This window comes from Fictibacillus terranigra (assembly GCF_030412265.1).
In the GTDB taxonomy this organism is placed as follows: Bacteria; Bacillota; Bacilli; order Bacillales; family Fictibacillaceae; genus Fictibacillus_C; species Fictibacillus_C terrinigri.
The window spans coordinates 1-57,671 of record NZ_JAUHLN010000010.1 but is presented as its reverse complement, the minus strand read 5'-3'; the positions used below and the strand labels follow the sequence as shown (position 1 = coordinate 57,671).

47 protein-coding genes and 9 pseudogenes (1 of these 56 running past the window's edge) are annotated in these 57,671 nt (G+C 41.6%); 14 read left to right on the top strand and 42 right to left on the bottom strand.

The features are described from left to right. The 4 genes from spoVAC to QYF49_RS24355 form a co-directional block, all read right to left on the bottom strand. A protein-coding gene (spoVAC, locus tag QYF49_RS24370) for a stage V sporulation protein AC (protein ID WP_290402182.1) crosses the window boundary here: on the bottom strand, positions 1–73 show its 5' end (the start). 404 nt of this gene lie to the left of the window's left edge; 73 of the gene's 477 nt are visible here — the first part of the coding sequence; it begins with the start codon at positions 71–73; the stop codon falls past the left edge of the window. A gap of 29 nt (positions 74–102) precedes the next feature. After that, a complete protein-coding gene (locus tag QYF49_RS24365) occupies positions 103–567 on the bottom strand; it encodes a YhcN/YlaJ family sporulation lipoprotein (protein ID WP_290402181.1) in 465 nt (154 codons plus the stop codon). Between the two features lie 83 nt (positions 568–650). Further along, on the bottom strand, positions 651–857 hold the full coding sequence (locus QYF49_RS24360; RefSeq protein ID WP_290402180.1) for a DUF1657 domain-containing protein: 207 nt from the start codon (positions 855–857) through the stop codon (positions 651–653). A 588-nt stretch (positions 858–1,445) separates the two neighbouring features. Then, positions 1,446–1,640 carry an alpha/beta-type small acid-soluble spore protein gene (locus QYF49_RS24355; RefSeq protein WP_290402179.1) on the bottom strand — a complete coding sequence of 65 codons (195 nt, stop codon included), beginning with the start codon at positions 1,638–1,640 and terminating at the stop codon, positions 1,446–1,448. Between the two features lie 680 nt (positions 1,641–2,320). Between QYF49_RS24355 and QYF49_RS24350 the strand changes: the two genes are divergently transcribed. Together QYF49_RS24350 and QYF49_RS25955 are read left to right on the top strand one after the other, a co-directional pair. Continuing rightward, positions 2,321–2,476 (top strand): hypothetical protein, encoded by a 156-nt coding sequence (locus tag QYF49_RS24350; protein ID WP_290402178.1) that lies wholly within the window; start codon positions 2,321–2,323, stop codon positions 2,474–2,476. Positions 2,477–2,905: 429 nt separating this feature from the next. After that, positions 2,906–4,403: pseudogene (locus QYF49_RS25955) on the top strand (phospholipase D-like domain-containing protein). 1,259 nt (positions 4,404–5,662) lie between these two features. Here the strand turns inward: QYF49_RS25955 and QYF49_RS24335 are convergent. Beyond that, positions 5,663–6,370, bottom strand: coding sequence for a DUF421 domain-containing protein (locus tag QYF49_RS24335; protein ID WP_290402176.1), 708 nt, complete (start codon positions 6,368–6,370; stop codon positions 5,663–5,665). 847 nt (positions 6,371–7,217) lie between these two features. Between QYF49_RS24335 and QYF49_RS26075 the strand changes: the two are divergent. Beyond that, positions 7,218–7,955, top strand: a pseudogene (locus QYF49_RS26075) (IS4 family transposase); the annotation flags it as partial. A gap of 229 nt (positions 7,956–8,184) precedes the next feature. Here the strand turns inward: QYF49_RS26075 and QYF49_RS24325 are convergent. Further along, positions 8,185–8,937 carry an alpha/beta fold hydrolase gene (locus QYF49_RS24325; protein WP_290402174.1) on the bottom strand — a complete coding sequence of 251 codons (753 nt, stop codon included), beginning with the start codon at positions 8,935–8,937 and terminating at the stop codon, positions 8,185–8,187. Positions 8,938–9,289: 352 nt separating this feature from the next. Between QYF49_RS24325 and QYF49_RS24320 the strand changes: the two are divergent. Then, positions 9,290–9,820, top strand: a pseudogene (locus tag QYF49_RS24320) (RNA-guided endonuclease TnpB family protein); the annotation flags it as partial. Between the two features lie 1,111 nt (positions 9,821–10,931). Here the strand turns inward: QYF49_RS24320 and QYF49_RS25950 are convergent. From QYF49_RS25950 to QYF49_RS24270, 9 genes and pseudogenes are all read right to left on the bottom strand, one after another. Then, a complete protein-coding gene (locus QYF49_RS25950) occupies positions 10,932–11,177 on the bottom strand; it encodes a polysaccharide deacetylase family protein (protein WP_354005875.1) in 246 nt (81 codons plus the stop codon). A gap of 403 nt (positions 11,178–11,580) precedes the next feature. Beyond that, positions 11,581–11,763, bottom strand: coding sequence for a hypothetical protein (locus tag QYF49_RS24315; RefSeq protein WP_290402173.1), 183 nt, complete (start codon positions 11,761–11,763; stop codon positions 11,581–11,583). 829 nt (positions 11,764–12,592) lie between these two features. Further along, positions 12,593–12,751 (bottom strand): multicopper oxidase domain-containing protein, encoded by a 159-nt coding sequence (locus tag QYF49_RS24310; protein ID WP_290402172.1) that lies wholly within the window; start codon positions 12,749–12,751, stop codon positions 12,593–12,595. Between the two features lie 157 nt (positions 12,752–12,908). Continuing rightward, positions 12,909–13,022, bottom strand: a complete 114-nt coding sequence (locus QYF49_RS26115) for a DUF2268 domain-containing putative Zn-dependent protease (RefSeq protein ID WP_290402171.1) — start codon at positions 13,020–13,022, stop codon at positions 12,909–12,911. Positions 13,023–13,134: 112 nt separating this feature from the next. After that, positions 13,135–13,683 carry a DUF2268 domain-containing putative Zn-dependent protease gene (locus QYF49_RS24300; RefSeq protein WP_290402170.1) on the bottom strand — a complete coding sequence of 183 codons (549 nt, stop codon included), beginning with the start codon at positions 13,681–13,683 and terminating at the stop codon, positions 13,135–13,137. Positions 13,684–14,378: 695 nt separating this feature from the next. Then, positions 14,379–15,179, bottom strand: a complete 801-nt coding sequence (locus QYF49_RS24295; protein WP_290402169.1) for an ExeA family protein — start codon at positions 15,177–15,179, stop codon at positions 14,379–14,381. After that, a pseudogene (locus tag QYF49_RS26070) lies at positions 15,172–16,527 on the bottom strand (DDE-type integrase/transposase/recombinase). Before QYF49_RS26070 ends, QYF49_RS24295 begins: the two are co-directional and overlap by 8 nt. A gap of 38 nt (positions 16,528–16,565) precedes the next feature. After that, positions 16,566–17,078, bottom strand: coding sequence for a DUF6431 domain-containing protein (locus QYF49_RS24275; RefSeq protein WP_290402189.1), 513 nt, complete (start codon positions 17,076–17,078; stop codon positions 16,566–16,568). 234 nt (positions 17,079–17,312) lie between these two features. Continuing rightward, positions 17,313–17,956 (bottom strand): annotated as a pseudogene (locus QYF49_RS24270) (spore coat protein). Positions 17,957–18,142: 186 nt separating this feature from the next. Between QYF49_RS24270 and QYF49_RS24265 the strand changes: the two are divergent. Together QYF49_RS24265 and QYF49_RS24255 are read left to right on the top strand one after the other, a co-directional pair. Further along, positions 18,143–18,670, top strand: a pseudogene (locus QYF49_RS24265) (DUF6944 family repetitive protein). A gap of 401 nt (positions 18,671–19,071) precedes the next feature. Further along, positions 19,072–20,565, top strand: coding sequence for a phospholipase D-like domain-containing protein (locus tag QYF49_RS24255; protein ID WP_354005874.1), 1,494 nt, complete (start codon positions 19,072–19,074; stop codon positions 20,563–20,565). 135 nt (positions 20,566–20,700) lie between these two features. Here the strand turns inward: QYF49_RS24255 and QYF49_RS24250 are convergent, their stop codons facing one another. Together QYF49_RS24250 and QYF49_RS25945 are read right to left on the bottom strand one after the other, a co-directional pair. Then, positions 20,701–21,000 carry a hypothetical protein gene (locus QYF49_RS24250; protein ID WP_290399956.1) on the bottom strand — a complete coding sequence of 100 codons (300 nt, stop codon included), beginning with the start codon at positions 20,998–21,000 and terminating at the stop codon, positions 20,701–20,703. Positions 21,001–21,703: 703 nt separating this feature from the next. After that, positions 21,704–21,784 carry a putative holin-like toxin gene (locus QYF49_RS25945; protein WP_353051232.1) on the bottom strand — a complete coding sequence of 27 codons (81 nt, stop codon included), beginning with the start codon at positions 21,782–21,784 and terminating at the stop codon, positions 21,704–21,706. A gap of 920 nt (positions 21,785–22,704) precedes the next feature. Between QYF49_RS25945 and QYF49_RS25940 the strand changes: the two are divergent. After that, positions 22,705–22,779, top strand: a pseudogene (locus QYF49_RS25940) (sigma 54-interacting transcriptional regulator); the annotation flags it as partial. A gap of 212 nt (positions 22,780–22,991) precedes the next feature. Here QYF49_RS25940 and QYF49_RS24245 read toward each other — a convergent pair. From QYF49_RS24245 to QYF49_RS24235, 4 genes and pseudogenes are all read right to left on the bottom strand, one after another. Further along, positions 22,992–23,282 (bottom strand): hypothetical protein, encoded by a 291-nt coding sequence (locus tag QYF49_RS24245; RefSeq protein ID WP_290402165.1) that lies wholly within the window; start codon positions 23,280–23,282, stop codon positions 22,992–22,994. 1,005 nt (positions 23,283–24,287) lie between these two features. Beyond that, positions 24,288–24,473: a DUF2187 family protein gene (locus tag QYF49_RS24240; RefSeq protein ID WP_290402164.1), complete on the bottom strand. Its 186-nt coding sequence runs from the start codon at positions 24,471–24,473 to the stop codon at positions 24,288–24,290. Between the two features lie 467 nt (positions 24,474–24,940). Continuing rightward, positions 24,941–25,062: pseudogene (locus QYF49_RS26065) on the bottom strand (ATP-binding protein); the annotation flags it as partial. Between the two features lie 2,016 nt (positions 25,063–27,078). Next, positions 27,079–27,414 carry a 2Fe-2S iron-sulfur cluster-binding protein gene (locus QYF49_RS24235; protein ID WP_290402163.1) on the bottom strand — a complete coding sequence of 112 codons (336 nt, stop codon included), beginning with the start codon at positions 27,412–27,414 and terminating at the stop codon, positions 27,079–27,081. 172 nt (positions 27,415–27,586) lie between these two features. On the opposite strand from QYF49_RS24235, the gene QYF49_RS24230 reads away from it, so the two are divergent. After that, complete coding sequence (locus QYF49_RS24230; protein WP_290402162.1) at positions 27,587–28,393, top strand: aspartate dehydrogenase; 807 nt, start codon at positions 27,587–27,589, stop codon at positions 28,391–28,393. Positions 28,394–28,425: 32 nt separating this feature from the next. Here the strand turns inward: QYF49_RS24230 and QYF49_RS24225 are convergent, their stop codons facing one another. From QYF49_RS24225 to QYF49_RS24185, 9 genes are all read right to left on the bottom strand, one after another. Further along, entirely contained in the window at positions 28,426–29,097 is a 672-nt protein-coding gene (locus tag QYF49_RS24225; RefSeq protein ID WP_290402161.1) for a GntR family transcriptional regulator, read from the bottom strand. Between the two features lie 80 nt (positions 29,098–29,177). Further along, positions 29,178–29,714 (bottom strand): chromate transporter, encoded by a 537-nt coding sequence (locus QYF49_RS24220; RefSeq protein ID WP_290402160.1) that lies wholly within the window; start codon positions 29,712–29,714, stop codon positions 29,178–29,180. Further along, complete coding sequence (locus tag QYF49_RS24215) at positions 29,711–30,307, bottom strand: chromate transporter (RefSeq protein WP_290402159.1); 597 nt, start codon at positions 30,305–30,307, stop codon at positions 29,711–29,713. Before QYF49_RS24215 ends, QYF49_RS24220 begins: the two co-directional genes overlap by 4 nt. A 70-nt stretch (positions 30,308–30,377) precedes the next feature. Beyond that, positions 30,378–30,857, bottom strand: a complete 480-nt coding sequence (locus QYF49_RS24210; RefSeq protein ID WP_290402158.1) for a GlcG/HbpS family heme-binding protein — start codon at positions 30,855–30,857, stop codon at positions 30,378–30,380. A 20-nt stretch (positions 30,858–30,877) separates the two neighbouring features. Continuing rightward, positions 30,878–32,338 carry an aldehyde dehydrogenase family protein gene (locus QYF49_RS24205; RefSeq protein ID WP_290402157.1) on the bottom strand — a complete coding sequence of 487 codons (1,461 nt, stop codon included), beginning with the start codon at positions 32,336–32,338 and terminating at the stop codon, positions 30,878–30,880. Between the two features lie 94 nt (positions 32,339–32,432). Beyond that, positions 32,433–33,152 (bottom strand): iron-containing redox enzyme family protein, encoded by a 720-nt coding sequence (locus tag QYF49_RS24200; RefSeq protein WP_290402156.1) that lies wholly within the window; start codon positions 33,150–33,152, stop codon positions 32,433–32,435. A gap of 120 nt (positions 33,153–33,272) precedes the next feature. Continuing rightward, positions 33,273–34,742 carry a hypothetical protein gene (locus tag QYF49_RS24195; protein ID WP_290402155.1) on the bottom strand — a complete coding sequence of 490 codons (1,470 nt, stop codon included), beginning with the start codon at positions 34,740–34,742 and terminating at the stop codon, positions 33,273–33,275. Positions 34,743–34,781: 39 nt separating this feature from the next. Beyond that, entirely contained in the window at positions 34,782–35,543 is a 762-nt protein-coding gene (locus QYF49_RS24190; protein ID WP_290402154.1) for a creatininase family protein, read from the bottom strand. 37 nt (positions 35,544–35,580) lie between these two features. Continuing rightward, positions 35,581–35,913, bottom strand: a complete 333-nt coding sequence (locus QYF49_RS24185; protein WP_290402153.1) for a 2Fe-2S iron-sulfur cluster-binding protein — start codon at positions 35,911–35,913, stop codon at positions 35,581–35,583. Positions 35,914–36,161: 248 nt separating this feature from the next. Between QYF49_RS24185 and QYF49_RS24180 the strand changes: the two genes are divergently transcribed. Beyond that, on the top strand, positions 36,162–36,494 hold the full coding sequence (locus QYF49_RS24180; protein ID WP_290402152.1) for a hypothetical protein: 333 nt from the start codon (positions 36,162–36,164) through the stop codon (positions 36,492–36,494). Positions 36,495–36,564: 70 nt separating this feature from the next. On the opposite strand, the gene QYF49_RS24175 is transcribed toward QYF49_RS24180, so the two are convergent. Together QYF49_RS24175 and QYF49_RS24170 are read right to left on the bottom strand one after the other, a co-directional pair. Continuing rightward, positions 36,565–37,794 (bottom strand): hypothetical protein, encoded by a 1,230-nt coding sequence (locus QYF49_RS24175; RefSeq protein ID WP_290402151.1) that lies wholly within the window; start codon positions 37,792–37,794, stop codon positions 36,565–36,567. Between the two features lie 525 nt (positions 37,795–38,319). Continuing rightward, positions 38,320–39,129, bottom strand: coding sequence for an alpha/beta fold hydrolase (locus tag QYF49_RS24170; protein ID WP_290402150.1), 810 nt, complete (start codon positions 39,127–39,129; stop codon positions 38,320–38,322). Positions 39,130–40,082: 953 nt separating this feature from the next. On the opposite strand from QYF49_RS24170, the gene QYF49_RS24165 reads away from it, so the two are divergent. From QYF49_RS24165 to QYF49_RS24150, 4 genes are all read left to right on the top strand, one after another. Next, positions 40,083–40,403, top strand: coding sequence for a hypothetical protein (locus tag QYF49_RS24165; RefSeq protein ID WP_290402149.1), 321 nt, complete (start codon positions 40,083–40,085; stop codon positions 40,401–40,403). Between the two features lie 74 nt (positions 40,404–40,477). Beyond that, a complete protein-coding gene (locus QYF49_RS24160; RefSeq protein WP_290402148.1) occupies positions 40,478–42,385 on the top strand; it encodes a putative thiazole-containing bacteriocin maturation protein in 1,908 nt (635 codons plus the stop codon). Further along, positions 42,382–44,322 (top strand): TOMM precursor leader peptide-binding protein, encoded by a 1,941-nt coding sequence (locus QYF49_RS24155; RefSeq protein ID WP_290402147.1) that lies wholly within the window; start codon positions 42,382–42,384, stop codon positions 44,320–44,322. The genes QYF49_RS24160 and QYF49_RS24155 overlap by 4 nt, the downstream gene beginning before the upstream one ends. A gap of 21 nt (positions 44,323–44,343) precedes the next feature. Then, a complete protein-coding gene (locus QYF49_RS24150) occupies positions 44,344–45,909 on the top strand; it encodes a SagB/ThcOx family dehydrogenase (protein ID WP_290402146.1) in 1,566 nt (521 codons plus the stop codon). 606 nt (positions 45,910–46,515) lie between these two features. Here QYF49_RS24150 and QYF49_RS24145 read toward each other — a convergent pair. Next, a pseudogene (locus tag QYF49_RS24145) lies at positions 46,516–47,262 on the bottom strand (amidohydrolase); the annotation flags it as partial. A 778-nt stretch (positions 47,263–48,040) separates the two neighbouring features. Continuing rightward, positions 48,041–49,225, bottom strand: coding sequence for a M14 family zinc carboxypeptidase (locus QYF49_RS24140; protein ID WP_290402145.1), 1,185 nt, complete (start codon positions 49,223–49,225; stop codon positions 48,041–48,043). Positions 49,226–49,592: 367 nt separating this feature from the next. Between QYF49_RS24140 and QYF49_RS24135 the strand changes: the two genes are divergently transcribed. Continuing rightward, positions 49,593–50,063 (top strand): hypothetical protein, encoded by a 471-nt coding sequence (locus QYF49_RS24135; RefSeq protein ID WP_290402144.1) that lies wholly within the window; start codon positions 49,593–49,595, stop codon positions 50,061–50,063. Here the strand turns inward: QYF49_RS24135 and QYF49_RS24130 are convergent. The 8 genes from QYF49_RS24130 to QYF49_RS24095 form a co-directional block, all read right to left on the bottom strand. After that, on the bottom strand, positions 50,035–51,531 hold the full coding sequence (locus QYF49_RS24130) for a sodium:solute symporter family protein (RefSeq protein WP_290402143.1): 1,497 nt from the start codon (positions 51,529–51,531) through the stop codon (positions 50,035–50,037). The two genes, QYF49_RS24135 and QYF49_RS24130, sit on opposite strands and share 29 nt — an antisense overlap. A gap of 58 nt (positions 51,532–51,589) precedes the next feature. Then, positions 51,590–52,540: a sugar kinase gene (locus QYF49_RS24125; protein ID WP_290402142.1), complete on the bottom strand. Its 951-nt coding sequence runs from the start codon at positions 52,538–52,540 to the stop codon at positions 51,590–51,592. Continuing rightward, positions 52,537–53,178, bottom strand: a complete 642-nt coding sequence (locus tag QYF49_RS24120; RefSeq protein ID WP_290402141.1) for a bifunctional 4-hydroxy-2-oxoglutarate aldolase/2-dehydro-3-deoxy-phosphogluconate aldolase — start codon at positions 53,176–53,178, stop codon at positions 52,537–52,539. The genes QYF49_RS24125 and QYF49_RS24120 overlap by 4 nt, the downstream gene beginning before the upstream one ends. 34 nt (positions 53,179–53,212) lie before the next feature. After that, positions 53,213–53,674 carry a RidA family protein gene (locus QYF49_RS24115; protein ID WP_290402140.1) on the bottom strand — a complete coding sequence of 154 codons (462 nt, stop codon included), beginning with the start codon at positions 53,672–53,674 and terminating at the stop codon, positions 53,213–53,215. Beyond that, complete coding sequence (locus QYF49_RS24110) at positions 53,667–54,302, bottom strand: amidohydrolase family protein (RefSeq protein WP_290402139.1); 636 nt, start codon at positions 54,300–54,302, stop codon at positions 53,667–53,669. Before QYF49_RS24110 ends, QYF49_RS24115 begins: the two co-directional genes overlap by 8 nt. A gap of 65 nt (positions 54,303–54,367) precedes the next feature. Beyond that, positions 54,368–55,297 (bottom strand): N-acyl-D-amino-acid deacylase family protein, encoded by a 930-nt coding sequence (locus QYF49_RS24105; RefSeq protein ID WP_290402138.1) that lies wholly within the window; start codon positions 55,295–55,297, stop codon positions 54,368–54,370. Positions 55,298–55,309: 12 nt separating this feature from the next. After that, entirely contained in the window at positions 55,310–56,398 is a 1,089-nt protein-coding gene (locus tag QYF49_RS24100; protein WP_290402137.1) for an alanine racemase, read from the bottom strand. 69 nt (positions 56,399–56,467) lie between these two features. Beyond that, positions 56,468–57,253, bottom strand: a complete 786-nt coding sequence (locus QYF49_RS24095) for an IclR family transcriptional regulator (RefSeq protein ID WP_290402136.1) — start codon at positions 57,251–57,253, stop codon at positions 56,468–56,470. Positions 57,254–57,671 lie beyond the last annotated feature (418 nt).

The following is a 57,671-nucleotide window of genomic DNA, read 5'->3' as shown; positions in this document are numbered from 1 at the left end:
TGGTTTCCCTTTCTTCTTGAAATTTTTGATATTCTTGTTGAACAGGCGTTACTTCTTTGTTGTTATTAGCCATTGAAAGATTCCTTTCTACAAAAAGAATTTTTATGCTTCGTCCGTTGCTTTAGCTTTTATCTTTTGAAGTTCTTTATCAAGTTTTTTCGTGTTCATTTTCGGTTCATCTAATTTATTTTCCAATTCCCCAAGTTTTTTTAAGATCTTTTGATCGGTACTGACATACACTTTCAGGTCGGGAAATTGTTTCTCAAGCCGTTTTTTAATTTTCTTTCGTAGACTTTTTAACTGAAAGCGCTCCAGATGTTTTGGCTTTGCGGCCACAAACATCTCCTTATCAGAGTTTACTGCTTTAACATCGATGATTTCTTCCATAGAAAGAATCTCTTTTTTCGCCTTTTGAGAAGCAGACTGTTTGGTTTGGACATAGGCAATTTGAGTGGTTGAATTTTCATTCTTTTTTTTACTTTCCTCTTTCGGTTTGTTACAACCAGAATTCAGTAGCAGTAAAACCAAAAGAGGAATCAGAATAACCTTTGATTGAATTTTTCTCATGCGATCACCTGTTCCTGAAATATGTTATGTAAAGCAATTGGAAAAGGATGACATGATCACCCTTTTCACTGATTTCAATCCGTTTACTGTTGTTTATATTGTGGCTCTTCTTGTTCAATTTCTTGCAGACGCGGATTTAAAGAATCCACGATTGTCTGGGCTTGTTGGGCGCAGTCTTGAAACAATTGCTTTGCCTGCTGGTTTTCAGTATCAAGAGCAAAGGTCTCAAGACTAGCTTGAGCACTTTTTAATCCTGCGAGGGTTGTTTTTAAATTGCTTGCGACTGTCATTTGATTTCCTCCTTTAATTTGAACCAAAGTTCAAGCATTATGTTACCAAGTTTCTATGGGTATTATCCTATCCAAAATATGGTTTTTAGAAGTAAGGAATGATTTAAATTCTTCTGGATAAAGAGTTCCGTTGATATGTGATGGATATAGATTTGGCTTTACTTTAGCTGTGTTCTTTGGAGGATATATTTCAAGGACAATTAATTGTGAGACCGTGACAATTCATTGATAACAGAGCAAAATAAAAATATGACAACCATGGTTGAAAGAGAATGAATTTTTCTTTTACGATCAACAAGAGTGACAGTATGTTGAAATTCCATGAATGACATAAGAGAGAGTTTATATGAAAAAAGGAAATGTGAGAGATATCTTAGAGTATATGGGAGAAAAGGGGGCTATTTAGTGATTGATTTTTTCCCCTTTATTAAGAAAAGGGTAGGGTATTCCGAAATACACGGATAGTTAACCATAGGTATTATCAAGTGATTATTAGAAAGCTGCATTTTAATAAAAAGAGTTCATCCATTATATGTAAAAAACAAATCAAAGAAACCCAAAAATGGGTCTCTTTGTTGCAATTAACAGTTACTGCCCTTGTTGATTGCTAAGTTGTTGTTCTGCCATTGCCACAAGACGCTTTGTCATGTGGCCACCAACAGCACCGTTTGCTCGAGCGGTAGTATTTGCACCAGGTTGAACTCCAATCTCGTTGGCGACTTCTTGCTTCATTTGATCTAATGAATTTTGTGCAGTAGGTACCAAAGGTTTGTTGTTTGCCAAGATGCATCACTCCACGCACGATTTTTTGAGCATCGAGATACTCGTAATTATATTAACCCGATTCCACAAAGAACATGCGTATTTACTCATTAATTTTGTTCTGCTGTGGTCCTGTGTTCTTTATTAGCTCGTTAAAGGACAATAAACGTGATAAGACCATTTATAACGTTAGACTCCAATGTTTCTTCCCTGAATTAATTTTTCAAAACAATTTTAGTCTTATTAAAAACAACTATAAGACAGAAATCCGCTGTAAAATAGCTGAAATTGTATTGCCTCCTCTTTCGCGATTTCTACGATTGCCCTGCTGCATAATTACGCAATAGTTCAATTAAAAAAGGACAAGCTAGTTAACCTGAAGGAAATCCGGAAGCAATTCTACAAACAAAACCCTGAATTCGGCCAAATAAGCCTAAATTCAGAGTTTTTGTGTTATGCGAACGAAAAGGAAATAACTTCGTCCGTCACCAAAAACATATCTGCCGTTTCCCACGGTTTTCGTCCTCTCTCTATCCTATGTATCATTTGGCAAAGGGTGCCCACTTTTTATTTTCAAAACCCCATAAATACGTTGTACGATGTATATTTTGCATTGTAACGATCGCTGGGATATAACTTCTATTAAATACTGGACCTACATCTGGCCGTTCTGTATACCTACCAGCATTCAGCAGGTCGAATTGACGGAGAACCTCGAGATTGCCATTGACCGTATGCTTTCAGGGCATATCGACATTGACGGCATTCCGATGGCCGACAAAACGATTGAAGGGTTCATTGTCACTATCGTTCACGAAAACAACGGGCACCTTGTCATATTTTTACGAACATCCTAGCTGCTGTTTTTTATCATCTTTGATATATAAACTTTGCAGTTTCGAGGTTTACCATCAGATTTCTATACGTTCCATATATTGTTGGTTAAACGGGAGGAGGCTTGTTCTTATGAGAATATATGGCCAAAGGAGATTTATGGTAGACGAAGTAAGAATGGATTCTACGAACAAGCACTCGACCTGTTTTCAAATGACAAGAATGTCTCCCTCTCATTAATTGTACTTGTTTAATCCAAGGTGTTATTCATCATTGCAATTGAATTTTACCTTATAGTTTTTTATTTGCTGCAACGATCTCCTTAAAATGCAGATAAAGCCCGAAAGCATCAGTTATCCTCCTCAGGTTGTCCATTTTTCGACTATGATTAAAGTTGTATACTTGCGTAACTCTTTACAAATGTTAGAGGATAAAAGGAGGAATTTTTGTTGATGTGGATTTTCTGGTTATACATTATAAATACGTTCTTTATGTTAATCGTAGCGATTCGTGAGGTTCGCCGGCCAGCCAAGGCTTTGAATTGGTTGGTTTTCTGCCTCATTTTACCTATCATCGGTTTTGGACTTTATCTCAGTACTACAAATCCTGAACGTATTCGTCGAAAAAGATTGACTTCTGAACATCATGAAGAAGGGAAGTTGCCGGATTCATTTAGCCCCTCAGCCTCCCTCATCGCTCATGCGTTAGGGAAATTGAGCGTGCATGGACTTCGGGCCGGAAAAGTCCAAATACTATTAAACGGTATAAAAACCTATGAAAGGCTGTTTGAATCCCTACAGAACGCCCAAAAAAAGATTGATCTGGAATATTACATCTACCGGGATGATCAGATTGGCAGACGAATCACGGAACTTCTGCTCGAACGGGCTGCGGCTGGCGTGAAAATCCGCTTTGTGAGAGACGGTTATGGAAGCCGTCAATTTCCGCATCATAAAATCACTGAGATGATGAATGCAGGAGTTCAATGCCGGTCCATTTTTCCATTGCGCTTCCCTTGGATGTTGTCTCACTGGAATTATAGGGACCATTGTAAGATTGTACTGATCGACGGAAAGGAAGCTTTTACAGGTGGGATCAACGTAGGGTATGAATACACAGGTTTATAGTCAGATGTAGGGTGCTGGCGTGATACTCATTTGCGAATCACAGGCCAATCGCCTACGGATTTGCAGACTATTTTTGACACCCACTGGAACATCGCGGCGCCGGAGATAAAGTCAAGGACACAACAAGATCAACATAAACAACAAAACGGTCCAAAATCACAGAACAAGCCCAAACCGGTTAGGACAGGTCTTTCCGTAAAATCCGCACAATTGCGTACTGAGTTGGGCACATTAACTGCCAATGCAGACAGGTCAAGGATAGAACCGTTGCAGAAAGCGTACATTCAAACATTCGAAGGTAATCCAGGCGTTTCTACTCCAGTCATCCGGGAGGCTTACTTTATTTTACTGACACAAGCAATCAAGAGTATTGATATTACCACCCCCTACTTTGTACCAGATACAGATATTATCGTGGCGCTAAAGACAGCTGTGGCACGTGGTGTTCAAGTAAGATTGCTGGTTCCTCGGCACGTAGATCAAAAAATCGTAGGCCTAGCAAGCCCCACCTTTTACGGAGAGCTATTGGAAGCTGGGGTTCGAATCTACATGTACGATAAAGGATTGTTGCACGCGAAGGTTATGATTATCGATGGGGAGATTGCTGAAGTTGGCGCTGCGAACTATGATATGCGAAGCTTCCGCCTCGCATTACGAGGTGTGTGAAGTGGTGTATAGTAACGATGTGGCCAGGGAACTCACAGAGCAATTCGATCGCGATCTTGCTGATTCGGTGCAGTTGACCATGGAAGACTTACAGAAGCGCTCTCTTTCACAACGCATCATTCAACAAGGAGCTCGCCTGCTTTCTCCATTGTTGTAGCATAATAGCGATTTGAGACACATATAAAACCTCATCGTTAGGCGGCTGGCCCAAAATTCCCTGGCACTAGCCTAATTTTTTTCTTTCTTTATATAACATTAAATAATTTAAAATCACACCATCATTACTCATGAAATTTGAGTGGAGGACTCAATTACCGCATTGTCCAAACTGTTTTTCCACGTGTGATTTAACTAATTCGTAAACAGAACAGGTCGGGTTGAAGACAGGCCTAGGCGTTTCTAATCATTTTATTTATTAGAAAGTGATGATAACGTATAAACCGATCGCTTCTATGCTCTACTCCATTCCCTGTGCTCTGCTCCATAATCTACTTAACTTGTACGTGGTTCGCTTTAGTTTGGTTTTTTATATTCTAATTCCCTTGTTCCATACATAACAATACTATCAGTAGTATTCCCCTAATTCGTCTCCATTCTTCTTAGAGTGGAGACTTTTTTTCTGAGGACCCACCCCCGAACTTACTAACCCCTATGTACGTGAATCGTTGTAGCGAGAGGGGGAGAGCGTATTCTCCCCTTCCCTTGTGGTTTTCCGCATTATCCGACCGATATCCTCGGGGGCTATGCTGGTTCGGATGCAGCTAGTTGTATCATTGTTTGACTGGATATCCATTATGGAATAAATCAGAAAAATAGCAAGATATATTAGAAAGTGTCAGCTCAAAGTACCACACCCCCATTTTTTAGAGGGAGTGTTATGGAGGGCAGTTAAACCGCCTGTTCTGCAACGAGGGGATACCGTTGTAATCATTACCCCGGCAGATGCCAGTATTATTAACTAGGATATCGAACCTTAAGAATTCTTGGATTTAAGGTCGTACTTGGGAAACATGCGTATGCCTCGACGGCTCTTTTGCGGGGACAGATGAGAAATGCGCATCTGATTTGATGATGATGTTTTTCAATAAAGAGGTAAAATGAATCTTTCCAACAAGGGGAGGGGTATCGTGAATTCTTCCTTACCTGGGTCACATTCCAAAGTTTGATGCTGCTTGATTTTACTTCTGGAACGCATCATGGCTAACTTCAATACGGTAAACAATACACTAACGTTTCATTTGATTTTGGCACTACGAGTTCTTCCCCTAGACCCACTTTTTTAAAAAGCAGAAAAAGCCTCATCAAACTTGTGGAACATTTTCGATTTAACAATACATTTTTAGGCATTTAATTATCCCTGCATTATAGCGTTTCCGTTCCTAGCTGTATTTTATCACGACTCACCTTTGCGTTTTCTTAATTATCTTCACCTGGTTTGTAGGAATATGGCCCTTTATCCTCATTATGAGGGTTGTTTGTATCAATGTGCAGTGTCCCGGAATCGGTAATCGTCGCCAGGATAATGTCTCTTACAGTAGTACCTTTTTGCTTTACCCTCTTTAAAAGCCACTCCCTATCTAATTGCAGATACTTCAGGTTATGGTCGATAATTTGGCCATCCATAATGACTGGAATCGGAATGAACTCCTTTTTTACTTTTACTTTAAGATCTCCCGGCTGCACTGCCCTATATTTTGATTTTGGAATGACGCTGATCTGACCATTGTCTTCCATCGCCGCCAATGCGATATTCCGGGTATCAGTATGCCCATGTACCCGTAATTGTGCAAGCAGTTCATCCACTGGCAGACGTACCTTCCTTAAGCCTTTTCGGTCTATGTCCCCATTCCGGATGAGTACAGTAGGACTTTCATAGAGAATCCATCGTAATTTATTATTCATCGAAATAAACATTAAGATTTTATAAAACACCACAATCATAAACGTATACAATAGAGCTTGCCAAACACTATCCCTTTGAAGCGGCTGACTGATCACATTCCCAATAATTAAGATAAAAAGCATATCAAAACTGTGCATTTGAGATATAGCTTTTTTCCCCGTAAATCTTAAAAACAAATACCCAAACAGAAATATCATGAATGCTCGATAAACAAATTCCATAAGTGTCTCCTCTTTTAAAACGTACAATTATTATGGACCAAAAAAACAGTATTTCATACTTACTCACATAAGTTTTAACCCTTTCTTTATGAATCTTCACTTCAGTCATAAATTGAGGAAAGTGTTGATAGGGGATGGAACATTGTTTATACATTGCTGCCTAAGGTATACCGACAAGATTTCACATTTTATCCCATGGTCTTAGGTGGAAGTATGTTTCAGGCATTGCTTCACACGATGCTTCGCTTTACATCCTCGATTGGTCATCATATTTTATTGCGTTTAGCTTTGGCTTCATAAGTGAGAGACGCTTCAAGGAATGCATGGTTTTTAGTTGATGCCTGGGTGGTTTGTTGAAAGAGGATAATAATCGTATTTGATCATATTGTTTTAAATTTGAACTTCCTCTTTTATCTTTGAACAAAAAAGAATGAAAAAAAGAATATTTTTGCATCAGAAAAACATGACCTGTCTTCATTACGAGGATTTTTTGTATGAGTTAATGTGAGATTTTGATTATGTAAGGTGCCTATCCCGAAGCTTACGTTTGTCGAGCATTGGTTTTTACTGACAAAACCACCCATTGAGGGTGGCTCTGAAAATTGGACTTTTTTTAATGATATATTATATTTATAATCCAAAGTTATAAAATGGTGAACCCATTTGCAAATTAATGAACCGAGGGATTGAAGTACTCTCCCTAATGAAGATTCCAAGAATGATATGTACCCGGATCAACCTGATTCTAAGGAGACCATTGGTAATTATTCTGCATTCGGGATCAAACGATTAATCATTTTTGCGAATTCGTTTAAAAAACCAGAAACAGGTCTTCCATTTCTGGCACATTCCGGACATGCTTAAGCGCGCCATCGCTGAAGGAATTGAGGCCTCGTACGTTTCTTGATGGATACATGGTTTACCCAACAGCCCCTCATCCAAGCCATCACTCACCAAGGGCTCGATGTCATTTGCATGGTTAAAAATACGAAACAGCGCTATTTATACCGCGGGGAGTATTTAAAGCAACTCTATCGCTTACTGCACCTACTGGAAGGATGGATGGGATTCTGCATTCCATTCATACAGAGATGACAAACGGAGTCGAGGTTAAAATCGTATTCGTCCAAAATCGAAACAAAAAGAGAGACTGGCTTGCGATACTCAGTACCGACGGTACACTAAGTGACGAAGAGATCATCAAAATCTACGGGATCCGCTGGGACATTGAAGTCTTTTTTAAAACAACCAAGTCTCTGCTTAAGCTGCAGAAGGAGTTTCAAACACGTTCCTATGATTCTCTCATCAGCCATCCACCATCGTCTTTACGAGGTACCGTTCCTGGCAGAATCGCTGCAGTACAGATCAGCGAACACTTTGGGGGATGTTTTATGAATTATGCGACGAAATTCATGATCTTGATTGGGCAGAAGCCCACCAACAATTGTTTGGGCTTCTTGAAGATGCACTTGGAAAGAGCTCGAAGAAAATAAGGAACATGATTAAAAGTCAACTTCAGCAATGGATTACAGGTTTGCCCAACTATATCAAGGCTTATCTTCCTGTTTTAACATGCGAAAGTTGAGTTAATTAATATAGTTGTTCAAAAAAGCCCTCAGATTTAAATGATCTAAGGGCTTTTCGTATGCATTAAAAGGGATATATCAAATTTTTACGCTACACCGACTAAAAAAGGTACCTTGCTCTATTTAACCTCTGGGAAGGAGAGCATTACAATAAATCTTCCCCAATATTTGATTCTTCTAAATCAGGGAAATGCGCACTTTCTTGGAACAATACCCACTTACTGTTTTTTAACTCCGTATGTGATTATAAATGGCCAGCCCGGTATTTCGGTCATGAATGCCTGTCATAATTAAAGCTGGCGTTTTTATTGCTTTCAGACGGTCTGTTAGCGGGCATGGCACGGGACATTTTTGCAAAGTCTTCATCATTAGTCCTGTGTTTTCAAGACCGCTTTCTTCCCACAATTTCCGGTTGAATTTTGCAACTTCCTGATTTTCAAACAATAGCCGATCTACTGTATCTGTATCTGCCATGTCCCATACTTTTTTGTACAGTGTATTTATATCAAAACGTTCTTCAATCATCCACTGATGAATCTGTTTAGACAATTTAGAATCGCCTATGGACATAAAACTTGTGATTTGGACCAATCGACCGATATCGGATGAAATTAAACTCGGTGCAGACAGAATCATTTTTCGAATATATTGTGGATATGCATAAGTGAATTCCATAACTAATTCAGCACCAAAATAGTAGCCTAATAAACCGACTTTTTCGACTCCCAGCCATTGTATGATTTTGTTAAAATCACAAATTAACTCAGGAATCGTATAGGCCTCGTCGGATTCCGGCTTGTCGCTTCTTCCGCAACCCCGTTGTTCATAATAAACTGTCCTCTCAAAAGTATAATGATTTCCTCCAGGGCCCCCGTGGATAATCAGAAGAGGGATTGTTTTCAGAACCCCCCTCCCCTCTATTTTTACCCAGTGCCTCACATTGTTAATATCAACGTAATATTCACCATCTAAATGCTTCATAAAAACCACTCCATATGTATCGATTCTTTAGCTGCTCATTATTTTGACAGATGGCGGGAATGTTCCTTTTGAATTGGAGTTCCCCGCAATTGAGCTAAATTGTCTGTCAGCACAAACAAGATGACGAAGAGGATAATGGTCGTTTCTAAAGCCGCGTTTTTGCGGCTTTTCCAATTTGCAGGTTAAAAACAGGAAAATTTACTCATTATCCCAAAAATAAATTAAATTATTATACAGGTAGGTAGTTGCGTATATTCTGGAGAAAGTGTGGTGCGGAAGTTGAATGATATCTCTTTTTTCTTACTGCTACAACTATTTCCCTGCAATTTTTACCACACTTCTGAAAGCTGAAAAAGATTTCGCAATACTGTCTAATGGTACGAAATACGAAAATCCAAAATGGTTGAGATAAGTTGAAAAAAGATTAGCTTTTTTTCAACGTTCTTTGTCAAGCAAAAAGAAAGGTTCAAGCAATCGCAATAAGATTAGATGGCAAGTCGCTAAACTCAATGAAAAGATTGCGAATCAACGAAATGATTTTCTTCACAAAATAAGGAATGAAATCACAAACGAAAACCAAGTCATTGTGATGGAGGACTTGAAAGTGAAGAATCTGCAAAAAAATCATAAGTTAGCCAAAGCCATCAGTGAAGTATCTTGATCTAAATTCAGAGAATACCTTGACTATAAAGCAGTATGGAAAGGTCGTGATATGATCATCGCACCTAAGAATTATGCAAGTAGTCAATTATGTTCTGGCTGCGGTTATAAAAACAAAGATGTAAAAAATCTAAACCTTCGTGAATGGACTTGTTCAGTATGTGACAGCCATCATGACAGAGATGTAAATGCAAGTATCAACTTGCTAAAACTAGCCATGTAAATGGTATCTTCCATAGGGGCAGGGACTGTCCTCCTTATAGCTTGGTAAATATAGATAGCTAGTAAAAGTGTCTACTTCCCAAGAAGCCCCCACTTGAAACAACCCGTAAGGGTGTAAAGTTTTTTCGGCGAGATCCTTAATAAGTGCATCCAGATCCAGATTTTCAATATTTCTTATATATCTTTTTATATATTTTATTATCTAGTCAAATCGTACAATTATCAGACTTTCAGATGAGAACCCAAATGGAGTGACAAATAGTAAGCCTCTGAGGGCTATAGCAATTTCTTCACAGGACTGTGCATTCTCCACACGGGAATGCCTTTTTCTAATTGTATATCTACATTATATTACGCGAATATTAGATATGAATAAGTAAAAAGGAGTAAGCTATGTTAATCAAACTTATAAAATTCAATGTACAAATTTCTTGGTTAGTTGGATTCTGTATGAGTTTTAATATAATATTTTATCCGAACATAGGGTTTACGTTAGTGCAAGCTTGGTTTATTATGATGTTTTCCTTTTCCTATGCCGTTTTGGGTTCTAAGTTACTTAAATCACGTCGCCGAATTGGATAAAGGTAAATAAACTTTTTCCTCACAATAAAACAAGTCAGAAAACGGAATCCCTGGCTATCAGGAAGGAAATACGGTTTACTCCGGGTGCCATGGAAATTGGCTAATGTTTCCAGTGCTATTGTGAAGATGAGTGATCCGTTTAATGAGCCGAAACAACGATAAAAATTTGATACGATAAATGTACAAATAAACGTATAACATGATTTAATGTAAAAGTCGTATGAGTGTGGTTTTTTCGAATAATTACTACAGATCTTTCTTATCGTGTCATATCATGCTCTTTACAGCTGACTATACCGTACCTTTTCCCTGTTACCGCTCCATTTTTGAGCCTTTTTCATTTTATCAGCGCTTCCACTTCTTAAATCCAATTTAAAAAGCACTGTTTCCTTTGGTGTAGTAGAACTAAATATTTTTCCTTTTTGGAATTCCCCAATCTGCCTTTACCGTCCAGCTGCAATTAATAATACGTTTTTCCCTCATAAGATCACTGACGGTACCCAGTTGGTACCCTTTTGCTTTAATATTGGTTACATGGTTTTCAGCCCTTGAGCAACAGCCTTTGTGGGATGCATAAGAACTATTGATCCATTTTCTACTTTCGACACAATATGCCTAACCATTTCCGAAGGCGTAGGTTTTTTCCAATCAACCGTATCGACCGTCCATAGAATGGTTTTCATGTCGAGTTGATCAGCCACATCAACCGTTACCTGATTAAAGCTCCCACTTGGTGGTGCAAACCACTTAGGTTTTACATCAAGGTTCTCTTTAATGGCATCATTGCGTCTTTTTTAATTCTTCCATGGTTTCATCCTTAGAGCGTTGTTTGAGATCGGGATGACTATAAGCATGGTTGCCCAATTTCATGACCCTCTTTTTTAATCAACGTAGCTAGATGAGGATTCTTTTAAACCCAACTTCCGTCAAAGAAAAAGGTTGCCTTGGTTTGATGATCATTTAAAATTTTGATGATTCTTGAGATATACTCGTTTGCAACATTGATTAACAGAGCCAACCCAACCCATTATACCCGGGTATGGCCTTCCATACTTGGTCAACTTTTGCGTTAATCGGCTTTATTTTATACTGGTCACTGTACGCTTGAATTTTTATAAGTCTATCTTTATGAACTTCTGAAGAAGTTGTGACTCTAACATTAGACACTGGCGATGTCGCTTACATGAGTTGGTAGAGATCCCTAACGGGAACACTAACATACTTGAAAGTAAAAAAAAGTGCCCTGATCTCCTCATCTTCTTCACCTTGTACAATATCTTCATCTAGACCATTGATAAAGTCTTTCCAATAAGGCTCAAGATGGTGAGGTAAAGTTTTTACTGCATGCTCGCTTTGTATCATTGAAAAACCTCCGCAAATAACTACCTCTTAGAATAAAACGCCATTCATGTCTTAAGGTATACAGTGGATAAAGTACTATTGTTTAATGGATTATTTTGCTCGTGGTGCATATACTGGATTGTTCCTTTAAACATGGGAGTAAATAACATATATAATCCTTCTTTTTTCTTCAGAATATAAACTTTAAATTAGGGGAGAGTTTAGCATTGCAAACTGCACAGCAAACCATGGTTAGTATCCCATTCCCATCACAGTGGGGTATCCACGCTGCTATAGCTGCGAGACCTATCGTTTGGGGCGCGCTCATCATTAACTCTATTACAGATAATAAGGTTATTGGGACGGTTAATTTTTCGCGGAACACCCATTCAAATCAATGGATATTGGGATGAAAGTACCAAACAAATAGGATTTGATTCACCCTATGCCACATTTTTTGGTAACTTAACTATATATGATGATCCCCCGATTAAAATTCGGCATTTTATTTTAAGCGGACGGCTTATTATGAAGCCACCCTCTTTACAAGCAGGCGAGTATGGAACTTGGGTTGCTACGACCGAAACAGCTCTCACCGGAATTCCCATTAGTAGTACTAATTTGCCGCCAGTTGGAGTGTTTTTAACATCAAATTTACTGGTTCAGCAGCACCAGCAGAATTTTGGGGGATATTCGGGGTTCAACAGAAGGTTTGGCCTATTTTAGTAATTAATGGGCTTTCCAAGGTTTATTTTATCTTCTCGTCAATCCAGCTCGGATTAGAAAGAAGGTGAAATATTCCTTTTATTTTGTCGCCGGTACATCCAAATGGGCACCAAGTAGCGGATAATCAACCGGTAAAAAGATGCTTCGAGGGGAGATTGTTGGTGCATTTAATGAATAATTTCTCTCCACTTTCCACCTCAATTGTAGGCGGATAGCTGCCTTCATACCCCCAAACCTTTGTATCATTTAACTCTCTATAGAGGGATTGCTTAAATTCCACCATATTAACTTCGTAATAAGTATGAAATTGATCTTTCCGATTTTAAGACAGGGGGAACGGGAGTTCATCTACGTCCTTCCCTAGAAATTCTCTCTTGTTTTGGTTTTTGGTAACTCTTTTAATTCAACATTAAAGACTTGATCGTAAAAATAAATCGGATTTAATATGCTAAAAATTGCTCTGAAGGCAACGATGTCATATTCTCAATGAGCGTTTCATTATGTTTTTCAATAAACCATTTTACTAAAAAATAACCGATGGAATATCCCCCCAAAATGGTAATCCCTGTTGCTCATCCCCAAACATAAAAGAATCAGTAGAACTTCCTTTATCAAAAATATGAAATTTATATTTTGCATCCCAATAAGATTGAGCTTGCTTCTCTGTTAAGCTTCTTTATAAGGTCCTAGACATGCGTCACCTAACACAACTCCTACAAAATGTTCTGCTAAACCTTCTAAAATCATTCGGTCAAGTAAAGTTTGGTTATCTTCGCTGATTCCTAGCTTAGCTATTCTCCAATGATGATGATACTCGTGAACGATTTCTGACTTTAATGTGGACCGTATTTTTTCATTTGGATAAACTATAAAACACATTTTACCTTCCCAATCAGTAAAAGCAGAAACCCCGCCGAGTTTATCTTTAATAAAGTCATCATTCTCATCTAGAATAAACAACTCAAATTGAATAGGTTTTCCCGAAGGATATTTTTGTTGTAAACTTTCCAGTTCTTTCTGTATGAAAGATTCGAATTGAAATCGATGCATCCTCTGTACTTGTTTTTCTAATAAAGTGATATTTGTATTCAAATTAACCATGCCCAGAAATAACATTGAATCTAAGTCGTCCTTTGATAACTTAAATGATTTTATAAATAAATCTTCCTTCTCTTTTAAGGGATTCAATTTAAATTCATTAATAAACTCTTCCATATGCAATAACCTTGGAATTGACTCCACCGTTTGTTCTATTTTACTAATATGATTGCCTCCTTTGGGCTTGGTGAGTATTCTAGCCCTTGTTTAATAAAATCCTCTTTATCAATTTCTTAATTTACTATCGTTTTTGCGTAATTCAGTGCCTGTTTATGAGACTTTTAAATTAATTGGAATTTTCTTATCCATATTTAGTTTAAATACGGATTGACATGATTATAGAACAAAGGCGTTTGGAGTTGGTATTGCTGCCAAATGATAAGTGGTAATAATGGGAGAGTGAAAAATATCTGCATATCTAAATTCTATTTTCTTAAATTTCCGTAAATAATCCGTCCAATGGTCTGCCTTGTAAAGGATTACTGGTTACCGGATGTTGATCCTGTCCCTGCATCCCGGTTCCCAGTCTCATCATGTTTGAGGCGAACTGGTATTTGAACACACATCAACCCTATAGGAAATAGTTAAGAACACAACTGGTTATCACCTGAATACGCAAATTGCCTGAGAATTACTCTTTAAAACGGATAACACCACTTCCCCAGGTAATTAAAAAAGGAGAGTACCACCCTCCATCGGAAATAGAAGGTTGGCTGTTAATGACATAAGATTTCGTCCGGAAATTGACAGTTCTTTTTGTCCCAAACCTAACGGTTTTTTTGTCCAATAATATAGAGGAAATCGAGGGAGAACTATGCCAGTTCTCCCTCGATTACTTTCTTGACCATGCGATCATCAATGATTCTGTTGCCATTCTGTGCCGCAAATAGAAGGCAGTGCGTTGCCAGTTTATTGATGAGACGGGAAGCGCCACTCGAGTAACTGAAGATCTCACCAATGGCGGATTCGCTAAATATATCACGTCCCACTCCAGCGTAAGTTAGATGCTTCTTTATATATTGCTTGCTCTCCGAGCGATCGAGATGATGCAGTTTGAACTGGATGTCAATACGTTGGCGGATTGCAGCGAAGGATTGGAGCTGGAGACGTTCCCAAAGCTCAGTCTGCCCGACCATGATGAGAGCCATTGGGCTCTGGGCATCCATACGGAAATTCAGTAGGAATCGCACTTCTTCCAACATTTCGCGATCAAGCAGATGTGCCTCATCAACCACTACGACAGGGGTGAGTTTATGTATCCCTTTCATCAGTTCAATCTCACGATGCAGCTGACGTTTGGCATCTCCCCGGTAGAACTTGGACTCGAGCCCCAGCTGTTCTAACATACCTTTGTAAAAATGTCGGGGCGTCAGCTTTGAATCCGATAGATAAAGCAGTTTATAGCGAGACGGATCTAACTGTTCGGTGAATCGGCGGATGGCAGTCGTCTTTCCAAGGCCGCATTCACCTGTCATCACAGCGAAGAGCTGTCGCTCTGCCGCGTAATTTAATCGGCCGATAATCTCTTCGAGCTGGTTCGATTCGTACAGATCGTTGGTAGGTATGTTGCGAGAGAACGGCGTCTGGCACATCTCAAAGAAGGCTTCAAACATGGTTCGTGCCTCCTTTGCCGATATGCCGGAAGCTCACCGCTGGTACAGTTGGGGTAATGGCAGATGCCTTTCGTTTTTCATTTGCCTTTTTCGCACCTTGGAGGAGACGGGATGAACCGACAGGTTCCTTTGTCATCTTCTCTGGCAACGACGGTCTTTTCCCTGTTTTTTCCGAGATGACCATCTCAGATGCCTTCCAACTGTCAAAGCCAGGGTAATCGACAATTAGTTCGCTCGTATCCTGGGGATCGAAAGTGATCTCCACCTGGCAGCCCACGAAATTAATGCCAACTTCATATTTATGGTCCTGGAAACTGATACAGCCGGATTTGTCCACTTTTCGAGTCTCCGCATGCAGGAAGGCATGCGCCAGTTCCTCCGCCGACACGGTACGGATCTGGGTGGATTCGCTACGGAACGCCTCAAAAGGTGTCTTGCCGTTGATCGCACTGTGCGGCTTATGGATGTAACGCTCCTTCAACCACACTTCGAGCCATTCCCTTCAGCTCTTCGAGCGTTTGCGGATTTTGAAGCTTCACCTCTTGAAGGAATTCATCAAAAGTCCGGTTAAAACGTTCTACTTTTCCTGTTGATTCCGGTGAATACGGGCGGGCGTAGAGGAGACGGGTGCCGAGTCTTGAACAAGTTCTGGCCATCCATTTAGTGCGATATTGTTTGCCGTTGTCAAAGTACACGCTTTCGGGAACTCCGTGCTTGCGAATGGATTCACGGAAGGCGTCCTCCACACAGCGTGCATCGAGCATCGGATAAAACGAAACGTGAAGAGGAAAACGTGTCGCATCATCGAGAAAGGCGACCATGTACACCTGCTTTTTCGTGCTATTTGGGCCGATGGGAATGAACGGACCGTATTTAATATCTGAATGCCATAGGGCATTTCGGCAGCGTTTTTGGAAACGTCGTACGGCACCAGAGGTTTCATGGTACATCTTCATCTGACGAGCGCTGTAGCCACGCTTCGCCAATCGTTCCTGTAAGGTGGAGCGTTTCAACGTGCCTTGTTCTACGATGCCGTCCCACTCAAGGATTTGGATAATTGAGGCGATGCTCCTGCTCGGCAGTTCTCTTCTTAACAGGATGGCCTTTTCTAATACATCGTCCTGCAGTTCCCGGGGATCGTTCGGTAAGGTTTCTGTTTCAGCCCCTCATATCCCAGGTCTCTGAACTGAGAGACATAGCGCCGAACTGTGCGCTCAGAGACACCGTGCCTTTCACAGATCTGCGTGCGAAGCTTATTCAGCTCCTGCGAATCTAGCTTTTCATCTAATAGTGGCGCAATCATCTGAAATCGATGGGTCGCCTTTTCTTCCGCCTTTGACCTAACCATCTTCCACACTCCTTCACATTGGATAATTGAAGTGTAGATTAATCGCTCATGGACAAAAAGGCAGAACGGGTATGTATCCAAAAATGGTGGTTGGTGACTGGACGGACAATTTTTGCCAGCCATCCGCACGCTCCACCAAACCATTGTCCAATTCGTTCATGTACAGGCAGCTTCCGACTGGACAGGTCGATAGCCGAGGTCTCATCTGATCCAAGTTGAATGAGCAGCGATTGAAGGATGAACAGCCAATAATCAATTAGCTCAAAAAACCAGCTTCTCCAACGATAGATGGTAGATTCATCTGCACCCACCGTCAGGTGGGCTACTGAGAGGACAGTCTCCTCGATAACTTCGGAACCATAGCGTCTGTAAGGTACCATGATGTCAGGGAGCTCATGATGGATCTTCTCACACTGTCTGCAGCGCAGTCTCCTGATGATAAACTTGCTGGACACACCGCTATCATCTCTCAATTTTCGCTCTCTTGAACCGATGACCTTGAAATCCAAGCTGTTACAACATGGACAAGGAACCCTTTCTGTACACCGAATAAAAAACGCCTTTATTGGCGCATTCTTCTATGATATAATGAGAGACAATAATCATATTGTTTTGAGGGACGTCTTCCGTCGCGCCACTGGTAATGGCCGACATTATGGAAGGCGTCTTTTCCTTTCTCCAGCCTTATTAAGGACATTATATCCGTCAATTCCTGGACAAACAACCCCATCAACTTTTGGACATTATTGAGCAGCAATTACAGTTGGCATCCTCCATTAATTTATTTATTGAGGTATATTATTGTTATTGTTTGGCATCTGCTGATTGACCTGTGAAGGTGCATACATAGTTAGCATTTGCTGCATGTCTTGCGGTGCTAACTGTGGTACTTGGTAATAATGATGTTTGTTCTGATATAGTGAAATTTCATACGCCATTTCAATACAGTTTGGAACCGAATCAGCAAGTACCCGACGGACAACTGGGTTTGTTGTTTCAAGTGCTGCCATGGTTTTGGCAGAAGCGTTTGCCTTGACTGATCCAAGCATGCAACCGGAAATGCATTCGTCTGTAATTTCTTCCACCGATTGAAGCGGTTTTTTAGGCTGAGATGTTTTTAAACCATATACGAAATCATTCCCCTGATTCATCTTGTAACTTTTTGTTGGCTTTGAGGATCTTGACCGGTGGAAAAACACTCCACTGTTATGTTGTACTCATCTTGCATAAACGTATATTGACGGTCAATGATATTTAACAGTTCTTGGTCTTTTACATGAGGACGCAATAACATGTATTGGTTAAGCGTACCTACTGTTCCTGACAGGACTTCGTGTACATCAAAAACCTCATGTCCTCCATGATTCAGTTGTGGGGGGATGTCCCCTACATGCATATTTTGGTGCATTCGTGCCGAATTTTCCATCATTTTATATTCCTCCAGCTGTTAGTATGTATTAACCAACAATAAATTATTCTTTTCTCATTTAACGACACTCATAGCCGGTTACCTTTCCTATTTCGTCTATATCCTAGTTCATGCATCTTTTCGAAATGTTGTTATTATTGCGGTTATCGAACATGTTAACAGTGACAACCATCTATTATATTGACGATGTTTATTGGGATTAGCAGTCACAACCATTTTCAAGAGGATCTAAATCTGTGGGGAAATGTCTTACAGGCAACGGGGAATGCCCTTGAAGCTGACGGACAAGGCACCTTTTCTCTGGAGTTAATCGGAAACGAGCTTCAATCGAACGGAAATCTTACAGTAGTTACCGGTATCCTAATCGAGTTCGAGGAAAAAACTAAGCAGTCTTTAAATTTTTACTGGCAATTGGATTCAGGCTTTAGGAGGGCTTGTTGCTCTGGCGGATGAATTTGAAGACAGTACTGACAGGGACAAACAGAAAATATTATCTGTAACCTTTTACATGCTATCGGAAACTCTATACAGGCTTTAGGGGGAGCGTACGAACTGCAATCAAGCAATAATTATTATGATCCTTGTGATCGATCTAGCGATAGCCAATCTTTGGTTATTACAGGGAGTTGGATACAAGCGGTCGGTTCCGTCATATCTGTCATTGGCCAGATAAAAGAAGAAAGCCAGGAAATCGCATTAAACATTTATGAATAGCTAAATTCTTGTTCAATATCTTGCAGGCGCGGATTCAAAGAATCCACGATTGTCTGGGCTTGTTGGGCTCCGTTTTGAAACAACGTTACTGATTTTATGTATCAAGAGCAAAAGTCTCAACGACTTGCCTGACTTTTTAATCTAGTTCGTGAGAGGATAAAACGGTTTTCGCTTAACGTAAAGGTTAGCTCTTGAGCATTTGCGATTGTCTTAAATTTTTCGAACTGTTTTAATCGCTTACCTCTCAGTAACGATCCCTTAAAATCAGATAAAACCCTAAAACGTAAAAAACACTATCCTCCCCTGGTTATTAATTCCATCTTCTGTCACTATGACCAAAAGTTGTATACTTACATAACTATTTACACATGTTAGAGAATAAAAAAAGGAGGGGATTTTTGTTGATGTGGATTCTTTGGCTATACATAATAAATACGATCTTTATGTTAATCATAGCGATTCGTGAAGTTCGCCGGCCAGCCAAGGCCTTGAATTGGTTAGCTTTCTGCCTCATTTTGCCTATCATCGGTTTTGGACTTTATCTCAGTACAACGAACCCTGTTCGTATTCGTCGAAAAAGATTGACTTCTCCGCATCATGAATCACACCAGTTGCCTGATTCATTTAGCCCCTCTGCCTCGGTCATCGCACATGCTTTAGGGAAATTGAGCGTGCATGGACTTCGGGCCGGCAAAGTCCAAATACTTATAAACGGTATTAAAACCTATGGAAAGCTTCTTGAATCGCTGAAGAGCGCCCAAAAAAAGATTGATCTGGAATATTACATCTACCGGGATGATCAGATTGGCAGACAGCTCACGGACCTGCTGCTAGAACGGGCTGCAGCTGGCGTGAAGATCCGCTTTGTGAGAGACGGTTTTGGAAGCCGTCAATTTCCACAGCATAAGATCACTGAGATGATGAATGCAGGGATTGAATGCCGGACCATATTTCCATTGCGTTTCCCTTGGATGTTCTCCAACTGGAATTATCGGGATCATTGTAAGATTGTACTAATCGACGGAAAGGAAGCATTTACAGGTGGGATCAACGTAGGGTATGAGTATACAGGTTTAAAGCCAGGAGTGGGATTCTGGCGTGACACTCATTTGCGAATCACAGGTGAAGCGCCTTTCGATTTGCAGACTATTTTCGACACCCACTGGAACATCGCAGCGCCGGAAAGGATCAAGTCGAAGACACAACAAGATCAAAAAAAGCATCAAAACATTCCAAAATTGCAGATACCGGGCAAGACAGGTGTTTCCGTAGGGTCGGCACAATGGCGTACTGAAATGGGCACGTTAAAGGGTATAGACAATTTCTCAAGGATGGAACCATTGCAGAAAGCATACATTCAAACGTTAGAAGGCAATCCTGGCATTCCAACGCCGGTCGTCCGGGAGGCCTACTTTATTCTGGTGACACAAGCTACCAAAACCATTGATATCACCACACCTTACTTTGTGCCCGATGAAGATATTATCCTTGCTATAAAGACAGCTGTGGCCCGTGGTGTCCGAGTAAGACTACTGGTTCCTCGCCACGTAGATCAAAAAATCGTGGGTCTTGCAAGCCCCACCTTTTACGGAGAGCTGTTGGAATCCGGGGTTCAAATCTACCTGTACGACAAAGGGTTGTTACACGCGAAGGTCATGATTGTCGATGAGGAGATTGCTGAAGTTGGCGCTGCAAATTACGATATGAGAAGCTTTCGGCTTAATTACGAGGTGTGTGAAGTCGTTTACAGTATCGATGTAGCACGGGATCTCACAGAGCAATTCGAGCTTGATCTTAGTGATTCGTTGCAGTTGACCATGGAGGATTTACAACAGCGCTCTCTTTCACAACGGATAATTCAGCAGGGAGCTCGCCTGCTTTCTCCATTGTTATAAGTAAAATGTAAAAGAAAAAGCATGGGACCCATTTATTTTTACTTTACCGGTATGTAAGAAAACATGATGCTGCCTTCACATACGGTCCCCATAGATATTTGATAATCTGTCTGTCCACTTTTCCCACGGGTTTTATTAAATCCATCCATGCCACGGACATCCACAATTAACGGGGTAGCAACCATAGTTTGCAGGATAACCATAATAATATCCTTTATAATGTCCGGGTGGATGGTGACCAGGGTTAGACCCTGTACTATGATGAGACTGCGTCCCGGAATCAACAAGTTGCTGAATCAGTTGTAATTGCTGTGTTGTAAGTACGTTTCCTGTTGATGGCGCCGTACCCCAATACGGAAATTCCCGTGGAAGGATCATCCCCAGCCCCTGTTGTGGGTTATCAACGTAGTTTGTTATCAAATTATGATTATTCATTGTGTCCTCCTTCAAGGTTTCGCTAATCCTCATCAGTGTATGTGATTTTTGACAAATTGCATTAGGTAAAGCACCAGTTTTGTTAAAGCACTTCATAGAAACAGGGAGTGTTTTTTAATTTGACGAATTCTATATGGTGTTAAATAGATTTTTTCGCAGGGGGAACTGTATGTATCTCATAAAAAGCCACTATTGATTAAGAAGACTTAACTTTATCAGTAGGTCTCATTGTGCAGCCTTAATTATTTTCCAATATCATTCTAACCATCGCTTTTTCAATGCTAAATTTAATAAACAAAAAGATCTGAAAAATTCACACTGGATTGTATTCAATATCAGTGCTCACATTCCTTACTCAGGTCTAAAAATATCTAAATCTTCGTACTGGTGCATCTCCATAATAGAAATACGCTCCCCAAGTCGAGTTACCATTTCGAATGGTCAAAAAAAATTCAACACTTACACCAATGCTCCTTTTTTATAAAATTGAAGAACAATAAATAGAGCCCAATCCTAGCTAATTCCTTTACTTGTAAAAGATAAAAACAAATTATATAATTAGATTAGAGAAGGCATAATATAAAAAGAACCCTGATGCGGGAACATCAGAGTTCTACAGCTTCCCGCAAGAAGTGCGGCGGCTCGAATCGAACATGAGAAGAAAAAGTAATCACCCATTAATTCGTCTGGCCAGACAGGGTGGTTACTTTTTTGTGTTTGAGATGATTATTACGATTAAGGTTGCGAATGCTATCATGAGTGTTAAAGCTTCGTAAGTAGTCATCATCGGTTACACCCCCCTTCTTTCGGGGATGCCACCGCCACCCTGCTTATGTAACTGCATTTTAATTATACAATACCATATCAGCCTTAAAATCAACTGGAAGACCCCATTTTGGCAGGGTTTTAATTTGATACTTTTACATAACCAGCATTACTGACTTTATTATAGTCTCTATTATTAATAATAAAGAATAATATATGATCCTCTGTAACTATAGTTTCATTTTTCCCTAAATCACTCTTCGCAGTTACTAGCGAGTCATATAAGAACCCTCTAACCTTTTCTCCTTCAATACTTAACATCATAAACACTCCAATTAACGATTTACTATATTATTTGAATGATATGCACAAAAAGCGAACATACGCTCTAAGTATACACTATTCTTGTTGGTAAAAGTACAGCTATATATAGCTATAGCACACACTTTTCTTATTCGAAGAAAATCTCTCCATAATACGATAAACTTCTTCTAGTCTTATGAAACTAATTTAAGCAACGGTCAATAAAAATGATCCGGTCCTCTAGTTTTTGCAGCTACAGGACAAACCTGTAGGAAAAAATATCTCTTCAACTAAACCAAATTTAATGTTCCAATTACTTATAAATACCATTCCTTGTTACGCCACCCAATGGCAGCTAACGGAACGGATCTTTGCCCTTTTGTTGAACATATCCAGTACTCGGTACATATTTAAAATCCTACGAATTCCTCAATATTCAATGATGGAGCATAACTGGGAAGAACAAAGGAGGAAAAAGACAGCCAATCTCCTTTTTACTAACTTTTAATGGTTTATTCGACAAAATACAAATGTACACATAATCGTATATGCAAGCAAATACGATTGTAAAATATTTGATCATACAACATGATTATTTGAGTTGTATTAGTTCTCACACATTCAAAAAAACGCCATTTCCTAGATGAATTTGGTGATATGATATACCATCTCCAGGCTAAGCTGTTGAGGGTTCTGCAGCAAAAAGAGTTAGTCTGAGTCGGCAGAACTGAAGTAATTTGATGTACGTTTGATTGCGGCAACAAATCGAGATTTAGAGACTATAATTTAATAATAAAAATGTTGTTTTTGTTGATTTTTACATTTGATTTAGGCATTATCATCAGAACAGTTTTTCTATACGTTTATAAACTGATAGAGAAGTCCTTCTAATTCAAATTGAATGAAGGGAGGTTTTTGATTGGTTAATCGACACCAGCAGCCTGGCGCATGGATTCCAGGAGGAGTAATGGTGCAGCAACAACATAGTCATCATAGCAGCCAGCATAGTCAGCATCACATGCCACACACCCAGCACGCTCAATGGCCGCATGGACATCATCCCCATCATATCCATTGGTCACATGGACACCATGTACCTCATCCTCACACCCATCCGGCACATTGGACACCTGTACAACATGGTTTGCACACTCATCCAGTACATTGGACACCTGTACAACATGGTTTGCACACTCATCCAGTACATTGGACACCTGGGCACCAGGGACAGCATCAGTCCCATCCTATACATTTTGTGCCTGGACAGCAGGGGCAGCCCCAGTCACAGCCAATTCACTTTATGCCCGGTCAGTACCGGGCATCGTCCACTAACTGATACTGCTAAGCACAGCTATTCTGCAAGAATTGCAGTGGCTAAGTAAATAAGGCAACAAAAAAGTAACCTATACCTACATTGGCCGTGCAGGGTGGGTTACTTTTTGTGTTGATAACCGCTATTACTACAACGTTCAGTGATGAGAAAGAAATCATGAGCATTGGTTTATCAGTAACAGTAACCATCAGCGACACCCCCTCTAATTAAGGGATTGCCACTTCCCACCCTGCAAATGAAGCTGTACCAGTAAATTAAAAAGTATTTTACACATAATAAAAACACAATTGTTTACGTTTGGGTACAAATAAACAATTTAATTTATGCGGGTTGGAATCGCTCCAAAGTACCATGCTCAACACTTACACCAAGGAAAATTGAAGAACAATAAATAGAGCCCAATCCTAGCTAATTCCTTTACTTGTAAAAGATAAAAACAAATTATATAATTAGATTAGAGAAGGCATAATATAAAAAGAACCCTGATGCGGGAACATCAGAGTTCTACAGCTTCCCGCAAGAAGTGCGGCGGCTCGAATCGAACATGAGAAGAAAAAGTAATCACCCATTAATTCGTCTGGCCAGACAGGGTGGTTACTTTTTTGTGTTTGAGATGATTATTACGATTAAGGTTGCGAATGCTATCATGAAGTGTTAATTCAACTGAACGCGTCGTTGTATTTTTTTAAGCCCGTTTCCGTTTTATCCTGGTTTCGGCGTACTGTATTTCCATTTCGCTTTATAAGACGATTTAAAGCCTGAGTGCAAAAAACAACCATAGTTCGATTTTCACCATTAGGTAATTTATTTATTTTCCCTTAAGCAACTTATTACGGCTATGCTGAACAATTGGTAAAACATCACCTATGTATACAGAAACTTCCTCTCAGTCTATGATTATTTTATACTTGCGGTGAGAGACCACGGTTTTGTCATTGGCAAATTCTTGACGTGAAGGATTTTTGATAATCTTAACAATCACCGCATGGTCACTGGCTTTCTCCACTACACCAATAATGCCTTCATCAAACAAAACTTTTTCTCCAATAACTGCTTTTTTGATTTCATCCATAAGTACCCCCCCTAATCTGTAAGTTTGCTTCTCTCTTTGTGCACAATCTATTAAATGCGCTTACAAAATTAGATTCGTTATAATTTTTTAAAAACCTGCCGACAAAGTATAAACTACACTATTGCTTCTCCAAATAAATCCACCATCGTTTAATACTTTTACATCCTGTATCCTAAAAATTTGGGGGTTTATGAATTCTTTGTAATTTAGTAGATAAAGTCATCAAAAAAGAATAATTTTTCTCAGTAAAGAGTGAAATGTCAATATCCCCCCAATTTAGCCGAAAAAAAATCCTCATTTTTATCGGTTACTTTAGTGCGGAGGCGGGAAAAATACCCGCCTTCTTCTTTTATCTTAAACGATAAGACTACCCGTTGATGTTAAATGTAACAGCATGATGCAACAGGGGGTCCATGGCTGTTCTGTTGCCAGCACATCATCGTCAAATACTTTTCACCACTCGACTTATTGGAAGTAAGAGTAATAGCCCCCTTTTCATACCTACGGGATACGACTTGGAAAAACACATTATAGCTGCCCGTTCATCAAATGGAAAGTATTCCACTTCATCATTAATCAGAAGATCAGGCCGGCTACATTTGCCGATTAGCCGGGAAAGAGTGCCTGTGGCTTCTACCTTTTGGCATTCGGCTGCCACGTAATCAGCCGTTAAAATTAGCGCTGTTGCTCCCTAAGTGATGGCTTACAAGCAAAAGGCAACGGCCAAGTGAGTTTTGGCGACACCCGGCGGCCATCGAAAAAAGCACCTAATGTTTAAGGTGCGCTTGTAATAAGTGTCTTCTGGTACTTGATATATCCCATCTTCCTATTATTTCGCATGATTTATTAATGTCCGCTTCTTGACTCGGGCTTTTGAGTCACCGTAGTAATGTTTCCGCTGAAGTTTATCAAGAGTTTACATTGTTAGGGCAACGCTCCCATAAAAACAATTCCTGTATTCCTACTAACGTGGGATCCAAGGGGAAATTGCCTGGCTCCTCGTTATGATGCCAAATAAACCAGGTACGGTTTTCACCCGGTTACGGACAACATCTTTAAAGTGGGAGAATAAAAAGGTATTCTTTATCAGCGTAATTACAAAGATGCTTCGAATTGTGGGATACAATCTCAACATCCATATCAATCTTTTGAAGATGGGTATGCAGATGTAATACGGGTTTTGCAACTATGGTGTCACGGCTGAAATCGTGCTTACTACAGAAAAGGATGGGAACAAGAAGAACACCGTTATAAAATTACTTAAGATGTAAAAAAAGTAGACGGTCAGTGGAAAGTAATTTACAGTAAATTTGATAAATTGTTTTAAACCAATTAAACAGATAGACTTATAATGATATGTAGGTACAGCTACATAGACAGGGTGGGCGGCCACCCTTTTCTCTACCCCGATTTGCCTTAATGTCAAAGGGGAAAGCGGGTGATGGCCGAAGTGATAGCAAACGCAGGAATAGATGTACCAACAGCCATGTTTATCATCGCGTTAATCAACTTAGTGATTATTATTGTCAAAGAGATGACAAAAAAGTAATCCCCCCCTGCCACCACAACAGTTAAGATTACTCTTTTGTCTAAAAGGTGTTTAGTTGTAACGGTGGCCGTCCTTCTTAACGGCGTGTGGCTGTTCCCCCATGTTATTATCGGTACAGCTTGTAATTAACTTATGCTAATTCTGGCTTTATTATACCAATTCTATACCCTTGATTCAATTCCTTCCTCTCCTGGGGAGTACTTCTGAATCAAAAGGGAGAAGTTAATGCCATATCTTGATCACAGCCGTAAGCTGGTCGCTCCTTTACCTGATTTTAAAAAAACGGTATTCATCATTCTATTATCTCCAATATTTTGGGTAGGTATATATCTCTATATGTAATATAACAAATCTTGTTTGTTTTACCCTATACGCAATAGGGGCACCAAATACTAGCGTTGAATTATTCACTAAGTTTTATTAATGTGATTCCTTTCTTTACTTTAACTTATGCTTCTAAAGTTGACAATAATATTATTACGTTAATTCATCATCTCTTTCGAAGTAGAGCTTACTAACGGTTCACACAAAGAAAAAACTCCTCTTTATGATTTTTTATATTTATTGTTGAGAATGCTTACCCTTTCAGTTGATTCCTAACGAGGTTCAATAGCAATTTGGTATACAATTAGTAAAATAAATAAAAAATACTACCCGAAATTATAAAAAAATTAACAAACGGTATACCATTTGACTGAATGATATTGATAATCAATTAAAAATGGATTATAATGAAATTAATCTTTTGGTGGGGGGATTCTATATGTTCCATTATTTATTTTACTCTACAATAGTCCAACAACTAGCCGATCGCAAATTTCAGAATTTATTTAAACTCATAAAATAGAAAAAATCCGCCGTCAAATGGCGGATTTTTCTTTGCTCCGATAAGTAAACGAGTGAGAATAAAAAAGTTTATAATGTGCTTGTTTTCCGCAAAAAAAGCATGGTTGCAATGGTAAAATCTTTTTCACGTGAGGAGCATCCAGCTTACCGACACCATCCACGATATGTTTTTTACATACGAGCACGGCTTTTTCATCCCTTTCATTCATATTACTTAGTAGCAATCATTTTGACGATCTTTCTCTTCTGCACCATTTTGGTGATTTTAGGGTCCCATGACAATGAAACATCACCATTTATAAATGTCTGGCAGCCCAGCCGATACCCTTGTTCCAAAAGCTCTTCACCTAGTTTTTTTTTCTCTGCAGGTTTCACTTGATCCACATTTTCTAAACCTCTTTCAATTTTACATACGCATGTCCCACATGTTCCCCCGCCACAGCGGTTTGGAAGATCCCCATCATAGCGCAAGGACATTCTCAACACACTTGAATGATCAGGTACTTCAAACTCTTTATCACTGGTAATAAAATGAAGTTTCGGCATGATTTTAAACCTCCTCATTTTCTTATGGTATACAATATACCATTAACTACCCTATAAAACAATGAGTTTTTATAATATTTGCACTATTTTTGCGATTTATATTGACCCTGTCCTCCCATCGGTTATACTTTTAGTATACCAAGTACTGATTCTGTGAAGGTGGGTGTAAAAGTTGATAAATGTTGGTCTCATTGGCTACGGAGCAATCGGTCAGGATATTGCTTCCTATTTTCAAGATTATTTTAAAGGCGAGGCCACCTTGAAAGGAATCCTCGTTCGATCCCCTGAAAAGATACGGAATGTTCCTAACTCAGGGTGTATACTTACGAATAACGCAGATGAATTTTTTGCAAGCGGGTTGGATGTCATTATCGAAGCAGCCGGCCATAATGCCCTGGAGTCATTAGGAGCAAAAGCTTTGGCATCTGGTGCCCATCTGATCATCGTTTCGGTGGGTGCTTTGAGGGATGAAACCCTTTTACATACTTTAAAAGAAACCGCAAAGACGAATGGAACCAAATTAATCATTCCATCTGCAGCCATTGGCGGCCTTGACCGGATAACAGCGGCTTCAATGGGAAAGTTGGAAAGTGTAACACTAGTCACAAGAAAACCCCCGCGGGCTTGGAAAGGGACCTTCGTTGAACAGAAAGTCGACCTTACATCCCTAGAGGAGCCGGTCTGTGTGTTTGAAGGAAACGCCAATGAGTCGGCCATGCTTTTTCCTCAAAGTGTGAATGTATCCGCTGCACTTAGTCTCGCTGGCCTTGGATTTAAAGAAACAAAAGTGAAGGTATACGTGGATCCTACTATCGACAAAAATACACATGAAGTCAGGGCTATTGGGGATTTCGGCAGCATCAAACTTGAGGTCCAGAATACACCTTTTCCTGAAAACCCAAAATCAAGCTATATTGTCTCCATGAGTGTCATCAAAGCTTTGACCCATTTGTTTTCGCCAGTGGTGATCGGCATTTAAAAAAGGGCAGGAAACGAAATAATCTTCGTTTTCTACCCTTTTTTATTTTGTTTCACATAATTAATGTAGGCTCTCTTTGAATTTTCGATATGGATTTTTGTTAAGTACTCTCCCATTTCCACATCTTTATTCCTTACCGCCTTCATGATTTCTAAATGTTCTTTCATGGATTCTTCTTTTCTCCCTGGCGTCTCATAACTCGTATTGGAGAAAATTCGAATGTAATCTGTCAGGCCAGTCAACAATTCGTATAGCTTGGGGCTCTTTGCCGCTTTATGCAGGATCTGATTTGTATCCAAATGAAGCTTCGACACTTCCGCTTCTGTTAACCCATCCAAATTTTGCAACTTTACGATGACCTGATCGAACTCCAACTGTGTTTTGTCATCCATTTTTTGAGCAGCAAGCTTTGCAGCCAGCACTTCCAAAGATGATAAAATCGTAAATACTTCCACTACCTCGTCTTCACTGATCCGTTCGACCACGACTCCTTTACGAGGAACCGTTTTCACAAATCCTTGTGACTCCAAGCGGAAGAGCGCCTCACGTATAGGCGTTCTGCTGATGTGAAGCTTGTCAGCCAATTCCCGTTCAACCAGCCGGTCGCCCGCTTTGTACTCGCCATTTAAAATCATATCCTTTAAATAACGGTAAGCCCGTTCACGTATTGAGAGTAAGTCTTCCTCCACCCACTTGCTTTGCATTTTGCTACTCACCTACTGTCTAAAAAATTGTATACCAATTATATCTTGTTTTATCTAAAGAAACAATATTTCCAATGTTTTCATATGTGGGAGAGAAAAATCCCGCCATAAAATAGGGAAGCGACAATAACGACAGCTGGGTGAATTTTTATCTTTTCCATGGCCACGTAGCTACCTGCAGCGAGCAAGATCAAGTGCAGCCAGCCCATTGACTCAAAGGCAGACAATAAAAATTGGTATGCCAATACGGCTAGGAGTATAGCAATCACCGGTTGAACGGACCGTGTCATCCATTTGATCTGCAAGGCGTCTTTAAAGCGGCTTTGAAACGCAAACAAAAGTATGACCGCAATTGCAGAAGGACCTATGGTTGCGAACAATGCCAGTATAGACCCAAACACTCCCCCTACCTCATATCCAATGTAACCTCCCATTTTTGTTGCAATCGGGCCGGGCAAAACATTGGCCATAGCCAGCAAATCACCAAATTCCTTATTAGTCATCCAGCCATAATGCTGTACCACTTCATTTTGGATCAACGGAATTGTGGAGGGCCCCCCTCCATAGCCAAGCAAGTTAGCGACAAAGAATGCCCAAAAAATATGTAAATAGATCATAGTTGTCGTTCCCTTTCTTGCATCACAGGAGCCTTCCATCCTTGATCTTTCTTAATCTTATAGGTTGATAGAATAAATGCACCTACTAAAAACAGGCCAATGACAATACCAGGATGCAGGGAGATCCCTTGAAGCAGCAGGAAAGACACAATTGCAAACACGGCCATCCACTTGCTTCCCATCGTTTTTTTGCTCTTCGTTAAAAATTGAAATGCTAAAACGGCAAGCATTACACCAATGACCGGGCTCACTCCGGTTACCATTCCTTTTACGACCGGGGAATGCCGAAACGAATATAAAAATCCAAGAAGGACCATCATGGCAAGGCTCGAAGGGAGAATATGGGCCAAGATGGCTACAGCCGCTCCCGCTGAACCCTTCACTTTGAAACCGATATATGCTGCCATTTTCGTGGCGATCGGACCTGGAAGGGTATTCGCCAGGGCCAACGTTTCACCAAACTCATCTTCATTCATCCATTTGTATTTCTTTACGGCTTCATATTCAATTAATGGAATAATCGAAGGCCCGCCTCCATAACCTGTAACTCCTGTCCTAGCAAAACCAACAACTAAATCGAGATACGTTCTCATTTAAATCCCCCTCCGAGAAATAACAGTAATCAACGAAGGGCTGCCTCCATTAACTTGGCAGCCCTTTCAATTATCGTTTTATATCAGCGGTTGCCACTACGTCATATCCGTCATTGGAGAGATGTTCCTTCAATGCTTGAAGAGCAGCAACACCAACCGTTGTATCCTGTTCACCGTTGCCTCCGCTAATGCCTATTCCTCCAATGACCTCACCATTGACCACGACAGGGAATCCCCCTACAAAAATAGCAAACTTTCCGTCGAGCATATGCTGTATACCAAACGCTTCATTTCCTGGTAAAGCAGGCCCGTTCGGTTCTTTATTAAACAGATGTGTGGACCGTTTGTGGCCGGCAGCCGTGTATCCTTTGGCAATAGCAATTTCTGGACCGGTAATCCTCGCGCCATCCATCCTTTCCAGGAGAATGGGGTATCCGCCATCATCGACAACGACTATCGTTTCAAGCACATTGATTTCTTCTGCCTTTTTTTTAGCCGCTTCCATCATTATTCTTGCTTCCTTCAATTCAAGTTTCATAGTCTTTTTCATGATGTTCCCCCTGTCCCATTCTAATGTCCAAAATAAACGGTTTTGGTTTGTGTAAAAAATTCCAGGCCCACTCTTCCAGATTCACGGAATGTCGACGTGCTTGATTTTTTAATACCGCCAAACGGTGCATTCATGAGATTGCCCGTAGTGGTTCGGTTGGATTTTACGGTCCCGGCTTCGGCTTCCTTTACAAAGCGTTCGATATAGTTTAGCTGTTTGGTCACAATGGAAGCGGAGAGACCGTATTCCACATTATTTGCAATCGAAATGGCTTCTTCGTAATCATCGGCTTCAATTACACAGATCACAGGGCCAAAAATTTCTTCCTGTTCGATCCTCATCCCGGGAGTTACATCGGTAAAAACTGCCGGGCTTACATAGAATCCTTCATCATACCCTGTACCCGTTAGCTGTTCTCCGCCACAAAGCAGCATCGCGCCCTCATTTTTCCCAATGTGTATATAGTCGAGAACATTCTTTAATTGCTTTTCATTGGCCAGCGGCCCCATAGATACCCCTTTTGTGAACCCATCGGCAATCTTGAGCTCTTTTGCCTTCTGAACAAGCCGGTTCGTAAATTCTTCTTTTATACTTTTCATAACAATGGCTCTGCTCGTACCTGTACACGCCTGCCCGCTTAAACCAAACCCTCCATTCACTGTCAATTGGACGGCTTCATCCAAATCGGCATCCTCCATTACGATCAGCGGGTTCTTGCCCCCAAGCTCCATCTGTGTTCTCGTTGTTAGTGATACTGAACGGTGGATTTGTTCTCCTGCATTCGTGGATCCGGTGAATGTGACTCCCCTGACCGCGGGATGTTTGACCAAAATCTCCCCAATTTCTCTTGAAGAGCCGGTGACATAATTCAGCACGCCTTTAGGAAGACCGGCCTCATGCAGTGCTTCCACCAATCTGTAACCGACCAATGGAGAGTCGGAAGATGGCTTAAACACAACCGCATTACCGGTTATCAATGCAGGGGCAATCTTTCTGGCAGGGATGGATAAAGGAAAGTTCCAAGGCGTAATGACGGTGATTACTCCTAATGGTTCCTTTACGGTATAAACTCTTAGATTGGGGTCATCGTTTGGAAATGTTTCTCCCGTATAGCTGACACCCTCCACTGCATAATATCGCAGGGTTTCCGCAGAGCGTTTTACTTCATTTAAACTCGCTCCAAATGGTTTTCCTACTTCTTTTGTCAGTTCTTCAGCAATTTGCTCGGAGCGGCTGTCCAGAATATCAGCTGCTTTTGTTAACATGGCCGCGCGCTTGGTAGGTGCAGTACTAGACCAGGAGCGGAAAGCCTCGCTTGCTGCATCTAACGCCTTTTTTGCCGTATTCTCACTTGATGCTTGAAAATAACCGACAACTTCTTTTTTAGCTGCCGGATTAATGCTTGGAAATACACGTTCTTCGGTCAGCCACTCACCATTAATATAGTTTCCAAAGGATTTTACTGCTGTAGTTGTTGGCACGGTGTTACCTCCTTGCTTCAATTAAAAATGAGGGCAGTTCCTCTCTATTGGAGAAACTGCCTGATATTTGCTTGTTTACATGAAAAACATCGGCTTAGGATTGGACGGTTTCAAGGTCCTTAGCTACATATGTGTTATAGAGGCCGTCCATGTACATCCTGCGCATTTTGGCTCCTGTTCTAACGACATCCAGACATTTTTGCTGCAATTCTACCGTGTCCGCACACTCCAGAACGATTTTGTAGCCCCGTTCCCCATGAATCTCATCAGACACAATATGTAAATCAAAAAATTCAATTTGTTCGTCGTCAAATCCATATTTCTCTCTTAGTATTGGTGTTTGCTTTCGATAGATATCCGGGACCTGGGATTCTAGTCCAACGACCAGGGCAGCAGTTGCAACGACGAAATTTTCTCTCATAGCAATGGAGTAACACCAGCTTTGCAATCCTAATGTGGTAGGAGCCATGTTTTCTGGATTCTCCACTCTTTCCCGGGTTGTTCCGCACGTTTCCGCAAAACGGATCAGAAGATCGGTATGCCTGTCTGCTGCAAGTTCCTCTTCATACATGTTTTGAAGGGTAAAATCCTTCGCTTCTGTGTACTTCTCCGGAGTATGAGCGTAAATATAAGCTAGATAATCAGCAAATGGTCCGACATAGTGATAGTGGTTCTCTGCCCATCTGGCAAAATGCTCCCGTGATAGTTTTCCAGTGGCCCATGCTTCTGTAAAAGGCGCCTTTTGACTATGATTGCCCTTGATTGCTTCCTCCAACTGTTTACGAAACTCATCTTTTGTTAATAATTCAGCCATTTTTAACTCCTCCTTTAAAATAGTTCACTCGGTATATTGTATTTGGTATACCATTTGAGTTTATACTAACCCTGCCTACTGACCGCTGTCAATAACTTTATTGAATTTTCTAACTATTGTTTACCAAATAAGTAAAGCGGCTAACGTAGCAACACATAATCCAATGATGACCGGAAAGAAATTCTTTCTCGCTAGCTCAATGACTGAGACCCCACAAAAACCTGCAACAGCCACTAAGGAAGACCAGGCAATCAACGTTCCCCCGCCCGTCCAAACAGCACCCATTTGACCGATCGCAGCAAGCGTGGAGGGATCAACACCTGTCCCATGGTGAAGGGCTCCCGACAACGCACCAGTCAAAGGCAAACCGGCAAAACCAGCACCATCTAAACCCGTTATGATTCCAATAACTAAAATACCAAACCCTGTGATAAATCCGCTTTGGGGAATAAGGTTCTGGGCCGATTGAACAATATCAAACAAAAAAGCAGGTTTAGAAGCATCGACTGGGAGAGAAAGTATAGCGGAAGCAAAATCACCACTGCCCAGAAAAAAGAATCCTGCAATTGGGATAACAGGCCCCATAGCCCGAAAAGCGAACACAAAACCATCCGTAATATGATCACTAATCTTCTCAAATGCGTGTAATCTTCCAAAGGAAACACTGGCCAGAACAAGAAGAACAATGGCGACACCCCCTATAAAAGCGGCTCCGTCCCCGCCTTCAAGGCCGGTCATCTTACTCCCGGAAAATTTCACGGAGAACATATAAATCATAACTGCTAGCATGGAAAGTGGAACAACCACAGCAAAGATACTTCCCCATCTGTTCCGCTCTTTTTCTGACACAAACATTTCAGACGCGGCTGAAACTTCAGATTTAATTTCCTCTTCCATTTTCATCTGGTCATTAGACATGCTGTCAATTAAAGATAGATTAGGAGCGTAATTAGGCTGTTTGATATTTTTCCTTTCTCTAACATACGTAATTCCTAGGGCTGTCAAACCTGTAATAAGGGAAAGAAATAGAACCTTGGAAGCGACAGCAGCAGTTGGAATGCCGGCAGCTTTCGCGCTAAGCATGGGAGCTACCTGCATAATATAATCGGATGACAACGCCATACCCTGGCCTGCCATAGCAACCGCCATCGCTGCAGCCATAGGGGGAAGGCCTGCTCTTACCGCAGCAGGAACCAGCAGTGCACAAATTAAAGGTACCGCTGGGGTCGGCCAAAAAAACAAAGATACAACATAAGTGATTAGCGCGAGGCAAAGAAAAGCAATATGACCATTAACCATGATCTTTTGAACAGGAGCAATCATTTTTTGATCGGCTCCTAAGTCTTTAAGAGATTTGAGCAGAGCAACCATAAACGTAATGATCAAAAAGATACTGAATAACTCTTTTGCGGCAACCAAGTTTGCATTAAACACTGCCTTCAGACCGCCAACGAGCGATCCTGTGTAAATACTGGCAACAAGTAAAGTTCCTAATAGCGTCGGTAAAACAATGCCCTTTCGAAAAAGCATGATAACAATAACGGACACTGTAACAATTGCATACATACCATGTGCAAGTGTCAAAGTCATACCTAGCACCCCTCTATTGGTTGAAAGTAGGTGATTCTACTAAGCCTTAATGGTCGTGCCGATAATATCTTTTAATGTTAGTTCTAAATTTTCTAGCGCTTCCTCTACTATTTCTCTTCCAATATCTTCTCTGCTTTGAGTGGCATCGCCGATACATCCATTCGCTGTCATTTCCTCATATTGATAAGGACCCTGTACAGGACTGTTAGGGCGAAGATATTTCCAAGTCCCTTCTTTGATCGCCCCTTTTTGGAGCTTGTCCAATCTTACAATAGAAGGTGCCAGATAAAGGGCTTCAGATACCTCCCGTTCACAGCTGTGACCAAATAGTGGAGAGTGAATATGGCGTTGAATCGAATGTTTTGCAGATCCAGTCGTTTTTGCGAAATAGATCTTTACACCTAGTTTTTGCGACAATTCCGTACTGGCAACACTTAAGGTAGACTGGTTGCCTCCGTGGGCATTTAACAATAAAAACTGAGTGATACCGTGCTGCTTTAAAGAATAAACGATGTCATGGATAAGTGAAATTAAAGTGGACGGTTGAAGAGCGATAGTTCCTGGAAAGTTCAAATGATGGGATGAAACGCCCATATTGATAGTAGGAGCAACAACGGCATGGGGATATAGTCTTTCTCCCAAGCGAATGGCCATTTTTTCAGCTATAACCGCATCACAGTTCTCGGTAAGATGCGGGCCATGTTGTTCATGAGCTCCAATAGGTATAATCGCCAGATCAATGGTGGATAGAGCGTGCTGCACTTCTGGATACGTCATATCTGCTAAAACATATACACTCAAACGACATCTCCTCCTATACATTGGGGGTTAGTAACCATTAACGATTGGCTGCTGTGGAATATTGTATACCTTTTGTGTTAAAATTTTTTTCTTGTACTAATTCCAAATCTCCTTTAACTGTAAGCTGGCACGTTAAACGAAATCCCTCTTCTAGGAGTTTCCCTAGCATTTTTTCCTCCTTCCAATTCGGCGGATCAAGGGTTTCAGCGCCTTTAACCACTTTAGATACGCATTTGGTACACTTCCCCATTCCACAACCATAACGCAGTTTTGGAAATTCTTTAATACCAGCCAAGACTACTAGGTTACTATTTTCCTTTACTTCTTGTTCATACAATTGGCCATCCTGAAGTAAACGAACAAATGGCATACAATCACCTCTCTCTTAAGTGTTAAAATGTTATAATTTTCTGAAACTTGTAAATATAGTTTTGATTATAACGAAGGATTTTTTACTTGTAAATGCTAAATATGAGCAAAAAAATAGAAAAAACACGAAAATCAATCTATTTAAATATTCTAAAAACTATTGATTCGGATTATTTTCAGAGGTAAGATACCTATATGGTATACAAAATACAAAAGATAGTGAAAAATACTTTAAGCTGAGGTGATTCTATGGGCAAGTATATTGTGTTAACAAACAAAGACACGTATCAAACCACTGTAAAAGGGGAAGGACTGGAGCCGGTCGAAACCTATGATTTCTACTTTTTTGATAAAGTAAAAGCAACTTACACGATTGCCAAAGTTACAAACGACAATGTAAAAATTCAACTCTCTGAACATTATGAAGGAAGAGAGTACGTCAATCAGATCAGGGTAAAGTTCTTTGAAACGTTTGATACGGTAGAAGCTGCAAGAGAGGAATTGAACGAACTGGTAGCGGCTTCGGGTTCGGGCCCTGACTCTAAATATTCCAAACTTGTACTCGCAGAACCTGTTTCCTAATCATTTCTCAGTGGATAAACACAACATCATACTTAAAAAAGGACTTTCCAAATGGGAAAGTCCTTTTCATTTAAATCATTTGTAAAAAGAGTAAAAGAATCATCAAGAGTATGAGATATGAAAAGGTAAAACCGGTATTCCAATTGGATATGCGGTAAGGACTTTCATCCGTAATTGAAGCCATCATTCCAATGGTAGCATTAAAAGGTCCCATTAAGAAGGCTCCCACCGCTCCTCCGAGCATCGCCAACGTCAATAAAGAAGTGGAAATGTGGAGAGACGACGGGTCTAAAGCTTCAGCCATCAAAGCAAGCCCAACTGCCGGGTGTAGACCCGTAAACGCTAAAACGAGAGGAACCAACGGAATAAGAATTAAAAAAAGAAGGCTCCCTACTTCTTCCTTTACCATCAGTAACCCCTGGTTGAAAAAGTGATCAACATGAGAGAACTTCATGGAAGATATAAAAAAACCGGCAGACAAGAAAATGACAAACTGTCCGCTTAATTTTAGGATATGAGAGGAAAAATGCTCTTTTAGCTCTTTTATGAACGATTTCCTCTTTCCAAGAAAGGCGCTCCAACAAAAAGCAAAGGGAATGACGAGTAAGCTAACAATGTAAAGAAAATCAAACGAAGATTGAAAGTCTGCCAAGATCACCAATCCATTAAATAGGGCAATGGCAATCAATATTTGAAAGAACTTTCGGCTCCCTGCTTGTCCTGCTTTTTCCAATAAACCGGTCGCTACCTCATTTTCTCCTTTTAACAGGTTCCGATATCTTTTTCGAAAGATCATGGATGCAATGAACCAATCCAATAAGAGGCCGGCTACACTTAACGGAATGAGATACTTCAACATCGCTACCCATGATACACCGGTCATATCGACCACTATCCCTACTATAGGAGTGACCGGTGTCCAAAGCAAAGGCATGGCAAAGCCATGGGTTATCGCTCTGCTCATAAATCGTACTTCATGCTGAACCTGATAGGTGGTGACGGACGAACGAACCGTATAGTAGGTCATAGGCAAACTCGCGAGATTCATAAAACTGCTAAAAAAATAAGATATTCCGGAAGTGAGAAAGTACAATTGTTTGGAGTTGTGAATTCTCCTGAAAATAAGTTCTTCAATGGATTGAACATAATTACCGATTTGAATAGGAACTGCCAAGATTGGGACCACCGCAAATAGCGCGAGTAGATTCATCATTGGTCCGAACGAAAGTACGTAATCTTTCGTTGTTGCTCCGTTTGTGGCTAACATTAAAATTCCGCTGATCAAAAAGAAACTACTCATGATTTGAATAGCCCTGGATACCTTGGTGAAAGTTACAACCACAACGCATAAACTCACGAGGGATAAAGTGAATTGCAAAAAGGGAAATGGATTTACTATAGATAGTAAATAAAGAATAATGGATAGCCAAAAAAGAAACTTTCTCATAATATCACCAAGTTGTCATATTTTTCTGAAATTATATAATAAAAGTTAGAAAAAGGAAAGTGAAATCGGTCAGACAAACAAATAAACAATGGGAAGTTGTGTGATCTTCTCAGTTATCTGTCCTCACATTTCTCCATTTGAACCAACCATTGAAAAAGTTATCTCTTTATACATGGATTAAGTAAGAAGATATCCAATTGTGTCTTTAGTCGCATTATGATTCTAAATCCAATATACTCTCCTCCAACCACTACCAAAAAGGTTTGTATAATCAGAAAAAGCCACCACCCTTTTATCATTAGAGAAGATAGCTTTATTCACAGCAACGATTGATCCAATATACTTCGATGATACTCTTAACTAGTATTAACCAATTCCTTATGCTTCTTCGTACGCTTTTTCTTGTATATTTAGAAATTCAATAACAGACCTATTAAAGTAATCTGGCTCATCAACATTCGAAAGGTGCCTTCCCTTCGGAATTATGCGTAGTTCAGCCTTTGGAATTTTACTTACTATCAATTTTGATAGACGAATCGGGGTCTTAAAATCCTCTTCACCAATCAGAACCAATGATGGAACGGCTATCCTACTTAATTGTTCTTCTAAATTCACACGAAAACAAGACTCTGCAGAAGATTCATATATGCAAAGAGGCATTTCTGAAATGGCTTGTCGTAACGAGTGACGTATTGCTTTGGCTGAAGGCGAATTAGAAAGCGTACTATCCAGATATGTATCTGCATATTGGTCCATACCCTGTTCTTTGGCAACTCCAGCCGTTAACTCAATTTTTTCTGATACTGAAGAAGGACTAATCTTAGCAAATGTATCAGCCAAAATTAAATTTTGTACCCGCTCTGGGTATTTGAGCGTAAAGGCTATTGCCATTACCCCTCCCATAGAAACTCCGCATAAAATGGATTTTTCTATTTTTAAATGATCTAGTAAATGAAGGAGATCTGTAACCCAATGATCAACACTTACTCCATTGTGACAGGACGATTTCCCATGACCACGAATATCTGGGACTATAACGTTGTAACCTTTTTCAGAAAATGCCTCAACCTGGTATTTCCATATTCGATGATCAGTTCCTAAGCTATGCAGGAGTACGATCGTTTTATCAGACTCCCCCGATTCTAAGTGGTAATATATTTCTTCACTTTCTATTCTTAAGTATGGCATAATAGTTCCTCCCTTTAAAAATTTATTAAGCGATCTCTGTTAGATTTAAAGAGTCGTCCTAACATCATTTTGCAACTTCGAAAACATCCTCTGACCAATCCGGCACCGCATTATGCCCAATAATGTTTGTTCTCCATTTTCGCAATTTCTTCTGACTGTTACTTTTAAAAATCAACTTTTACTTCACTATAGGATTTGTCGGTAAATAGAACTTCTTACTCATATTCCTTTACATCGCTTTTTTACCATTAAAAAATACTTCACTCTTTTTTTATTTTTCTAGAATGATATCTATCGTTTGTGGTTTAACAACGAAAGATACCGCCATAAAACAATGAATATTACGAAATATTCTGTCAATAAATAAAATTATAACTTATAAACTAAAAATGCGGCTACTAATGTTATTTATGCATAATTTAAACCCAAAAGGAGACATGCTTATACATGTCTCCTCATCCCGAAGGATGCGGCAAACCTTTAATTCTTAATTTGTGTAATGTTCCCTTTTCCAACTCCTGGAGTAAAGACATATAGACAAAATGCTTATACCTAAATTAGCCACTACAGCACCTTTAATAGACTGTGTACTGCCTAATTCCATGTAATTTCCCATATGAGAGAGTACCCCATAATTTTCTAAATCATTTTCAACAATGGTACGAGTCCCTGAAATCTTCTCCCGCCAAATCATTCTTTCAAAGGATACTTCCTCGATCCCAACCGTATAGGGACAGTAACTTGGGACAACCACGTCCCATATTTTATTTTGAGGGTACTTTTCCAGAAGAAACGTTTGTGTTCTGGCGATTTCTCAGCTCATTAAACCCGTAAAAGAAAGTAGGAGGTTTTTTTATTGAATGAAGAATTCAAGTGGGATCTTCAGGGGCTGCACACTGATGGTGTAAAGGTCAGCAATGTTACCCCGAATTATCCCCAGGACCAAGAGATGAGTGATCCCGCTCGTCTATGTGTTGGCCTTGGCATTGGTTTCTGTGTTGGTGTATGTGGTGGCTTTGGTGTATGCGGTGGTTTTGGTGTATGCGGTGGCTTTGGTGTATGCGGTGGCTTTGGTGTATGCGGTGGCTGTGGCGGCTGTGGCGGATGCTTTGGCCGTTGCGGTGGTTGTGGCGGCTGTGCCCGTTGTGGCGGCTGCGGTGGTTGCGGAGGTCGTTGCGGAGGTCATCGCGACGGTCGTTGAGCTCCGACTCACATTAACAGGAATTCAAAATGGTTTGCCCTGCATATCCCTCTGTGGGGCTTTTTTTGTTTAGACATAAAGGACACAAGGCATCCATAGAGTTAAATAATGTAAAAAATGTGGAGCTTTCTGAAGAGGAGGGCGATCATGCAAATATTAAATCCTTCTATGTGTTTAAAAGTGAACAGAGACACGTTTGTTTTTCCGGTTTCAGCCGAAGGTGTATATCTCCGGAATAACGAAAAATCTTTAAGAATGGAAGGCAGCACCATTGACCGATGGCTGGAAAAATTAATTCCTATTTTCGACGGAACCCATACTCTTGAATCTGTAACAAACGGTTTACCAGATGCTTATAAAGAACAAGTGTATAAGATCGCACAAGTTCTGTACGAAAACGGTTTTGTCCGTGATGTAAGCCAGGATGTCCCCCATCAGCTTCCTGATCGCATTCTTATGAAATACACCTCCCAAATTGAATATTTAAATTCTTTTCGAGATTCTGGCGCATACCGATTTCAAGTTTACCGACAGGCAAGAGTTGCGGTGATCGGTTCTGATTCACTTCTCCTCTCTCTCGTTCGAGCATTGATTCAGTCAGGGCTTCCTTCTTTCAGCATCCTGCTAACTGATTCCCGCCAGGATGCTCAGCACCGGTTAAATGACATGATCGTTGAAGCACGCAAATCAGAGCCTGAAACGGAAATCACGATCTTACGTCCCGAGAAACATTCATGGAGAGAAACTCTAGAGCCGTTTGATTCCATAATATATGGATTCAAGGACAGTGATTTAGCTCAACTTCGTACCATTCTAACCATCTGCAAGGAACAAAAGAAGAAAGCTCTTCCCGTTACTTTTTTAAAAGATTTAGCCTTTACGGGCCCGCTCGTTTCTCCTGAATCCGATTCGTGCTGGGAGTCTGCCTTTCGCCGATTGCACCAGCGGCCGAATGAAAAAAGCAATGGTTCCCGAACCTTCTCACAAACAGCGGGTGCGCTATTAGCCAATGTGGCGGTTTTTGAGCTTTTTAAAGAAATCACGGGGGTACATGAGGATAAAAAAGAAAGACCATTTTACTTGCTTAACCTGGAAACGCTCGAAGGAAGCTGGCATACCTTTATCCCCCACCCACTGGTTACTGGGCGTGTTTATGCAGAGCCCATTAAGGACCCTGTTAAATTCCTTGAAACATGCAATCATCAACAAATGGATTTACATTCATTGTTTTACCGGATTACTTCAAAAGAATGTGGTGTTTTTCATCTTTGGGAGGAAGCAGATTTACTCCAGCTGCCGTTATCCCAATGCAAAGTCCAAGTTGCTGATCCGCGTTCAGAAGGCCCTGCCAAGCTCTATCCTGAGACCGTCTGTTCAGGACTCACGCATGAAGAAGCTCGCCTGGAGGCAGGTCTTTTTGGAATTGAAACGTATGTCAGAAGTTTTGGGAATGAGTGTTTCAGTGAGCATTCTTCACCAAGTGGTATAGGAACAGGCAAAACCCCTGCGGAAGGGTTATGCAGAGCATTGCAAAACACACTTCATGAAGAATTTGTGAAGCAAGCAGATCACGGTGCTACTAAAGCCACATTAGATGTAAGTCTTGTAAATGATCATCGCTGCCGATTTTTTCTGCAGGCTTTGAGAACCAGGAAGTCTGAACCAGAACTTTTTTGGGGCCATGATGTGCTGGGATTCCCTGTCGTTTGGGTTGAATCAAACGGCAAATGGTATGGAAGCGTTGGATTAAATATGAAGATGGCTTTAAGCAGAGCATTACAAACGGCTGTGATGGATTTTCAAAATCAAGAAACCTTACATTATCCCTATGGGGTTGTGGTTTCCTCCATTACATCGCAAAAGGATGCTCAAAAGAAGGTTCCGGTTCCTTCTTTTGAAGAGAAGCCGTTGGATGAAACCTTCCATTCCGCAATACATCGATTAAGGCAGAGAAAAAAACAAGTTCACATCTTTGAACTTCATCTGGAATCCGTTTTTAAAGAGAACACGGCTGGCATTTATGGGATTGCGCTAAGCGGGGAGGAACTTCCATGAGCCACTCCATCATCATCATCGGAAACGGAAGGTTAGCTGATACGGTAAGCGAACAATTGAGCGGGCTCTATTCCGTTACACGCATGGCCTCTGTAAAAGAAGCCGTTCCGAATCAAGGCAATCTGGCATTAGTGCTCCACGATTCCTGGGTTCCGTCTGAACACAGAGAAGCCGATGAGGTCTTTAAGTCCAGTGGCATCCCATGGCTTCGGGGATTCGTATCTTTTGGTGAAGCCAACATTGGACCGCTTGTTCTTCCTGACAAACAAGGGTGTTCTCAGTGCGCGGATAGGCGCCGTTTTATGGCGGGCTCTGACCGGAGAGAACAATTCCAAATGAAAGAATACAAAATGGATCAACCCGGTATCGAGCAAGATCCTTGGGCTTCAGCTCTGGGGTTATTGCAAACTTCCTATCTCATTCAAGAAGAGCTTCATCGAATTTTAAAAGGAGAAAAACCCCGCACGTATGAGCATGTATTTCTTCTACAGTTAAATACGCTCCGGCTATCTTATCATTTCTTTTTGCCTGACCCCTATTGCCCTGTGTGTGGCGATCTTCCAGAGGATACAGCGGACCCCACAGAGATCATATTGAAACCATGCCCAAAAACCTCTATCCATAGCTACCGCTGCCGCTCTCTGGAAGATCTCGAGAAGGTTCTGGGCAAGGATTACTTGGATAGCAGAACGGGTCTTCTTAATCATAAAAGATATGACTTCATCTCCCCTTTTGCCGATACGATTGTCAATCTTCCTTTATTATCAGGCAATGAGTTAACGGGTGGGCGCAGCCATTCTTATGCTCATAGTGAACAATCAGCCATTTTGGAAGGACTTGAGAGATACTGCGGCTATGCCCCAAGGGGTAAACGGACAATGGTTTATGAGCCGTATTCCATGGTGGAAAAGCATGCGCTTAACCCTCGATCCATAGGACTCCATACAAAGGAACAATATGACATGCCCGGATTTCCTTTCAGGCCATTGGACCCCGACCGGCCCATTCATTGGGTTTGGGGATATTCGTTATCACAGAACCGGCCCATCCTGGTTCCGGAGACGTTTGCCTATTACAGCCTGGGTGGCGGAGAAGGCTTTGTTTATGAAACCTCTAACGGCTGTGCACTCGGCGGTAGCATGGAGGAAGCGATTCTTTACGGTATTTTCGAAATTGTTGAACGGGATTCTTTTTTAATGACCTGGTACGGCCAGCTCCCTATTCCTCGTCTTGATCTATCATCCATTGACGACCGGGAGCTTCAACTCATGATCCAGCGCCTGCACGCAGTGACCGGATATGAGGTTCATTTATTTAATTCGACGACCGAGAACGTCATTCCGAGCATTTGGGCTCTCGCCAAAAATACGAAGCAGACGGGCATGAATCTCTTGTGTGCAGCTGGAGCTCACATTGATCCATTAAGAGCGGTAAAAGGAGCTGTTCAAGAGCTATCAGGGATGCTTCTCACCATGGACGATAAGCTGGAAAAAGACCGGGAGAAATACCTGCAGATGTATCATGATTCGTTTCTCGTTCATCAGATGGAAGACCATTCGATGCTATACGGGTTAAAAGAAGCCGAAGAACGCTTATCCTTTCTGCTTGATGAGCGCCCGGAAAGGAGCCTTCAACAGGAATTCCGTCCCATTCGTAAATCAGCTGATCTATTGGATGATGTAACGGGAATCCTGGAAGTTTTTCGGCAGCTTCAGCTGGAGGTCATTGTTGTGGACCAAACCAGTCCTGAACTGAAACGAAACGGGCTGCATTGTGTAAAAGTAGTGATACCCGGGATGCTGCCCATGACATTTGGACATCACCTTACCCGGCTGCAAGGGTTGAACCGAGTATTGAACGTACCAGCGAAACTCGGATATGTGAGAAAGCCGTTGACATATGGACAGCTTAACCCGCATCCCCATCCATTTCCATAACAGTGCCAAAGGGGGAAAAGAATGAACCTCGAAGAATTTTTGCATAAGCTGCATTATGAATCTGACAAAGTAAAACCCCGGGACTGGGTGGTGGACTGGGACGACGCCCCCCTTCCCTATAAGCTTTACAGGGGTTTGCCTGTAGTGGAATTAAACGCAGATCTTCCGCTCCATCTCGAACAAAAGAAAAGAAATCCAATACCGAATCTCCAGGAAATTGGTCACTTTCTTAAATATACCTTCGGGCTTACACAAGTAAGCCAAACCATGTTTTTTACTGATCAAACAGAAGAATGCACAGCATGCCGGCGCTTTGTCCCATCCGGCGGTGCACTGTATCCGAACGAACTTTATATCTATTTAAAAATGGAGGAGATTCCTGAAGGCATTTATCACTATGACGCCGCACACCATCGTTTAGTATGTTTAAGAGAAGGGAATTTTGACAGCTACTTGAACAGAGCTCTGGGTAATCGCTGTGACGTGTCCTCCTCTTTTGGCACCGTATTGATCTCCACGTTTTTTTGGAAGAATTTTTTCAAATACCATAACTTCTCTTACCGTCTGCAAGGGCTGGATACCGGCTTTGTGATCGGTCAGCTGCTGGAAACAGGAAGACGCATCGGTTTTGAGACGGGGGTGTATTACCATTTTCTTGACCGCGCCCTTCATCACCTTTTAGGAATATCCGAGCAAGAAGAAAATGTTTATGCGGTGATTCCTCTTTCCGTTGATCCAGCCATGAACTGGTTTACGAGTGATGAAACAGAGGAATCCTCCACTGCTGCTTCGTTATGCCGTGAAATGGAACCACTTGAGCATCAACATTACGTCCGTTCTAGGAAAATCAGCGAATATCCCATGCTAATGAAGATGAATGAAGCATGCAGGTTGGACTCGGTTCCAACTCATAAGGAAATGGAAAAAGAAAAGAAAGAAGAGTTGGCACCCTCGTTCCACCTGCTGCCTCGTGTGGACCGGTTATCGTATGATTTCTCTTCCGCCTGCCGAAATCGATATTCGCCCGGAATGGACTTTGTTCAGAAACCCATAAACCAACAAACCTTATCAGCCCTTCTATTCGAAGCCTTCTCCACTTTTTCTTACCGAAATGATCTTGATCATAATTTTCATCATTCACCTTACCGTATCTCACTCTATTGCTGTATGTATAATATCGAAGGTTTACCAAACGGCTCTTATTTTTATGATGAATCCAATCATGCATTACAGCCTATTCAAGATGGTGATTTCCGATGCCGACTGCAAGACGGACTGCTTGCTGATACTGTAAACATGTCTCAAGTTCCACTTTCCTTCACGATCTCTGGCCATAAGGATCATTACCAAAGCGCTTATGGATACAGGGGACATCGTATTCAGCACATGGAAGCTGGAATTCTGTCCCAGCATCTGCTTCTGGCCGCTTCGGCATTAAATATGGGCGGGCACCCCCTTCTCGGATTTGATGTCCAATCCTATGATGGCCTCTATAAACTGAGTGAAAAGGGAAAAACCAGCCTGCTCCAAATCCCTTTGGGCTGCTTCCGGCCCCATCCAAGATTACAGGGAAGCCTGCATGGCTGATGCGGCCACCTATGATAGATTAACTCCTTTAACAGAAACCTAGTAAATTCCAATATTACAAAAAAAAGACCCTGTAAAGCCCGAATGGTTCTGTTCGCTTTACAGGGTTTACTATTTATTAAACAATCTTTTGATTAAACTCTTCTACTTCCTTCCGCTCGGAGAAAAAGTCGGCGAATACAACCGATTGACCATGCAGTTCAGGCCGGGAAAAAAAGGCGAGGAATCATCCACTAATCCAGCATCATTGGATGGAGGAAACGAGCGTTCATCGAGGATTGTATTGTGTCTTATCAATTTGATCGTGAACAGCATCAACTGAATACACCTATTCGATGCTTTAAACTAACAGTATGCAAAAATAGAGCTGGTTAGCTCTACTTGTAAGGTTTTACTTATTTTGTTTCAAGATCAGTTTTATCTCTTCCATTATGCCATAAAGACCAACAGAAATAGCAGAGTTTCTTATACATTTAAGATCCTCAAGCTGAACCATCATGTTCCTTGCTTCCGCCAAATAACAGATTGCTTCCTTCATTTTATCTTTGTAAGCTTTGGTTGTTCTTTCGATTTCTGCAGCGAACGTTTCATCCGTACCGGGTGTAATACAAGGATATCATTATCCTTCACAGCTTGCTGGAGCAGTCGGTAACTGTCCGAACCATGTCCGCCTGCGTCATGAATACTTGTGATGCCAGCTGCAATGAAATGATCTGAAGCAATTTTCACAGCCTTTCTTAATTCACTATGTGTATAATTTGAAACCTCATTTATTGACATGTTTGCTGCTTCAATCAATCGTCCAGTCAGCCTTCCACGCTCATCCCGCTCAATAATTCCTCCAATAGGATCCTCTGTATTATCGTTAATTTGCGCTAGCTTTAAAGCCTTGTGATTAACTACACTGATATGTCCGCAAGTTCTGGAAACGATAATAGGATGTTCTACTGAAATGGCATCCAGTTCATCAATCGTCGGATAACGTTTTTCTTTTACTGCCGTCTCATTAAAACCCCAGGCACGTATCCATTCACCTTTTGGAGTTTCCAGCGCTTTATTTCGCAGGTCATTTAAAACATCCTCGACAGAATGGATGTGCTCAGCTTTACAGCTGACCGCTAACTGGTTAACGCCGTATAAGATAAGATGAAGATGGGAATCGATGATTCCTGGAAGGAGCGTTTTTCCTTGCAGGTCAAATACTTTGGTGTGTGGATCGATTAATTCTTTTACTTCCTCATTCGATCCGACCACTACGATACGATTTGCCTTTACAGCTACAGCTTCAACTACAGTATTTCTTTCATCTACTGTTATAACTTCACCATTCATAAACACCACATCGGCCTTCATAAAAACATCCCTTCTACTTTTAATTAGTGTCTTTTGAGGTACCGTTGTTTCCAAAGATGAACGTTTGTAAGTATTTGTATTTTCTTGAGCTTGTACAATTAAACATTTTGCACTAATGCAGCAGTTTAATGATCTGGATGGATTTCATTGTTTGGCTGAATAGTCTTGAGGCATGAACTTTCTTCATCTAAGTGGGGGTTTTAGGAGAGTGATTAAGAATTTCCTTTGATATCGATGCTTCATTTATAACATTCTTTATTGGCACTAATAATCTTCTAAAATTCCACAATTTTTTTCCGTAAGTTTTACCTAGAACATTAGAGCAGTAAACTTTTTTATAATCTTTTATATAGAGGCGTTTGTCTTTTTTCTTCTTCAATCCTCATCACAATGAAAAAAGACCCAATAGGGCCTTTTCGACTAAATACCTCTTATCTTCGTTAATGTAATCATTATATGCGGTTAAAATGTTTCAGTGTTAAAGATCTAAGGTTAATGCCAATCAATAAGTCGTTGTTATATAAAACAGCCTCTCTGTTCATACCGCAAAATGAAACATAGCAGACTTTTTTACCTTCTTTGGTCTGTTCCACTTTTATGACGTTTCCTTTACCTTAAAACATCTTCCTTGTAGCTGTGATCTTCTGATTACCTTTACTTCATCCACCAATTACTTTGCAGAGTTAGGGGGTTAATCGAGGTATCTGAAGTGATGACGTGCATGTGAAAAAGGCCCTTGGGATAACCAAGTGCCTCACTGTAAGTTATGTGTGATTTCTTAGGGATTTACCCGGTTTGGAATCCTTTCATAATCACCAGGGTTAAGATTATAAACACTGCCATCTGCCACGCCATTTAGAATTCCCATTATTCCGGTTTCTACTGTGTTGACGAGCATGCCTTTTTGTTTTTGGCCCAAACTGTGGGTTTGCCCTTTTACTTCAAATAAAACGGTTCCGCTCCCATTCAACGCAAATGAGCCTAAAGCGGTACCTGGAAGATCAAGCCCTTGGTCATAAAGAGAAATGTTCGAGAAGACAGAAGAACCTTTTGCCTGAAGAGCGTTGTACAGTGCGAGATTTAGTTGTCTTGAGTAGTCATAGCGGTAGTTTTCGGCAAATTGAGCATATTTGCCTCCTTGTGCTGTTCGAGGATCTGGAACAAATTGCGCGGAAATGGACATCGTTACATCTTCATCAGTGCCCTCAATTTTGTAAAATCCCTGGTGGTGCAGATCCAGGAATACATCCACTCGACCAAATTCATTTTGAAGCTTTTTGTAAACATCCCTTACGGTTTGTGACTCTGGAGTAATAAACCAGCCTGGCTGATTGGAAGCTCCCGGAAAGTCTTTTGCCTGTGGAACGTAATTTAAATCAGGGTTGAAATCTCGGTTGACATCAAAACCGGGATTACTTGCATAGTCATCTCCCTGGAGAGTCTTCGTATAGTAGTTCCAGCTTGGTTTTGCAGAAGCCAACTGCGGGAAATCAGCTACCGCTTCACTCCAGTCCATATCATTGGCGCGGCGGTCAAGCTCTGATCCGTCCGCGTTGAGCATCGGAATAGCCACAATCGTAAGCTCTTCCCTTATTTTTTTTGCTTCATTCGACTGGCTTGACCCAAGATACTGGAGCAGATTTAAAAGCGCTACAGTTCCTGTTTTTTCGTTTCCATGAATTTCACTTTCTACTAATAAAACCTTTTTTCCTTCTCCCACTCTAGCTGTAAATATATCTCTTCCCTGGTTGGTTTTGCCTGCTGATTCAATCTTGATGGCGCCTTTGCTATTTTTTTCAATTTGGGTTAATGTTTTATTCATTTCTGCATAATCAATAAATCCGTTAATTGATAATGTTTCTCCAGAAGCTGGTTTTGGGCCTTCTGCCAGACTAGTCTGAGGGACCAATAAAACAGCAGCGGCCAATAAGGAAGTACCTAGTGCTTTATGTACTTTTTTCAAGAATTTCACTCCTCTTTTATCTAAGATAAGTATAAATTCGATCAATCCCAACATATTCCTTTAATTATTACGAAAGAATTACATGAGTCTTAGATCATTTTATAAACTTGAGTCCTTTTTCCTGTTAAAATTGTATTCAACTTCAACATTAAGATAGTAGCGTAGCTCACTAGTACTGACAGCTTGTCTAACCTGATTTTCCAGTATTTTGAGAGCCAACCATTAAATAAGTAAAGCCCTTTAAGTAATCAATCCTTTCACAAAGCTTGCTAACTAACAATAGGAACCGTGGCAATAAAAGAAGACGAAAACAAAAACGTATACACATGTGTAAATATTTCTATATACGTTTATATGGTTGTTAGAGATGCTTGTTGTAGTTAACCCTCTTGAACGCGACATTGTTCCTCTTTTTTTACATACACTAATTTTCAACTCTATAGTTATTTTTGAAGGCGGAGGCATTCAATTAAAAGAGCTTGGGTGGGGATATTTCATCGGTTTATTTATCTTCCATTTTAGTGGCTTGTGTGACATAAGCACTGAAGATTATCGAGCGCTTTCTTATTCGATTTCACTTAACTTGATATCTTTTTTATTATCAATCTTTATGACTACTTTTCCAACTATCTCTTTCATTTCTAAATTGGCTATTTGTTATGTTCTAATTCCCCCTTTATTCTTTTCCATTCTGCCTTTAGCCTATCTTGAAAAATTAATCGCTCCTAATCGAGACTTTGAACAAAAAAACCTCCCATCTGCTGATGGAGCGGTTCAGCCAAAAACAAATAGGAGGGGCACTGCTTTTATTAATCTAGTGTTACCTGCTTTTTGCTGAGCACTTCTTCCACCGGGGAGGAATTGATCATTTCCCGGTCCATTGCCAATTTTTTCATGATTTCTTCTTCCGACAAGGTATTTTGCGGAGTTAAAAGGCTGACCGCTACTCCAGCAATAAAAGCTGCACCTAGTGACGGAAGGATGGGATTTCCCCAATACGCCAATAGACTCGGACTGTTCAGCAAATAAAAAGAGGTAATTGACCCGCAGAGCAGGCTGCCTAGTCCCCCCTGCCAGGTCATGCGAGGCCAAAATTTGCCTAAAATGGACGCTACGAGCAGCCCTGACATGACGGTGGAAATAAAGTTGGAAATATAGCCGATAATACTGTTTGATCCAAGAGTGAACACAAATGCAAGCACTAGAGTAGCCACAAGGGCGATCCGTGAATAAACGATCATCTTTTCTTTTTTCGGGCTTTTCCCTGTGAAAACCTGATACACATCCCCAAGTAGGATGGTTACCGCAGCAATGAAATCCGAGCTTCCCGATGACATGGTAGCACTTAATCCGGCTGTCAGGACGATGGCACCGATCCAGACGGGAAACACTTCCGTTGCGAGATAAGGAAATGCGTAGCCCGCTTCAATGTCGGGGTTCATAATGTGTGCTGCCATCCCAATAATGGATGGAAAAAAAGAGAAAATGACAAAAAGGATACCCGATACTAAAAAGCCTTTTTTTACAGTTGCTGTGCTGTCACTAGAGTATATTCTATGTCTGTAGGAAGGTGTGGCTAATACACCGACAGCTATAACAACCGCCAGGGAAATAGCAGGAATTACTCCCATTTTGTCAACGCCAAGAAAAGAAACCATCTCGGCGGGGGCTTCATGGGATATCTGGCCATAGCCGCCAATTTTTACTAGGGTGAGTACAGTTAGAAGAATAAATCCGAGAAAAAGGATGACCCCTTGGATGGTGTCCGTATAAACGACAGCGAGATATCCTCCTATAAACGTATAAACGGCAAATCCAAGGGCAGTAATAACTTTGGCCATCAAGGGATCCATCCCAGTGATCCAGGACAGGTATAGACTTCCGCCCATGATGTGGGCTCCGAGCCAGCCGATCGAGGCAATATACAAAATTATAGATGTGAGGCCTTTAATTAATTTGTTTCCTCCGAAATAAAAGCTTAATTCTTCGGAATAAGTCATGAAGTTATACTTTCGGACATCGGCAAATAAGAGCAGCAGGATGAACATTCCTATGGAGCCGCCTATGCCGTAAAGGGCACCCGCCCATCCGTTTGAGTAAGCAAAGCCGACCGCACCCATGCTCGAGCCGGTTCCAACCAGCGTAGCAATGGTGGTTCCGATAAGCAGAGGCAAACTTAAGCCCCGGCCACCCATTAGGAAGTCTTCGCCACTTTTTACCTTTCTGGAAACCCAAAGGCCAACAATAATCATAAGAATGGTAAAAACAATAAAAACCCCTAAATAAATCCCCTGGTTACTGTTCATTTTCCTTCTCCCCTTTTGCTGAATTTTCGGTCAATTATAGGCAAAACTGTTCCCTCTGTTAACGGACGATCACTTTTTTATTTTCTATCCTTTCAATAACGGGCAAAGCTTCCCAGTCCCCCTTGGACTGGACGATCAGTGAGCCCAACAGGTTTCCCCGTTCCATTGCATATTTTAAGCGACTAGCCGTCAGTCCCTCTATCGCATATGAGAGGAAGCCTGCAGCAAATGCGTCTCCTGCTCCTACTGTATCCACTATTTTTTCTGTTTGTACTGGATTAGCATACACATATTGTCCATTTTTCAGCATACCGAATGAGCCTTTCTCTCCCATTTTTATGACAGTGGCTTCTACACCGAGCTGAATGGCACGTTCGGCGAGATACTTTGCTTCTCCTTCCCCAAATAAAAATTCTGCCTCTTCCTGCCCCGGGAGAAAATAATCGCATAAGGGAATCAACTCAAGCAGGGCCGACCTAGCCTTTTTCTCTTCCCAAAGCTTAAACCGAATATTCGGGTCAAATGAAACGGTCATTCCTTTCGCTCTTGCTCTTTTCATACATTCCTTCGTAAAGGCAAAGGAATGCTCCCCAAGTGCCGGTGTAATGCCGGTCATATGAAGATGGCGGCCCCCCTCAAACCACTTGTCCCTTATGTGTTCTGGGGACCAGCAGCTGGAGGCCGATCCCTTTCGGTAATAATAAATATCCGGATCTCCAGCTCCAAAATTATCCTTAAAATAGACAGCGGTCGGATGCTTATCATCCCTTTGTGTATGTGAAACATCCACCCCTTCCCCTGCAAGAATAGAGGTGATCATACCTCCAAACGGATCATTTCCAAGCCTTCCGATCCATCTTGTGCTTTTACCAAGCCGAGAAAGGCCGATCGCTACATTCGACTCAGCACCGCCGACGGATTTCGTTAGGAAAGGCGTATATTTCAGGGGCTTCTGATCAATCGCTTCTAAGAGAATCATGGTTTCTCCAATCGTCACCACATCCATCATGCCACCCCGCTTTCTTCTTTTGCCGTTTCCCTAAACCGGCGGGCCCTGTCCGTAATCTCATCAAAATTGCCATTCTTGATCAAGGTGTTGTCGACAAGGCTGCTTCCAAGTCCGGCAGCTGTGGCACCCGCGTCCAAAAATTCCTTCAGGTTACCCAGATGGATGCCCCCAGTCGCGATTAGGGGGATATTATGGAGCGGGCCTCTTACATCTTTTATGTACTGACTGCCGAGAGTCCCGGACGGAAACAATTTAACCGCACGGGCACCGGCCTTGGTCGCCTTTACCATCTCTGTCGGTGTCATGACTCCTGGCCATACGTCAATCCCCCTGCCTGTGGCAAATTCAACTACCTCTTCATCAAGATTTGGTGTGATTAAATATTCTGCCCCCGCTGAAAGTGCATCTCTGGCCATCTGCAGATCCAAAACCGTCCCGGCGCCAACGAGTATTTCATCGCCGAAAGAGCGTTTCCACCGTTCAATGGCAGGCAGTGCGTCAGGCGTATTGAGCGTGATTTCAATAAATACGATCCCTCCTTTCAGCAAGCTTTCCGCCGTTTGATCCAGCAGGTATTCCGGCACATTTCTTGCGATTGCGATCAGCTTTTCTTTCTTTAACCTGTCAAGCAAAGGCATAGTAGACGCTCCTTTTATTCATGCTGAATTTTTTCTATTCAAACTCTACGATCATCTCTATTTCTACCGGTGTGTTAAATGGAAGCTCATTTGAGGAAATGGCCGACCTCGCGTGCTTTCCTTTTTCTCCAAATACTTCTTCAAGCAATTCAGACGCCCCATTGATCACAAAGGGCTGTTCCACAAAACCGTCCGCGGAATTCACGAATGCAAGCAGCTTTACCACTTGTTTGATCCGGTCGAGGTCACCAAGATGCTCCTTTAGAACTGCAAGGAGGTTAATCATGACCTGTCTTGCCGCTTCATACCCCTGCTCTACGGTCAAGTCGCACCCCACCTTGCCTTTGAACATGAGTTCCCCATTGATTCTGCAGTCGGCACCTGACGTGTACACCAGATTACCTACGGTCTTTGCTGGTACGTATACAGCTGCCGGTGCCGGTACTTTTCCTAATTCAATGTTTAACTCCTTCAGTTTTTGTTCAATTTTACCCATGAGCGGCCTCCTGTTTCATATGTCTTTGGCACAGGCATTTTGTCGCCGCGGCTTTAATTGCATTTCCGCCCGACTGCCTGAGGTTTTCTTTGTTCTTGATGGTCAACATTCCATTTACAATTACGTGGGATATGCCTTCCGGATGGTGGACCGGGTCTTGATAGGTCGCCGTATCCTGAATTTCTTTCTCGTTAAATATGGTCAGATCCGCATGATAACCCGGAACGATAAGTCCTCTTTTTCCGAGAGAAAACCGTTGGGCAGGAAAGGAAGTTACCTTTCTAATGGCCTGCTCGAGCGATAGGACCTTGTCCTCCCGCACATATTTTGAAAAAAGGCGGGGAAAGGTTCCGTATGACCTTGGATGCGGCTTTCCAGTCTCGCATCCCAAACTGTCGGAAATCACGAGCGAACGGTCCCATTTCACAACTTGCAAAACATCCTTATTGGACATGTGGTAATAAACGATTGAAACCATTCCGTCCTCCTCCAGTAGAAGATCAAGCGCTGCGTCAGATGGACTCTGTCCCGTTTCTCTACTAATCGCTTCTATGCTTTTTCCTTCCCATTCCTTCCGTCGGGCAAGGGAAGAAACGACCACATTCTCCCATCCTGTGGAAACAACCAAATTGTCCCAGTCCTCCTGCTCTTGTCCGAGTTCCTCCTTTATTTGCCGACGGGTAATGGGTTCTCTTATCCTTTCAAGACAGGCCGGGATTCCCCCCTCCAAACTCCATGGAGGAGCGTAGTAAGAGAGGTGGACCCCGCATCGTACGGATAAACATCACAGGTGACATCCATTCCCCTCGCACTTGCTTCTTCAAGCAGTTCCATTGCCTCCAGCACCTTTCCCCAGTTTCTTCTGCCAGCTGCTTTCAAATGGCTGACCTGAAGAGGGACACCAGCTTTTTCTGCGATCCAGATCACTTCTTTTATGGAAGGAATAAGATTGTTCCCCTCTCCCCGGATATGTGTCGATAAGATGCCGTTATACTTTGGAAGTACCTGACACAGTTCAGCCAGTTCTTCTTTTGAGGCATATCTCCCTGGAGAATACAGCAGTCCAATCGACAGCCCAATGGCTCCTGCTTTCATTCCTTCTTCGAGCATTTCTTTCATGGCCATAAGCTCCAGCTTGTCAGCTGATCGCCCTGAAAATCCCATGGCCGCAATTCTTAGTGCGCCGTGTGCCACATAGGTAGATACATTTTCTGAAATCCCTGCTTTATCTAATTTTCCGATATAGTCTTCAACAGAGTTCCACGTCCATTCCCACTCAGTTCCGCCGATGACAGGCTGAATATATTCCTTCAACAGCGATCCGTAATGGGGTACAAAGGGAGCTGGCGCAAGCCCACAGTTACCCACCACCTCTGTTGTCACACCCTGCTGCAGCTTCATATCCATCTTCGGATTATTGAGGACAAGCAGGTCCGAATGGGAGTGGCCGTCAATAAATCCGGGGGAAACGATGTTTCGTCCCGCATCAATGGTTTCCCGGCTCTCACCCTCCACCCTTCCAACCTCCACAATCATTCCGTCCTTGATGCCCACGCTTCCAAAGAACCAAGGATTCCCAGACCCGTCTGCAATTCGGCCATTTCTAATCACTAGATCCAGCATTTAAAATCCCCCTTACTGTAGTTTTCCTCGGGCAAGCACAGCTTGCTTTTCCAGGCTTCCATCCTCGTTTTGCAAAAAAACTTCATTGTGCAGATTCAACGTGCTGCAAATGTGGTTTGGAATGATTTGAAGGACATCACCAATCTGTACATCGGTTTTCCCAGCGACGGTAATCATTCCATGCTCCTCCGTCAGGCGCTCCAACACCATTTCAGGATGTCCGGCAATTTCCCCGAACCCTTTTAAAAAGATGGGAGGCTGATCTGGCTGGACATCGGTAGCAAACGTTTTGCTTCCGCCGTCTACGATAAGAAGGGATTCCGATGGCTTACTGACAACGGTGACATGGATGGCAGCCGCACGTTCCTCCGGCGAACAGCACTGGTACTTTTCTTGCATCCTGTCATAAAAGACATACGTTCCGGGCCGAATTTCTGTTATCCCTTCAACTCCTGCCGCGGAAGCCGAGGTGGAAGTTGACCCAACGCTGACATCGGATACCGCCACTCCTTCTTTTCGCAGTTTATCCGCCAACTCCGCCATCAGGCGCCCTTCTTGTCGTCCTGCTTCTTCAATGTCGAGTGTCGGTTTCCCATCCAGAATCGGTCCTCGGAATGTATAGATCCCCGTCAAATTCAAACGGGAAAGCGCCTTTACTTTCTTAGCTAAATCCACGGCCTGGTCATAAAGAACCCCCGTTCTACGTAGTCCGGTATCAATTTCCATACGAACCTCGAGCTCTAGTTCTGCCTGATCCGCTGCCGCTGCCAGTTTTCTTGCTCCTTCCAGACTGTCAAAGGCAGTGATCAGCCTGATGTTTTTGCTTAATTCAACCGCCTTTTGGATTTTCATCCCGGAAACGAGTGGATAAGCAATGAATATATCTTGAATGCCGTGTTCTGCCATCACCTCAGCTTCGGTTACTTTTGCAACCGTAATGCCGGTCGCCCCTGCTTGGAGCTGCCGCATTGCTAACAGCGGAATTTTATGTGTTTTAATATGTGGCCTTAGACCGACCTGTTGCTTTTGCGCAATGTCTGCCATCTTTCGAATGTTTTGATCCATCTTCCTTTTATCAATGACAAGTGCGGGTGTATCCATGTTACCCCTCCCTTTTGTTCACATATGCGAACACCATTCGTAAAATTGGGTAAAAAAAACGACATTTTGTTAAAGAACAAAAAGCCGGTCTTTCTGATAGCCGAGCCGCTTGGAAATGGCCAGGGCTGTCTTTACAACTTCGGTGCTGATTTTTTCCTTATGATCTTTTGTCATTCTGTTTAACAAAGCCGCGACACTGACGGCAGCAATCGGTTCATTCCTTGCATTGTAGACAGGAGCCGCATTGCAATAGATGCCCTCTTCATTTTCTTCATCATCAATCGAATAGCCGCGTTTTCTGATTTCCCTCAAATCGTTCATTACTTCGTCCGGACTCTTTAACGTATTCGCTCCTTTTTTCTCAAACACTTGCTTAGAAAGGATCAATTCTGCTTTGCTGTCGGAAAAGGATGCGAGCAGGGCTTTCCCAAGCCCTGTGGAATACATCGGGTTCCTGCTTCCAAGCATGGCAGTTGTCCTGCCCGAAGTTGGAGCTTCCACCTTATCCAAATATACGATTTCACCATCCGACTCGATGGCCAGAAAGGCAGTTTCCCCTGTATTTTCCATCAAGGCTTCCAGATAGGGGCGCGCTTCCTTGTGAATATCGGTTGTAAAAAGAAAAGCCGCACCTACCTCAAATAATTTCAAACCGAGCTTGTAGTGCTTGGAATACGGATCGACCTCAATAAAACCTTTATCCACCATTGTCGACAATATTTCGAATGTGCTGCTTTTAGGGGCACCAAGTTCCCTGCTGATATCTGACACGTTGTACGGTCGTTCTGCCCTAGAGAGTAAAAGGAGAATATCCATCACGCGTGCTGCTGATTTGTTCACTTTTTCAATACCCATACTTGATCCACCCTGCTGTTCACATATGCGAACATCTTTCGTAATTTATTACGAGTTTAGCATATCCTACCTTAATAGGCTTGTCAAATTAATTTTCAGTAAATTTGGACAAAATAAAAAGATCAGTTATTACACAATTCCAGTCCTTATATTCCAAAAACTGTTCCGTCCATTCCTAAAAAGCTACATCGCGAACTGGAACGAGTTTTAAGAATAAATTATTCGCTTTTGTATATCCCATTTTCGCTGACCAGCTTATACAGAATGGGATACGTACTTGATTGATCTCAAATGAGCGTGTTACCGATATAAAAAAGCACCGCTGGAATGAATCCAACAGTGCTTCGTTCGTGCCTGGCAACATCCTACTCTTACAGGGGGAAGCCCCCAACTACCATCGGCGCTGAAGAGCTTAACT

What these genes read in the sequence shown, in the direction of transcription:
- QYF49_RS24095 (WP_290402136.1), bottom strand. Translation starts at nt 57,253, where the DNA reads ATGGGTATTGAAAAAGTGAACAAATCAGCAGCACGCGTGATGGATATT.
- QYF49_RS24195 (WP_290402155.1), bottom strand. Translation starts at nt 34,742, where the DNA reads ATGACTTTGACACTTGCACATGGTATGTATGCAATTGTTACAGTGTCC.
- QYF49_RS24220 (WP_290402160.1), bottom strand. Translation starts at nt 29,714, where the DNA reads ATGATCTATTTACATATTTTTTGGGCATTCTTTGTCGCTAACTTGCTT.
- QYF49_RS24335 (WP_290402176.1), bottom strand. Translation starts at nt 6,370, where the DNA reads ATGGAATTTGTTTATCGAGCATTCATGATATTTCTGTTTGGGTATTTG.
- QYF49_RS24135 (WP_290402144.1), top strand. Translation starts at nt 49,593, where the DNA reads ATGCTTGTTGTAGTTAACCCTCTTGAACGCGACATTGTTCCTCTTTTT.
- QYF49_RS24100 (WP_290402137.1), bottom strand. Translation starts at nt 56,398, where the DNA reads ATGGATACACCCGCACTTGTCATTGATAAAAGGAAGATGGATCAAAAC.
- QYF49_RS24175 (WP_290402151.1), bottom strand. Translation starts at nt 37,794, where the DNA reads ATGAGTAGTTTCTTTTTGATCAGCGGAATTTTAATGTTAGCCACAAAC.
- QYF49_RS24210 (WP_290402158.1), bottom strand. Translation starts at nt 30,857, where the DNA reads ATGAAAAAGACTATGAAACTTGAATTGAAGGAAGCAAGAATAATGATG.
- QYF49_RS24250 (WP_290399956.1), bottom strand. Translation starts at nt 21,000, where the DNA reads ATGAATAATCATAATTTGATAACAAACTACGTTGATAACCCACAACAG.
- QYF49_RS24185 (WP_290402153.1), bottom strand. Translation starts at nt 35,913, where the DNA reads ATGCCATTTGTTCGTTTACTTCAGGATGGCCAATTGTATGAACAAGAA.
- QYF49_RS24240 (WP_290402164.1), bottom strand. Translation starts at nt 24,473, where the DNA reads ATGGATGAAATCAAAAAAGCAGTTATTGGAGAAAAAGTTTTGTTTGAT.
- QYF49_RS24120 (WP_290402141.1), bottom strand. Translation starts at nt 53,178, where the DNA reads ATGCCTTTGCTTGACAGGTTAAAGAAAGAAAAGCTGATCGCAATCGCA.
- QYF49_RS24155 (WP_290402147.1), top strand. Translation starts at nt 42,382, where the DNA reads ATGAGCCACTCCATCATCATCATCGGAAACGGAAGGTTAGCTGATACG.
- QYF49_RS24150 (WP_290402146.1), top strand. Translation starts at nt 44,344, where the DNA reads ATGAACCTCGAAGAATTTTTGCATAAGCTGCATTATGAATCTGACAAA.
- QYF49_RS24300 (WP_290402170.1), bottom strand. Translation starts at nt 13,683, where the DNA reads ATGGAAGAGTTTATTAATGAATTTAAATTGAATCCCTTAAAAGAGAAG.
- QYF49_RS24125 (WP_290402142.1), bottom strand. Translation starts at nt 52,540, where the DNA reads ATGATGGATGTGGTGACGATTGGAGAAACCATGATTCTCTTAGAAGCG.
- QYF49_RS24235 (WP_290402163.1), bottom strand. Translation starts at nt 27,414, where the DNA reads ATGCCGAAACTTCATTTTATTACCAGTGATAAAGAGTTTGAAGTACCT.
- QYF49_RS24225 (WP_290402161.1), bottom strand. Translation starts at nt 29,097, where the DNA reads ATGCAAAGCAAGTGGGTGGAGGAAGACTTACTCTCAATACGTGAACGG.
- QYF49_RS25945 (WP_353051232.1), bottom strand. Translation starts at nt 21,784, where the DNA reads ATGACTACTTACGAAGCTTTAACACTCATGATAGCATTCGCAACCTTA.
- QYF49_RS24310 (WP_290402172.1), bottom strand. Translation starts at nt 12,751, where the DNA reads ATGGTGGAATTTAAGCAATCCCTCTATAGAGAGTTAAATGATACAAAG.
- QYF49_RS24170 (WP_290402150.1), bottom strand. Translation starts at nt 39,129, where the DNA reads ATGCCATACTTAAGAATAGAAAGTGAAGAAATATATTACCACTTAGAA.
- QYF49_RS24200 (WP_290402156.1), bottom strand. Translation starts at nt 33,152, where the DNA reads ATGGCTGAATTATTAACAAAAGATGAGTTTCGTAAACAGTTGGAGGAA.
- QYF49_RS24105 (WP_290402138.1), bottom strand. Translation starts at nt 55,297, where the DNA reads ATGCTGGATCTAGTGATTAGAAATGGCCGAATTGCAGACGGGTCTGGG.
- QYF49_RS24115 (WP_290402140.1), bottom strand. Translation starts at nt 53,674, where the DNA reads ATGGGTAAAATTGAACAAAAACTGAAGGAGTTAAACATTGAATTAGGA.
- QYF49_RS24160 (WP_290402148.1), top strand. Translation starts at nt 40,478, where the DNA reads ATGCAAATATTAAATCCTTCTATGTGTTTAAAAGTGAACAGAGACACG.
- QYF49_RS24365 (WP_290402181.1), bottom strand. Translation starts at nt 567, where the DNA reads ATGAGAAAAATTCAATCAAAGGTTATTCTGATTCCTCTTTTGGTTTTA.
- QYF49_RS24180 (WP_290402152.1), top strand. Translation starts at nt 36,162, where the DNA reads ATGGGCAAGTATATTGTGTTAACAAACAAAGACACGTATCAAACCACT.
- QYF49_RS24130 (WP_290402143.1), bottom strand. Translation starts at nt 51,531, where the DNA reads ATGAACAGTAACCAGGGGATTTATTTAGGGGTTTTTATTGTTTTTACC.
- QYF49_RS24295 (WP_290402169.1), bottom strand. Translation starts at nt 15,179, where the DNA reads ATGTTTGAAGCCTTCTTTGAGATGTGCCAGACGCCGTTCTCTCGCAAC.
- QYF49_RS24325 (WP_290402174.1), bottom strand. Translation starts at nt 8,937, where the DNA reads ATGAAGCATTTAGATGGTGAATATTACGTTGATATTAACAATGTGAGG.
- QYF49_RS24215 (WP_290402159.1), bottom strand. Translation starts at nt 30,307, where the DNA reads ATGAGAACGTATCTCGATTTAGTTGTTGGTTTTGCTAGGACAGGAGTT.
- QYF49_RS24360 (WP_290402180.1), bottom strand. Translation starts at nt 857, where the DNA reads ATGACAGTCGCAAGCAATTTAAAAACAACCCTCGCAGGATTAAAAAGT.
- QYF49_RS24315 (WP_290402173.1), bottom strand. Translation starts at nt 11,763, where the DNA reads ATGATACAAAGCGAGCATGCAGTAAAAACTTTACCTCACCATCTTGAG.